This is a genomic window from Desulfosporosinus shakirovi (assembly GCF_020595055.1).
GTDB lineage: Bacteria > Bacillota > Desulfitobacteriia > Desulfitobacteriales > Desulfitobacteriaceae > Desulfosporosinus > Desulfosporosinus shakirovi.
This window is the reverse complement of sequence record NZ_JAJDOO010000033.1, coordinates 1-53,984: the sequence shown is the minus strand read 5'-3', so window position 1 is coordinate 53,984 and position 53,984 is coordinate 1. Positions and strand designations below refer to the sequence as shown.

General features: G+C 41.4%; 50 protein-coding genes, 2 pseudogenes, 1 riboswitch and 2 other annotated features. Of the genes and pseudogenes, 19 read left to right on the top strand and 33 right to left on the bottom strand.

The window, feature by feature from the left end; translation table 11 throughout:
- The first annotated feature begins 237 nt into the window (after nt 1-237).
- Together LJE72_RS20855 and LJE72_RS20850 are read left to right on the top strand one after the other, a co-directional pair.
- Nucleotides 238-1,215 (top strand): 2-hydroxyacid dehydrogenase, encoded by a 978-nt coding sequence (locus tag LJE72_RS20855; protein ID WP_229249917.1) that lies wholly within the window; start codon nt 238-240, stop codon nt 1,213-1,215.
- A 36-nt stretch (nt 1,216-1,251) separates the two neighbouring features.
- The gene (locus LJE72_RS20850; RefSeq protein ID WP_229249916.1) at nt 1,252-2,427 is read left to right on the top strand and encodes a pyridoxal phosphate-dependent aminotransferase; all 1,176 of its coding nucleotides are present in this window, start codon (nt 1,252-1,254) and stop codon (nt 2,425-2,427) included.
- Nucleotides 2,428-2,506: 79 nt separating this feature from the next.
- Here the strand turns inward: LJE72_RS20850 and LJE72_RS20845 are convergent, their stop codons facing one another.
- Entirely contained in the window at nt 2,507-2,734 is a 228-nt protein-coding gene (locus LJE72_RS20845) for a glutaredoxin family protein (RefSeq protein WP_229249915.1), read from the bottom strand.
- A 202-nt stretch (nt 2,735-2,936) separates the two neighbouring features.
- On the opposite strand from LJE72_RS20845, the gene LJE72_RS20840 reads away from it, so the two are divergent.
- From LJE72_RS20840 to LJE72_RS20815, 6 genes are all read left to right on the top strand, one after another.
- Nucleotides 2,937-3,743 carry a carbon-nitrogen hydrolase family protein gene (locus LJE72_RS20840; RefSeq protein WP_229249914.1) on the top strand — a complete coding sequence of 269 codons (807 nt, stop codon included), beginning with the start codon at nt 2,937-2,939 and terminating at the stop codon, nt 3,741-3,743.
- 298 nt (nt 3,744-4,041) lie between these two features.
- A complete protein-coding gene (locus LJE72_RS20835) occupies nt 4,042-5,277 on the top strand; it encodes an ABC transporter substrate-binding protein (RefSeq protein WP_229249913.1) in 1,236 nt (411 codons plus the stop codon).
- A 99-nt stretch (nt 5,278-5,376) separates the two neighbouring features.
- Nucleotides 5,377-6,255, top strand: coding sequence for a branched-chain amino acid ABC transporter permease (locus LJE72_RS20830; protein WP_229249912.1), 879 nt, complete (start codon nt 5,377-5,379; stop codon nt 6,253-6,255).
- A gap of 16 nt (nt 6,256-6,271) precedes the next feature.
- Nucleotides 6,272-7,258, top strand: a complete 987-nt coding sequence (locus tag LJE72_RS20825) for a branched-chain amino acid ABC transporter permease (protein WP_229249911.1) — start codon at nt 6,272-6,274, stop codon at nt 7,256-7,258.
- Between the two features lies 1 nt (nt 7,259).
- On the top strand, nt 7,260-7,997 hold the full coding sequence (locus tag LJE72_RS20820) for an ABC transporter ATP-binding protein (protein WP_229249910.1): 738 nt from the start codon (nt 7,260-7,262) through the stop codon (nt 7,995-7,997).
- A complete protein-coding gene (locus LJE72_RS20815) occupies nt 7,994-8,689 on the top strand; it encodes an ABC transporter ATP-binding protein (protein ID WP_229249909.1) in 696 nt (231 codons plus the stop codon). Before LJE72_RS20820 ends, LJE72_RS20815 begins: the two co-directional genes overlap by 4 nt.
- A gap of 105 nt (nt 8,690-8,794) precedes the next feature.
- Here the strand turns inward: LJE72_RS20815 and LJE72_RS20810 are convergent, their stop codons facing one another.
- The 6 genes and pseudogenes from LJE72_RS20810 to LJE72_RS20785 form a co-directional block, all read right to left on the bottom strand.
- Complete coding sequence (locus tag LJE72_RS20810; protein WP_229249908.1) at nt 8,795-9,802, bottom strand: ABC transporter substrate-binding protein; 1,008 nt, start codon at nt 9,800-9,802, stop codon at nt 8,795-8,797.
- 95 nt (nt 9,803-9,897) lie between these two features.
- Nucleotides 9,898-10,148 (bottom strand) — a binding site (T-box leader).
- A gap of 53 nt (nt 10,149-10,201) precedes the next feature.
- On the bottom strand, nt 10,202-11,485 hold the full coding sequence (larA, locus tag LJE72_RS20805) for a nickel-dependent lactate racemase (RefSeq protein WP_229249907.1): 1,284 nt from the start codon (nt 11,483-11,485) through the stop codon (nt 10,202-10,204).
- The gene (locus LJE72_RS20800; protein ID WP_229249906.1) at nt 11,478-12,800 is read right to left on the bottom strand and encodes a (Fe-S)-binding protein; all 1,323 of its coding nucleotides are present in this window, start codon (nt 12,798-12,800) and stop codon (nt 11,478-11,480) included. Before LJE72_RS20800 ends, larA begins: the two co-directional genes overlap by 8 nt.
- A gap of 4 nt (nt 12,801-12,804) precedes the next feature.
- Nucleotides 12,805-14,196 (bottom strand): FAD-binding oxidoreductase, encoded by a 1,392-nt coding sequence (locus LJE72_RS20795; protein WP_229249905.1) that lies wholly within the window; start codon nt 14,194-14,196, stop codon nt 12,805-12,807.
- Between the two features lie 207 nt (nt 14,197-14,403).
- Nucleotides 14,404-15,369 (bottom strand): MBL fold metallo-hydrolase, encoded by a 966-nt coding sequence (locus tag LJE72_RS20790; RefSeq protein WP_229249904.1) that lies wholly within the window; start codon nt 15,367-15,369, stop codon nt 14,404-14,406.
- Nucleotides 15,370-15,759: 390 nt separating this feature from the next.
- Nucleotides 15,760-16,520: pseudogene (locus tag LJE72_RS20785) on the bottom strand (MerR family transcriptional regulator).
- 778 nt (nt 16,521-17,298) lie between these two features.
- Between LJE72_RS20785 and LJE72_RS20780 the strand changes: the two are divergent.
- Nucleotides 17,299-19,074 carry an L-lactate permease gene (locus LJE72_RS20780; protein ID WP_229249903.1) on the top strand — a complete coding sequence of 592 codons (1,776 nt, stop codon included), beginning with the start codon at nt 17,299-17,301 and terminating at the stop codon, nt 19,072-19,074.
- An 88-nt stretch (nt 19,075-19,162) separates the two neighbouring features.
- Here LJE72_RS20780 and LJE72_RS20775 read toward each other — a convergent pair whose 3' ends face one another.
- From LJE72_RS20775 to LJE72_RS20735, 9 genes are all read right to left on the bottom strand, one after another.
- Nucleotides 19,163-20,242 (bottom strand): CapA family protein, encoded by a 1,080-nt coding sequence (locus LJE72_RS20775; protein WP_312038954.1) that lies wholly within the window; start codon nt 20,240-20,242, stop codon nt 19,163-19,165.
- 46 nt (nt 20,243-20,288) lie between these two features.
- Nucleotides 20,289-20,675 (bottom strand): M15 family metallopeptidase, encoded by a 387-nt coding sequence (locus LJE72_RS20770; RefSeq protein ID WP_312038953.1) that lies wholly within the window; start codon nt 20,673-20,675, stop codon nt 20,289-20,291.
- A gap of 164 nt (nt 20,676-20,839) precedes the next feature.
- Complete coding sequence (locus tag LJE72_RS20765) at nt 20,840-21,478, bottom strand: cyclase family protein (protein WP_229249902.1); 639 nt, start codon at nt 21,476-21,478, stop codon at nt 20,840-20,842.
- Nucleotides 21,479-21,757: 279 nt separating this feature from the next.
- Nucleotides 21,758-22,543, bottom strand: coding sequence for an enoyl-CoA hydratase/isomerase family protein (locus LJE72_RS20760; protein WP_229249901.1), 786 nt, complete (start codon nt 22,541-22,543; stop codon nt 21,758-21,760).
- Between the two features lie 306 nt (nt 22,544-22,849).
- Nucleotides 22,850-23,521 (bottom strand): SanA/YdcF family protein, encoded by a 672-nt coding sequence (locus LJE72_RS20755; RefSeq protein ID WP_229249900.1) that lies wholly within the window; start codon nt 23,519-23,521, stop codon nt 22,850-22,852.
- Nucleotides 23,522-23,743: 222 nt separating this feature from the next.
- A complete protein-coding gene (locus LJE72_RS20750; protein WP_229249899.1) occupies nt 23,744-24,538 on the bottom strand; it encodes an ABC transporter ATP-binding protein in 795 nt (264 codons plus the stop codon).
- A gap of 47 nt (nt 24,539-24,585) precedes the next feature.
- On the bottom strand, nt 24,586-25,455 hold the full coding sequence (locus LJE72_RS20745; RefSeq protein WP_229249898.1) for an ABC transporter permease: 870 nt from the start codon (nt 25,453-25,455) through the stop codon (nt 24,586-24,588).
- Nucleotides 25,456-25,473: 18 nt separating this feature from the next.
- Nucleotides 25,474-26,478: an ABC transporter substrate-binding protein gene (locus LJE72_RS20740; protein WP_229249897.1), complete on the bottom strand. Its 1,005-nt coding sequence runs from the start codon at nt 26,476-26,478 to the stop codon at nt 25,474-25,476.
- A gap of 122 nt (nt 26,479-26,600) precedes the next feature.
- Nucleotides 26,601-26,846: a binding site (T-box leader), on the bottom strand.
- A 101-nt stretch (nt 26,847-26,947) separates the two neighbouring features.
- A complete protein-coding gene (locus LJE72_RS20735) occupies nt 26,948-27,610 on the bottom strand; it encodes an NUDIX hydrolase (RefSeq protein ID WP_229249896.1) in 663 nt (220 codons plus the stop codon).
- Nucleotides 27,611-27,852: 242 nt separating this feature from the next.
- Between LJE72_RS20735 and LJE72_RS20730 the strand changes: the two genes are divergently transcribed.
- From LJE72_RS20730 to LJE72_RS20710, 5 genes are all read left to right on the top strand, one after another.
- The gene (locus LJE72_RS20730) at nt 27,853-29,166 is read left to right on the top strand and encodes an aminotransferase class I/II-fold pyridoxal phosphate-dependent enzyme (RefSeq protein ID WP_229249895.1); all 1,314 of its coding nucleotides are present in this window, start codon (nt 27,853-27,855) and stop codon (nt 29,164-29,166) included.
- A gap of 401 nt (nt 29,167-29,567) precedes the next feature.
- Nucleotides 29,568-30,182 carry a DUF1836 domain-containing protein gene (locus tag LJE72_RS20725; protein ID WP_229249894.1) on the top strand — a complete coding sequence of 205 codons (615 nt, stop codon included), beginning with the start codon at nt 29,568-29,570 and terminating at the stop codon, nt 30,180-30,182.
- A gap of 19 nt (nt 30,183-30,201) precedes the next feature.
- Nucleotides 30,202-30,423 (top strand): hypothetical protein, encoded by a 222-nt coding sequence (locus LJE72_RS20720; protein ID WP_229249893.1) that lies wholly within the window; start codon nt 30,202-30,204, stop codon nt 30,421-30,423.
- Nucleotides 30,424-30,642: 219 nt separating this feature from the next.
- Complete coding sequence (locus tag LJE72_RS20715) at nt 30,643-31,782, top strand: hypothetical protein (RefSeq protein ID WP_229249892.1); 1,140 nt, start codon at nt 30,643-30,645, stop codon at nt 31,780-31,782.
- Nucleotides 31,783-32,026: 244 nt separating this feature from the next.
- Nucleotides 32,027-32,632: a hypothetical protein gene (locus LJE72_RS20710; protein ID WP_229249891.1), complete on the top strand. Its 606-nt coding sequence runs from the start codon at nt 32,027-32,029 to the stop codon at nt 32,630-32,632.
- A 99-nt stretch (nt 32,633-32,731) separates the two neighbouring features.
- Here LJE72_RS20710 and LJE72_RS20705 read toward each other — a convergent pair whose 3' ends face one another.
- The 13 genes from LJE72_RS20705 to LJE72_RS20645 form a co-directional block, all read right to left on the bottom strand.
- On the bottom strand, nt 32,732-33,721 hold the full coding sequence (locus tag LJE72_RS20705; RefSeq protein ID WP_229249890.1) for a bile acid:sodium symporter family protein: 990 nt from the start codon (nt 33,719-33,721) through the stop codon (nt 32,732-32,734).
- A gap of 171 nt (nt 33,722-33,892) precedes the next feature.
- Nucleotides 33,893-34,573 (bottom strand): bifunctional phosphoribosyl-AMP cyclohydrolase/phosphoribosyl-ATP diphosphatase HisIE, encoded by a 681-nt coding sequence (hisIE, locus tag LJE72_RS20700; protein ID WP_229249889.1) that lies wholly within the window; start codon nt 34,571-34,573, stop codon nt 33,893-33,895.
- A gap of 45 nt (nt 34,574-34,618) precedes the next feature.
- Nucleotides 34,619-35,380: an imidazole glycerol phosphate synthase subunit HisF gene (gene hisF / locus LJE72_RS20695; protein ID WP_229249888.1), complete on the bottom strand. Its 762-nt coding sequence runs from the start codon at nt 35,378-35,380 to the stop codon at nt 34,619-34,621.
- A gap of 14 nt (nt 35,381-35,394) precedes the next feature.
- Nucleotides 35,395-36,183 (bottom strand): 1-(5-phosphoribosyl)-5-[(5-phosphoribosylamino)methylideneamino]imidazole-4-carboxamide isomerase, encoded by a 789-nt coding sequence (gene hisA / locus LJE72_RS20690; protein WP_229249887.1) that lies wholly within the window; start codon nt 36,181-36,183, stop codon nt 35,395-35,397.
- On the bottom strand, nt 36,161-36,790 hold the full coding sequence (gene hisH, locus LJE72_RS20685; protein WP_229249886.1) for an imidazole glycerol phosphate synthase subunit HisH: 630 nt from the start codon (nt 36,788-36,790) through the stop codon (nt 36,161-36,163). Before hisH ends, hisA begins: the two co-directional genes overlap by 23 nt.
- Nucleotides 36,791-37,375 carry an imidazoleglycerol-phosphate dehydratase HisB gene (gene hisB / locus LJE72_RS20680; RefSeq protein ID WP_229249885.1) on the bottom strand — a complete coding sequence of 195 codons (585 nt, stop codon included), beginning with the start codon at nt 37,373-37,375 and terminating at the stop codon, nt 36,791-36,793.
- A 144-nt stretch (nt 37,376-37,519) separates the two neighbouring features.
- Complete coding sequence (gene hisC, locus LJE72_RS20675) at nt 37,520-38,596, bottom strand: histidinol-phosphate transaminase (protein ID WP_229249884.1); 1,077 nt, start codon at nt 38,594-38,596, stop codon at nt 37,520-37,522.
- 76 nt (nt 38,597-38,672) lie between these two features.
- Nucleotides 38,673-39,983 (bottom strand): histidinol dehydrogenase, encoded by a 1,311-nt coding sequence (hisD, locus tag LJE72_RS20670; protein ID WP_229249883.1) that lies wholly within the window; start codon nt 39,981-39,983, stop codon nt 38,673-38,675.
- 7 nt (nt 39,984-39,990) lie between these two features.
- On the bottom strand, nt 39,991-40,665 hold the full coding sequence (gene hisG / locus LJE72_RS20665) for an ATP phosphoribosyltransferase (protein ID WP_229249882.1): 675 nt from the start codon (nt 40,663-40,665) through the stop codon (nt 39,991-39,993).
- Between the two features lie 548 nt (nt 40,666-41,213).
- The gene (locus LJE72_RS20660) at nt 41,214-41,696 is read right to left on the bottom strand and encodes a type I restriction-modification system subunit M N-terminal domain-containing protein (RefSeq protein ID WP_229249881.1); all 483 of its coding nucleotides are present in this window, start codon (nt 41,694-41,696) and stop codon (nt 41,214-41,216) included.
- 25 nt (nt 41,697-41,721) lie between these two features.
- The gene (locus LJE72_RS20655; protein ID WP_229249880.1) at nt 41,722-42,801 is read right to left on the bottom strand and encodes a 6-phosphofructokinase; all 1,080 of its coding nucleotides are present in this window, start codon (nt 42,799-42,801) and stop codon (nt 41,722-41,724) included.
- A gap of 176 nt (nt 42,802-42,977) precedes the next feature.
- Nucleotides 42,978-44,129, bottom strand: a complete 1,152-nt coding sequence (gene hisZ / locus LJE72_RS20650) for an ATP phosphoribosyltransferase regulatory subunit (RefSeq protein ID WP_229249879.1) — start codon at nt 44,127-44,129, stop codon at nt 42,978-42,980.
- Nucleotides 44,129-44,461, bottom strand: coding sequence for a YerC/YecD family TrpR-related protein (locus LJE72_RS20645; protein WP_229249878.1), 333 nt, complete (start codon nt 44,459-44,461; stop codon nt 44,129-44,131). Before LJE72_RS20645 ends, hisZ begins: the two co-directional genes overlap by 1 nt.
- 177 nt (nt 44,462-44,638) lie before the next feature.
- Nucleotides 44,639-44,738: riboswitch (SAM riboswitch) on the top strand.
- A 75-nt stretch (nt 44,739-44,813) separates the two neighbouring features.
- On the opposite strand from LJE72_RS20645, the gene LJE72_RS20640 reads away from it, so the two are divergent.
- From LJE72_RS20640 to LJE72_RS20630, 3 genes are all read left to right on the top strand, one after another.
- Complete coding sequence (locus LJE72_RS20640; protein ID WP_229249877.1) at nt 44,814-45,839, top strand: methionine ABC transporter ATP-binding protein; 1,026 nt, start codon at nt 44,814-44,816, stop codon at nt 45,837-45,839.
- Entirely contained in the window at nt 45,829-46,515 is a 687-nt protein-coding gene (locus tag LJE72_RS20635) for a methionine ABC transporter permease (protein WP_229249876.1), read from the top strand. Before LJE72_RS20640 ends, LJE72_RS20635 begins: the two co-directional genes overlap by 11 nt.
- 103 nt (nt 46,516-46,618) lie before the next feature.
- Nucleotides 46,619-47,470, top strand: a complete 852-nt coding sequence (locus LJE72_RS20630; RefSeq protein ID WP_229249875.1) for a MetQ/NlpA family ABC transporter substrate-binding protein — start codon at nt 46,619-46,621, stop codon at nt 47,468-47,470.
- 81 nt (nt 47,471-47,551) lie between these two features.
- Here LJE72_RS20630 and LJE72_RS20625 read toward each other — a convergent pair whose 3' ends face one another.
- From LJE72_RS20625 to LJE72_RS20610, 4 genes are all read right to left on the bottom strand, one after another.
- A complete protein-coding gene (locus LJE72_RS20625; RefSeq protein ID WP_229249874.1) occupies nt 47,552-49,471 on the bottom strand; it encodes an ATP-binding protein in 1,920 nt (639 codons plus the stop codon).
- Nucleotides 49,472-49,764: 293 nt separating this feature from the next.
- Nucleotides 49,765-50,235: a pyridoxamine 5'-phosphate oxidase family protein gene (locus LJE72_RS20620; protein ID WP_229249873.1), complete on the bottom strand. Its 471-nt coding sequence runs from the start codon at nt 50,233-50,235 to the stop codon at nt 49,765-49,767.
- 102 nt (nt 50,236-50,337) lie between these two features.
- Complete coding sequence (locus tag LJE72_RS20615; protein WP_229249872.1) at nt 50,338-51,105, bottom strand: acyl-[acyl-carrier-protein] thioesterase; 768 nt, start codon at nt 51,103-51,105, stop codon at nt 50,338-50,340.
- 51 nt (nt 51,106-51,156) lie between these two features.
- On the bottom strand, nt 51,157-52,986 hold the full coding sequence (locus LJE72_RS20610; RefSeq protein ID WP_229249871.1) for an ABC transporter ATP-binding protein: 1,830 nt from the start codon (nt 52,984-52,986) through the stop codon (nt 51,157-51,159).
- Between the two features lie 316 nt (nt 52,987-53,302).
- On the opposite strand from LJE72_RS20610, the gene LJE72_RS20605 reads away from it, so the two are divergent.
- Together LJE72_RS20605 and LJE72_RS20600 are read left to right on the top strand one after the other, a co-directional pair.
- The gene (locus LJE72_RS20605) at nt 53,303-53,569 is read left to right on the top strand and encodes a FeoA family protein (RefSeq protein ID WP_229249870.1); all 267 of its coding nucleotides are present in this window, start codon (nt 53,303-53,305) and stop codon (nt 53,567-53,569) included.
- Between the two features lie 33 nt (nt 53,570-53,602).
- Nucleotides 53,603-53,889: pseudogene (locus LJE72_RS20600) on the top strand (FeoB small GTPase domain-containing protein); the annotation flags it as partial.
- Nucleotides 53,890-53,984: the final 95 nt, after the last annotated feature.

Below are 53,984 nucleotides of genomic sequence, written 5' to 3'. Positions count from 1 at the left end.
GACCTCAAACCCTTCTGGTATCTAGCTTTTATGAGAATTTAGCAAACCCTAATTAACTTCTTTTCATTTTCAACGTTCTGATTATTGAATCTTGAGCCGCTGTTAAATCGACTTAGCTAATAAAGATATGGGGTCCTACATCCTATCAATAAATTTTGCATTAAATTCATAATACCTCTTGCATTTGGGATTACTACTCGTATAGAATCTACTAGACTATAAAATTGGAGGTTAGACATGAGTAGATGGAAAGTTTATGTCACTAATGAGATTCCTAAACCGGCCCTCGATATGCTCGAAGAGTATTGCGACATGGAAGTTAATCGAACGGGCCATGTTCTAGAAAAATCCGTTTTATTAGAAAAGGTTAAGGGCCGAGATGCTATCTTAAGTTTGCTTACTGATCCTATCGATGCTGAGGTGATGGATGCCGCAAAAGGGGCCAAAATTTTTGCTAACTATGCCGTAGGTTACAACAATATAGATATCCCCTCCGCTACTGAAAGAGGAATTATGGTCTCTAACACACCAGGGGTTCTCACTGATACGACGGCAGAAATGGCTTGGGCTTTATTGTTTTCTGTGGCGCGAAGAGTCGTGGAATCAGATAAGTACTCCAGAATGGGAAAATATAAAGGTTGGGGTCCAATGCTTTTCTTAGGGCAGGACGTAATCAACAAAACCGTTGGAGTGATTGGTGCTGGAAGAATTGGTTTGTCCTTTGCTAAAAGGGCAAAAGCCTTTGATATGGATGTACTCTATTCAGACGTTGCAGCTAATCCGAAATTCGAAAAAGAAACCGCGGGTCAATACGTCAGTCTGGAAACTCTTCTCAAAGAATCCGATTTTGTTTCCATCCATACTCCACTTGTCCCAGAGACCTTTCATTTAATAAGTACAAAAGAGTTTAAACTAATGAAGAATACTGCAATTTTAATAAATACCTCCCGCGGTCCAGTAGTGGATGAATCCGCACTGGTGAAGGCTCTGCAATCCGGGGAAATATGGGGAGCGGGTCTTGACGTGTACGAATTCGAGCCTGAGTTCACCGAAGGACTATTGGAACTGGATAACGCTATCGTTTGCCCTCATATTGCCAGTGCCACAATCGATACCCGCACCAAAATGGGGATCATCGCTGTGACCAATATTTTAGCGGCTATGAGAGGGGAATCTCCTCCGAATTGTTTAAACCCAGAAGTATTTAAAAAATAAAATTCAACTAAATTGACATGGGAAGTGGTGTTTTAAATGAAAAAAGTATTCGCAGACAGAATGTCTTTACTTGGTACAGAAACTGCTTTTGAAGTATTGGCAAAAGCTAAAAAGTTAGAAGCTGAGGGCAAAGATGTCGTCCATCTGGAAATTGGCGAACCCGATTTTGACACCCCAAAAAATGTTATTGATGCCGCCTGCCTTGCCCTAACCAGCGGATATACACATTATACTCCCGCTCCCGGCATCCCAGAAGTCAGAGAAACAATAGCTGGATACATTCGCAATCATAAAAAGGTTGCTGCCTCTGCCGAGGACGTAGTTATCGTCCCAGGCGGAAAGCCGATTATATTTTTTTCCATCATGGCGACTGTTAATCCCGGCGATGAAGTAATTTATCCGAATCCCGGCTTTCCAATATATGAATCCGTAATTCGGTTTGTGGGAGGAACCCCTGTCCCCATCCCATTGCGAGAAGAAAATCAGTTTCGATTAGATATTAATGAACTAGCCCAGTTAATTACACCAAAAACTAAAATGCTTATTATTAATTCCCCAGGAAATCCTACCGGTGGTGTTCTCACAAGTGATGACATTAAAGCGATTGCAGACCTGGTGAGGGGAAAAGATATACTTGTTCTTTCTGATGAGATATACGATCGAATCGTGTATAGTGACACTCCCCTTCTTTCTATTGCCTCGTTGCCAGGTATGAAGGATTGGACCATTATCTTGGATGGATTTTCAAAAACCTATGCCATGACGGGTTGGAGATTGGGTTACGGGGTAATGCGCCCTGAAATTGCGGCTCGAATTGCTCAACTTATGGTCAATTCTAATTCCTGTACTTCCGCATTTACTCAAATGGCTGGGAAGGAAGCACTCACAGGACCACAAAAAGAAGTCGAAAATATGGTAGCGGAGTTTAAGAGGCGCCGTGACATAATGGTTAATGGCTTAAACTCTATTTCAGGAGTGAGCTGTCTATTGCCTGAGGGGTCATTTTACGTATTTCCTAATTTCAAGTCATTCGGTAAGGACACAAAAGAAATAGCTGATCATCTCTTGTACGATGCAGGAGTTGCTTGTCTGGGGGGCACCGCCTTTGGCTCATACGGTGAAGGATATCTACGTTTCTCCTATGCAAACTCTGTAGCGAATATCGAGAAGGCTTTAGAACGAATCGAAACTTCGTTACGTAAAATCAGATAGTCAAAATTACCCTCTTCAATTTTAGATTTAAAACCGCTGGGATATATTTAGTACCCAGCGGTTTTTCCTATCAACGAGTTCAATGTGAAAGGGCAAGTATCTTTTCCTTGTTAAAACCTACAACAGTTTCATTCCCCACCAAGAAAGTGGGAACACTATTAATGTTCCTGCTTTGCAACTCCTTTAAAGCTTCCTGATCAGTACTGATATTCTTCTCCTCAAAAGGAATATTGTTCTGCGAAAGAAACTTCTTCGCTACTGTGCAATACGGTCAGGTATTGTTGGAAAACATAATTACATTTTTCATAGTTATATCCTCCTGTTATTTATTTTATTGTTAGTATCACATAAATTTCAGTTTTCATTCCTATTATCCTATACGATTTGCATGACCTCAACACTGACTCCATGGTGAATATTCACCTTACTGTTTCGGATTGCAAGACATAATATACACTAGATAAAGTTATAATACATTATACTAAGGACTAAGGAGGCGCACTCATACCATGCTAAAGATCGCATTATGTCAACTTCCTGTTAAAGCAGATAAACGTGAAAATCTTAACCAAGCTGCAAGCATGCTGCAGGAGGCTGCATCAGCTGGGGCACAGTTAGCAGTTTTGCCAGAAATGTTCAATTGCCCGTACGATATCCATTGCTTTAGGGACTATGCTGAAAATATTCCCTCAGGGGAAACTGTGAATCACCTCTCTACCCTAGCTCGCACCCATGGTCTATTCGTCATTGGCGGGTCTATTCCAGAATTGGTCGGTGAACTCCTTTACAATACAAGCATTGTCTTTGATCCAAAGGGTGAGATTATTGCCAAGCATCGCAAGGCACACCTATTCGATGTATGTGTCAAGAATGGGATTGAGTTTACGGAGTCACAAGTACTGTCTGCAGGAAATACCACTACAACATTTGAAACACCGTGGGGTAAATTCGGTGTGGAAATATGCTATGATATCCGCTTTCCTGAATTAACTAGGAAGATGGCTAAAGAAGGGGCACTCCTCGTCATTGTTCCTGCTGCTTTTAACATGACCACCGGTCCGGCTCACTGGGAATTATTATTCCGAAGCCGTGCTCTAGATAACCAGATCTTTATGCTGGGTACTTCTCCAGCCCGCAATTCCCAGGCTTCCTATGTTGCCTACGGCCATTCCATAGCCGTCAATCCTTGGGGCCAAATACTTGCACAGTTGGACGAAAAGCCGGGAGTTCTGATAGTTGATCTTGATTTTGCTCAGATTGAAGAAGTTAGGGAGGCACTGCCAGTTTGGAAGCAAAGCAGAGAAAATCTCTACTAAAAATTGGATTTCTGATGCATGAAAACAGCCGATACTTTGAACAATTTATCCATTAGAGTGTTTTAATACACATCAAATTAAGTATTGTCTGTTCTACACTCACCTGTTATAATTCATACATATTCTTTTACGTCTCTCTCAAATAAGCTATCGCAGATGAAGCTCAAAGGAAGAACCTAAATGAAAGGAAGTATGGTAGGACGGAAAAATTATTTTTATAAACTAGGAAAAATTCAGAAAAAGAGAAAGATCTGTACTCATTATTTACACAAAAAATAAAGATTGAGGGGAAAACACAATGGTTAGAATGGTAGGTAAGAAAAAATCACTTATTCGCTTAGGGTCCATGCTGTTAATTACAGCATTAATGGCTTCAGGTTGTGGAAGTAATTCACCCGCTAAGACAGAAGATAAACCAGTTAAAGTTGGAATTATTGATACTTATACCGGCGGTGCAGCTGTATATGCCAGTGACTCTTTAGACGGTTTTAAATTAGCTGTGAAAGAATTAGCCGATAAAGGTGGTCCAAAGATCGAATTTGTTACTCGTGACGACGAATTTAAGCCGGATAAATCAACAAGCTGGGCTAAAGAACTCGTAATGCGTGAACAAGTCGACTTTTTGGCAGGAACTACGAATAGTGCAGGCTCACTAGCTGTTTCACAATATGCTAAAGAGAGCAAAGTGCCCTTCATCGTATGGGGTGGAATGAGTGAAAAAATCACGGGTGAAGCTGGACATCGTTATGTATTTAGCACTTTGCCAAATACTGCGATCATAGGAAAAGCAGGTGCCGTCCAACTCTCCAAATCCTCCTATAAAAAGGTTTGGTTAGCCGGTAGTGATTATGAATATGGTCACTCTTTGATCAATAACCTATGGTCCAATTTGACAACACTTAAACCCGATGTCCAGAAAATGGATGAATCTTGGTGGCGCGTTGGAGAAACAGACTTCACTCCATATATTAACGCTATCCGCAGCGCAAAACCTGATGTGCTGGTAGTTGGTACTGGGGGAGCAGATATGGTAGCCTTTATGAAAGCAGTCAAAGCAACCGAGCTAAATAAGGAAATCCCAGTCTGGGCACACACCAGCTACGATCCTTCCACTCTGAGACCCTTGGGAGACCAAGCTCCAGAGGGTGTCATGGGTACTAATCCTTATCTGTATAATTATCCGGACACACCAGAAAACAAGGCCTTTGCTGAAGCGTTTAAGAAGGAATATAATCGTGAACCCGCTGCATTTGCCTTATATGGTTACATGGGCGGCAAGTTCCTTGGTGAAGCGATTGCTAAAGCCGGAAGTACAGATAAAGAAAAGATCATTGACGCTATGGAAGGATTAACGATCGATACCCCGGTCGGCAAAGCAACCCTGCGAAAAGAGGATCATCAGGTGGCTATTCCCATGTCCTATGGTGTAGTTGCCAACGTTAATGGCGTCTTTACAGGCAGTGACCTTCACACCTTAAATTCCGAGGAAATTATGCCCTCTGTTGACCAAATCCTTAAGGCTCGGTCAAAATAGCATGGGGTTCGTTAATTAAGAAATAACGGGATAAATAATGGGCGGTGCTGCTAGGTACCGCCCATTTATGTAATCATTAATGACGGAGGAGATTAAGCCATGGATTTTGCTACACTCGCTAGTCAGTTTTTCATTGGACTAAGTCGCGGAATGATTTTCTTTATTGTTTCTGCAGGACTTACTCTCATCTTTGGAGTCCTAAGAATTACAAATTTTGCTCACGGTGCACTTTATATGCTAGGTGCATTTATGGCTTATTCAGTCTCAACTCTATTTGGACAAGGTCCTTATGGCTTTTGGTTAGCCCTCCTGGTTGCCCCTATCGCAGTCATGTTCATTAGTTTGGTGATCGAACGCGGGTTGCTCAGATTCATCTATAACAGGGATCATTTAATACAGATGCTCTTGACTTATTCTCTTGTGCTTATCGCGGGGGATCTGGTCAAAATAATTTGGGGAACTGAATATAAATCTATGCATATTCCTGAAGCTTTAAGGGGTTCCTTTAATCTATGGGGGGCTTCTCTTCCCTGGTATAATGCTTTCTTGCTGGTTGTCGGACCTGTTGTTGCACTCGGTTTATGGTTCTTCTTATCCAAAACTAATCTAGGTAAGATTTGTCGTGCAACAGCTACGGACCGCGAAATGGTGGATGTCTTAGGTATTAACAGTACCAAAGTATTTGCCATGGTTTTTGCTCTAGGTGGGTGGCTTGCCGGTCTGGGGGGAGCTTTAATTGCTCCAACAACCACCATCTCCATGGGTATGGATGCCAGTATTATCATTTATGCCTTCTTAATCGTGGTAGTAGGTGGCCTGGGCAATATATGGGGCGCACTCATTAGTTCAATTATTATGGGAGTTGGGGAGGCCTTTGGGATATTATTTATCCCTGGAGTTGCTATTATAATTCCTTATATTATAGCGGGTGTTCTGCTTATCCTACGACCTTCTGGTTTACTAAAATCTGCCTGGTAGAGAAAGGAACACAGATATGTCCACGAATAATTTGAAGTTAATTGAAAATCCGAAGGGAAAGTTTAATACCTATCTAGGCCTGGGTATAGCAGCAGTCGGCATTATAGTCCTTTTGCTAGCCCCTGGGTTTCTAACCCAATATTATGTCTACTTGCTAGCCACTGTTTTTACAACGGCTTTACTCGCCACAAGTTTGAATCTAGTTCTGGGATACGGCGGACTGCTTCATCTCCACCATGGCGTTTTTTTCGGAGTGGGCGCCTATACAGTGGCGATCGTTACAACCAAAACTTCTTGGCCATTTGCTGTTGCCGTCTTGCTCGCCCCTCTGGTTGCTGCACTCATAGCTTTAGTAATTGGATGGTTTTGTGTACGTTTAAGAGGCCTGTATTTCGGTATGCTTACACTCGCACTAGGTCAATTGGTTTGGGCCATTGTCTATCGCTGGAATGCACTAACCAATGGAGATAACGGAATTCATGCAATACCTGTTCCGGAATTCCTTACCTCTATCAATTCTGTCTATTATGCAACTCTTTTAATTCTAGTCATTTCTTTAATAATTCTATATATAATCACCAAATCCCCTTTTGGTCTCATGTTACTTGCTACTCGTGATAACCCTGTTCGCTCTGAAAGTGTTGGTGTCAATGTCAAAAGGCATCGCTTGACAGCCTTTGTAATTGCCGGATTCTTTGCAGGAATTGCAGGTGTCTTATTTGTCTTAGTTGAACGCTCTGTTGCCCCTTCTCTTTTATTTTGGAGCGAATCGGCAGAGGTTCTGATTATGTGTTTAATGGGTGGACTCACTGTATTTATGGGTCCAATGTTGGGTGCAGGTATTTTAGTCCTTTTATCTATGGTTGTTGGTCTGTACACAGAGTACTGGCTTCTTGTCCTTGGACTGCTGTTACTCCTTCTGGTATTGTTCTTGCCTCAAGGTATTCTTGGTTATCTTATGGAGATTTATAACAAAAGCCAGGATAAGAGAGGAGGAAATTAATATGCTTCAGGTTGAACAGCTCAAGAAATCGTTCGATGGATTCCAAGCCATTTCAGACGCTAACCTTTTGGTTCCAAAGGGTGAAGTTGTAGCAGTTATTGGTCCTAATGGCGCAGGAAAATCCACGTTATTTAATTTAATAACTGGACACTTGCAGGCGGACTCCGGCCATATCCGATTTCAAGGTAAAGAAATCACGAGTATGGCTCCCTATAAAATCTGCCATAGAGGAATGGCCAGGTCTTTTCAATTGATCAATATTTTCTCAAGTCTTACGGTTTTCGAAAATGTTCAAGCTTCAGTCATTGCTAAACATCGCTTAGATCAAAACTTTTTCAGACCTGCAAAAAAACTTTTTATTGAAGAGACATTGGAAATTCTGGACAGTTTCGGATTGTTTGATTTTAAAGATCGTTCGTGCAGTGCTTTATCTTACGGGGACCAAAAAGTCCTAGAAATTGCCATTGCCTTGGGAAGCAAACCTGAACTCCTTCTATTAGATGAGCCTACAGCTGGAATGTCATCAGAAGAAACCCGCAGAATTGTCAATCTTATTAAGCACCTATCTCGTGAAAAAGGCCTTACAATACTGCTTACTGAACACGATATGGAATTAGTTTTTGATGTTGCCCAAAAAATTATGGTACTTCACCAAGGTAAAACAATTGCTCAAGGTCTGCCACAAGACATCAGAAATGATAAATCTGTGCAAAATGCCTATTTGGGGGAAACTGGATGATGTTAGACGTTAGAGACATTCATACCTACTACGGATTAAGCCATGTTCTGTTTGGTTTATCTTTAAAGGTCAATCAAGGAGAGGTCGTATCCTTACTTGGTCGTAACGGGGTCGGAAAGACAACGACTCTCAAGAGTATTATTGGAATTACCCCGCCAAAATCCGGACAAATCTATTTTAAAGGACAAGACATTGCGAAAACCCCTACTAAGCGGATGGTTAAATTAGGAATTAGCTTTGTCCCTGATGACCGCAGGATTTTTGCAGACTTGTCTGTGCGTGAAAATCTCGAGATTGCCGATGGCATCAAAACAGGGGTTTGGAATTTGTCCAAAGTCCACGAGTTATTTCCTGTACTCAAAAGAACAGAAAACCGACGGGGTGGGAACTTAAGCGGAGGAGAACAGCAAATGTTAAGTATCGCCAGGGCCTTGCTTGGAAATCCAGAGCTTCTGATTTTAGATGAACCTACCGAAGGTCTAGCGCCTTTAATTGTAAAGGAATTGGAAGAGCAAATTATTGAGCTTCGTTCAACCGGGATATCCATTCTTTTAGCCGAACAAAACCTTAAATCTGCTTTAAAATTAGCCGATAGGTGTTATGTTCTTGAACGAGGACAGGTACGCTTTGAAGGTACCGTAGATGAGTTAGCCGAAAATGAAGAAGTGCGTTCGAAGTATTTATTGGTATAAGGAACAATTGCATTATTATATGAATGCAAAGGCCTTCCATCACTTCACCTTGAAGTTTGGAAGGCCCCTTATTCTTTATACCACTATTTAGGCAATTTAATTTCCTTAATTCCCGAAAATCTGAGCTGCCTCTTTTAACACATCATCCGGGAGATTAATTCCGATAGCCTTTGCTGTGTCTTTATTGACATAAATCTGCATATCAGACATGGTCATGACTGGAATATCCCCAGGGTTCTTTCCATTTAAGATCTCTACAGCCATGTCTGCAGTCTCTTTCCCAAGCACAGTATAGTCTATACCGTAGGTTGCCAGCCCCCCATCCTTAACCATTGAATCGGCTGCCACATATACAGGCAGCTTGGCGTTATTGGCAATTTGGGCTACTAAGGACATCGCAGAAGCAACTGTGTTATCATTGGGTGAGAAGAGAACATCGACTTTACTTACCAGAGATGTGACAGCCTGCTGTACATCAGCGGAACTGGTCACCGTCGATTCAATAATCGTTAGATTATTTTTACTAGCATACTCCTTTAGATTTTTAATTACAGATAGGGAATTGGTTTCACTTGAATTGTATAATGCGCCAATGGTTTCGAAATTCGGGGTGATCCGCTTGGCCAGCTCCATTATTTTCTCAGCAGAAACAGCATTTGATGTACCCGTTACATTACCGCCTGGTTTTTCAAGATTAGTCACAACTCCTGATCCCAAAGGATCAGCACAAGCCGCGAAAAGCACGGGAATATCTTTTGTTTGACTTACAGCAGCCTGTGCTGAGGGTGTAGCAATAGCGATGATAAGGTCATATTTATTGTTTACAAATTTAGTGACGATTGTCTTTAGCGTAGACTGATCACCTTGGGCATTCTGATAATCTATTGAAATAGTCTCACCATCTTTAAATCCTTTCTCCTGTAACTGATTGACAATAGATTCTTTGATAGTATTCAATGAGGGATGTTCTACAATTTGGACGATACCGATAGTCTTCTTTGCTGAAGTCTTTTCAGGAGTTTCAGTCTTACTTGGTGAGCAAGCCGTTAGAGAAATCAATAAGGTCATGGTCATTATTACGGAAATCATCATTCTTGCCAATTGCTTTTTCATTATAATACCTCTCTTCTAATTTAATATTTCTGGCAACTGCATGTTCTATTCTTACAAACAGAACGGTGAAGATAAAATAAAACGTCTATCCTTAAAATAAGGACAGACGTTAATCTGCGGTACCACCTTAGTTAATGCATAAATAATAATGCATCCCCTCGTGCAGAGTGCCAACACACTCTTAGCCCAATAACGCTGGCTCTGCGTTGGTAACTACTAAAGCCTGAGCTTTTTCGTTCCACCCTCTGAGGCCCATTTACCCGCTCCATTACCTGCCGAGCTTCCACCTTACTCGACTCTCTGTGAGGTTGGTCATGCGGTTTTACTTCCCCTTCAACGGTTTATATGATAATAACACCCTTACACCATAAATTCAATACCATTTAGAAATATTATGCCCTAGCTCATAATCGGAAAGGTGTTTCCACCGTGAGGCATTACATAGATGGATTTAGGTTGCTGACCAAGCATTTGGGTTGCTAATTGCCATGCCTCTGCTGGAGAATGGGCAGGAACCATCTTCATCAGTTTTACCACATCTTCTGGTAGAGAACTAATCAAAATAACTGGTGTCTTTCGGCAGATGCTCGCTGTTCTCAAACTCACAAAACCAGGCATAGTAAAGTCAGCATGGAGTCTAGCACTCATATCCTCAACCTCGCCATATTTAAAATAATCCTGAAAAGGTTGAGAACCAATCCCATCTGAGCATTCACTAACTAAGATAATAATGCCACCCTCTTTCACAGCGTAGGTAGCATTATCTAAAGCTTTAATTGATTGATAAAGTTGAATATCTTTAGGATACCCACCGCTTGAAACAGTAACTAAATCAGCTTTTTCTTTGATCTCAATGCCGAAGATTTCTTCTGTAACCCTGCACCCCGCTAAATGAGCCTGATGCAACTCACCCGCCGCAATATAGACGAACTCCTTCTTCTCGTTAACAACGACATTAAGGATGAAATCTACGCCTACTAGACGAGCGATTTCCAACATATCCTCTGCAACTGGATTGCCCTCCATTTTTCCGGTCTGAATGTTTGGATTAAGTCCTGAGGACCCTGCTTCTTTAAGCGCCAAAGCATGGTTTTTCTGGATCATCTCGTAGCCACAGACCCCAGGAGCAATTGACTTACGTCCGCCACCAAAACCTGCCAGCAAATGATAGGCTATTCCTCCGGTAAGAATTACCTTATCCGCTTCCCATACCCGACGATTAACTTTGATAGGGGTGCCTTGTCTGGATAAACCTAAATCCACTAAATCAGGGGCATTACACTCATGATCGTAAATTGGAACTCTGTCCAAGACCTTTTCACCACAAATGGCCGTGTGTTCTTCAACCGTCTGCAAACGATGATCACCAGTTGCTGTAACGATTGAAATATCCTTATCTGGAACACCAGCCTCATTTAGGACATCCAGTAAAATAGGTAAAAGAACATCCGCCCTAACCCAAAGCCGAGTAATGTCGCTAACCACAATTACCACTTTGTCTCCAGGTTTCACCACCTCTATCAGGGGAGCCGAACCCAGGGGATCAGCCACTGCCTGGCGCACGGACTCTTCTATATCTATTATCGGCTGACTGGCTTTCGCTTCAATCTCCTGAATCTTTACTGCAGATGGTACTTCAAAAGACAAGATTTCTTTACCATAGGCAAGTTTAAAACTATTCAAGGTTCTTCCTCCCTTTACCTTTATCGTGTTTTACAGGGGACGGATTAGCACCGGCCTGATAAGCCATTTCCAATAGTTGCGCGGTATGCATCACTTTTACCGGATTCCCTTGGCGATTCAGGCCGTCCTCGATATGCATTCGACAGGCAGAGCACCCTGTAGCCAATATCTCTGCCCCTGTTTTATGAACAGATTCCACTTTATGGTCATTGATTTTAGTCGATAGTTCGTAGTGATATAAGCTGAAAGAACCCCCACTGCCACAGCAGGTATCCGCTTTAGTCATTTCTTCAAAAATCACGCCAGGAATACTTCTGATAATCTGTCTGGGTTGTTCTTTGACCTTCAACCCTCTGATAAGGTGACAAGGATCGTGGTAAGTTACTTTTACTGGTAACCGACCCATTTTTCCCTCAAATCCCTCCAAAGAAACCACCAGTTCTGTGAAATCTTTGACCATAGATCCTAGCTTCTTGGCCTTTTCAACATAGTTCGGATCATCCTTAAGTAACTCAGCATACTCTTCCTTCAGGCTTAAACCACACGTGCCACAAGCCACGACAACAGCATCAACCTTTTCTTTCAGGAAAACATCTATATTTGCCTTCGCCATTGTTTTAGCAGTTTCATAGTCCCCATTAATACGAACAGGAGTACCACAACAGTTTTGGAGAGAAGGAATTACAACTTCCACTCCATTTTGATTAAGGACGTTGATAACTGCCCGACCGGTATCTGTATAAATATAGTTGATCATGCACCCCGTAAAAAAAGCTATCCTCATGGTTGCTTCCGGGACTTTAACTACTTCTGGATACATGCTCTTAAACGGTTTTTGAGCAAGGGGAGAGAGGAGTCTTCTCTTATCTATTCCCAAGGACATTCTTGGCAGCATTCCTTGCCCATTAGACCCTTTCCTGAAGACTAAGCCTTGAAAAATTCGTCCGGTCCTCATTCCCGCGTTAAATACCCAACGGTTTTTCAAAACTAAGCGAAAGATCAGCATCTTAAGCGGAGAAAGGCCTTTCTTCTTTGCGATCTCCTTGCGTGCTGCTTCTACTAGCTTGTCAACCTTCACCCCGCTCGGACAGTTCACAACGCAGGCCTTGCACATTAAGCACAACGACATCTTGTCAATAAAACCATCCGTTAAATCTAAGTCTTTACTTATGACTCCTCGAATAAGCTTAACTCGCCCTCTGGCGACTGTGGATTCTGCCTGCAACTCTTTAAAAACAGGACAGACATTTTGGCAGGCACCGCAACGAATACATCGGATAACTTCTTTCTGCCAAGACTCTAATGAACTATCCATTTCATCACGCTCCAAACATTACGCCAGGGTTTAAAATATTATTAGGATCGAGTGCTTGTTTAATTTGACGTTGAACTTCCAGTCCAACCTCCCCAGTCTGAATGGTAATAAACTTGGATTTCGCCCGACCGATACCATGCTCACCGCTTAATGATCCACCCAGTTCCACTGTAGCTATAAAGATCTCGTCGATAGCCTTTTCGACCCTTGCCATCTCCTCTTGATCCGTCTCATCAGTAAGGATGGTGGCATGCAAATTGCCATCTCCGGCATGTCCCAGTACCGCAACAATAATGTTATATTTAGCCGCAATTTCTTGAATACGGTTCACAGCGGCCGGAATACTGCTGCGAGGAACCGTCGCATCTTCACCGATAATGGTCGGTCTTAACCTCGACACGGCTGCGAAGGCCGATCGGCGCGCACGCCATAATTCTTCTGCTTCCTCTTTAGTCTTGGCAACCCTGATCTGAACTGCTCCTAATTGACTACAGATTTTCTCTATCTTTCCAATCTGTTTCGCCAATATTTCCGAGTCCCCATCAACTTCTATTAAGAGTACAGCACCCGCCTCTGTGGGCAGTCCAACTTTAGCATATTCCTCAATATTTCTAATATAAATGTTGTCCAACAATTCGAGTGAACAGGGAACTAGTCCTGTAGCAATGATTTCTGATACCGTTTCACAGGCTTGAACAATCTCAGAAAAAACTGCCATCATAGTGCTCTTAGCTTCTGGTAATGGAATAAGTTTAACGATAATTTTAGTTATGACGCATAATGTCCCCTCTGAACCAGTAAATAACTTTGTCATATCGTACCCTGTCACATTTTTAATTGTTCTTCCACCGGTATTAATAACTTCCCCTGTGGGAAGTACTGCCTCGAGCCCGATTACATAGTCTCGAGTGACTCCATATTTCACGCCACGGGGTCCTCCTGCACATTCGGCCACATTGCCGCCCATTGTTGAAAAGGCCTGACTGGCGGGATCTGGGGGATAAAACAGGCCTATTCGCTCAACCTCGCTCTGTAATTGGCCAGTAATAACGCCGGGTTCCACAACAGCAATTAAATTTTTGCCGTCAATCTCAAGTATTTTGTTCATTCTTTTGAGAACCAAGATAATACAATCCCCTACAGAAATAGTCCCTCCGCTGACATTTGTCCCTGCCCCCCGTGGAACCACAGGAATCATCTCTTGATTAGCCAGCTTGATTATCTGTGCTACTTCTTCGGTGTTACTTGGGTACACAGCTACGCCCGCCAAATCCTTCTTGAAATCCGCCTTAACAAATGAAGCGTCATAAGTATAACAATACAGGTCTTCTAACTCTGTATATAAGTTGTCTTTTCCAACAATTTCACTTAGTTTCTGAATAATCTCTAGCCTCAACTTGTTCCCTCCTTGAGTCGGATCTTTTTTCTACAGAATTCTCCGTTGTACTAAGAATAATATATTATTTCGCTATTTACACCTAATATCCTTTAAAATTAAGAATGGAAACCGACAAATGCCAGTCTCCATCCCATTAGCCAAACACCATTAACTGCTGCCTTAGCATCGAGAGTATCAGTTTACATCTCAAAGAATGGCGATATATTATTTAAGTTCATAAAGGAGCGCCTCTGCTTTAGTTATCCGCTCGACGAGTCCAATATGTACCAGATGCTCTAAGTGTGATAATGCCTCTCCTGAAGCGAACCATTTCTGTGAAAAAGGGAAGTCAGCCCATTTCTTATGACTCAAATCCCAGTGCATAGTTGCTGCCATTTCAACAGGTGTCTTTCCGCCATCTCTTAATATGCCTCTAATCTCATTGAGACGTTCTTCATGATGACTCAGAAGCTCAGTAATTCTTTTTTGATGATCCCTGATAATACTTCTATGAGCAGTAAACATATAATCGATTTCATACTCAAATACCTTTTTCAAGCTCTTGAAATAGGTCGCTAAAATATCCTGTTCGAATCCCCAAAAGGTTATATTCGGGGTTATTTCATCCAATATATGGTCTCCTGAAAAAAACAGCTTGTGTTTCTTCTCATACAAACCGATGTGGCCTGGCGTATGCCCTGGAATATCTACGACTTGGAAACTATAATCTCCAATATCTAATTTTTCTCCTTCATACAAAGGGCTGAATTCAAGAATCTCAGTCTCTCTAACCCCAAACTCTTTGCCAAACTTAGATAAACTTTCGCTTTCAAATCCTAATAGTCTGTTGAGCACTTTGAAAAATACATTCTTTTGGGAAGTTTGATTAAAAATGTCTCCGTCAATCTTGCTAAAATAAATAGCGTGTACTCCCTGTTTTCTAAGCATAGTTGCCAGACCTGAGTGATCAGTATGCATATGGGTTATAAAGAGATCCGTTTTATTCAGGTCGATGTTTAGCTCTTCTAGACCCCGCATCAACTCACTTTGGCATTCTACAGTGTTAAATCCTGTATCTATAATCAAATTCCTGCTCTCAGATATAATGACGTAACTATTGATAGCCTTTAGGGGATTTTTAGGGAGAGGTATTTCGTTTTTGAAAATATTGGGGTAGATTTCAGTGATCATTTTAATGCCTCCAAATTAATTGCTATCGAAAAGGGTAACACTAGTATAAAAGACTGCACTAATGCATTCAACTATCTTTAATCTATTATACCTTGTTTTATCAGTGATGTAACCGTCCTCTTAAGTCTTGTTAGCTAATTCGGTCTTAAACATCATCATAAGCAATAGCCGATGCCCCTGACTCGAACAGGAGGACTCCAAGCGGAAATCTTCCCTAAGGTTTTTATGATCATCATTCATTAATATCCTTTCACGTAATCTGTCTTGTTCCACGTTGATATGGGACTTTAAGTATTTGAAACCCATTATTAAATTTTCCTTATGTAACTTTCTTCAGATAAAAAACAGCTACGCATTTATGCGTAGCCTTTAACTTACAATTCGTCCAGCTTATTTCGTTCCCGTATAAATGAAGATGGCATCTCTTAGAAATTCTGCAGCGCTCATCTGCTTCTCGTCATAGTATGCCGTAAATCTCGGATCATCTACATACATTTGGGCAAGTCCAGCATGGGCCTCTTTTGAATAACTATCCCAAGAATGGCATAGCCACTGACGATGGAGTTCTGCAGTCTTTTGAGCAAGGTCTCCAGCCGGATGGCCTGTTTTAAACGCAGCATAAAGGGTTTCATTAACCTCTGCAGCAAGCTTCGTCATTTCGTTGTATTGTTCTTGAGACATCCCTTTCATTTTCTGATTAGACTTATTAACCGTCTCATCCCCATATTTTTCGCGGATTTCCTTGCCATACTTTGCTTCATTGTCATGCATGAGCTTTTGCTTAAAGCCTTCAAACTTTTCTTTATCCGACATGATAATTCCTCCTTCATTTAACGCAATAGTTTTGTCAACATTGGCAATCAACGCATCCAACTGCTCTCTTTTTTCAAGAAGCTTTTCACGATGTTCTCTCAGTGCTTTTATACCGTCGAAAGAAGGAGCCGTTACGATATCTTTTATATTCAACAAGCCTACACCTAACTCTCGATAAAAAGGAATCTGTTGTAAACGATTAACTTCAGCTTGGCCATAAATGCGATACCCTATGAATTAATTCTCGCCGGCTTAAGAATTCCTATCTCATCATAATATCTCAGAGCACGAGTGCTGACGCCTGCCATCCGACCTAATTTTTGCACCGTATATTCCACGTGATCACCTCTTGAAATGAACTATACACCTTTACGCAACGTCAATGTAAAGAGGTTTTAATAAGCTATTTGTAACCTTCGCGAACATTCTTCTGAGAAGCCCATAACGAGATTCCTTTTAGTTATCACTTCCCTTTCCCATATAAAAAGGTGAAAGCAACGTTATTCAGACCATTTTACTCTAACTACTTCGTCTGTGCGATGTGACATAGTCATAACATTACTAAATATAAGATTGACCTTATTAAGAAGTTCGGATAAAACTTGATCTTTCAAAAATATGAATTCTGTAGTCTTTATAAATGAAATCATCAAACTAAGAACATGGCAGGAAACTTCATCTTATATACAAGATTTCAAAAACATCAGCGGCCCCGCTGGATTTTTTAGGCCAGCGAATCAATAAGCTCCTTAACTTGTAACCTCTACTTTAACTTATATTACAGATTCGTATATTTTTATCTGTTTCAAAAAAAAATTCAGAATCTTTCAAAGTATTTGTAGTGTGTATACTAATTTATTTTTTAAATACTTATACTATTATATAGAATTATTTATTAGTGAAAATAAACTCAATTTATTGAAAATATTTTTGATTTAGTATAATATAAGACTAGGTTCTTAGTTTAATTTTTTTAACAGTGTGGTATGATAGGTAAACCATTCTACCATTTAAAGGAGGTTCCTATCGGGAAAGGGGTTGGTTTTGAATAAAATTGTGCATATAGGAATTATATTAATTTATCTTTATCCCAAAAATTAATGAGGAGGTTTTTTGATGAGCACTGGAGTATTAGCTATTCTTTCCCTACTCCCTATCGCTGTTGTAGCAGTCTTTCTTGTAGGGTTAAAATGGCCTGCAAGTAAAGCCATGCCGCTCTCATTTCTTACTGCCGTAGTACTCGCACTTTATGTTTGGAAAATCCCCAGCACACAGGTAGCTGCCGCTTCTATGAACGGGGTTGTTACTGCGATTACACTTATGTACATCATTTTTGGCGCTATTCTTCTTTTAAACACCTTGCAAGAAAGTGGTGCCCTTCAAGCCATTCGCAGAGGATTTACCGGAATCACCGCAGACCGCAGAATTCAAGTCATTATTGTTGCTTGGCTTTTTGGGTCCTTCATTGAGGGCTCCTCTGGCTTTGGAACACCTGCTGCAGTTGCTGTTCCTTTGATGGTCGGACTTGGGTTTCCTGCTATGGCTGCCGTCGTTGCCGGAATGATGATTCAAAGTACTCCCGTTTCCTTCGGAGCTGTGGGAACACCGATGCTCGTAGGAGTCAGCACAGGACTTAAGACTCCTGAATTACAAGCTTATGCCCAATCATTAGGATACACTGACTGGACTGCATTCGTCGGATTTGCCATCGCAGCCAAAGTTGCTTTCCTGCATTTTGTGGCAGGTGCCTTTATTCCCCTTTTCGTTGTAGCTTTCATGACCCGTTACTTCGGTAAAAACAAATCCTTTAGTGAAGGTCTAAAAGTTTGGAAGTTTGCACTTTTTGCAGCGTTCTCCATGACGATTCCTTACCTTATTGTGGCCAATACGCTCGGACCCGAATTCCCATCAATGATAGGTGGATTAATTGGTCTTGCAATTGTCGTTCCTGCTGCTAAAAAAGGCTTCCTCATTCCAGATGATGTTTGGGATTTTGAGTCGAAAGACAAGTGGGAACCAGAGTGGTCTGGTAATATTGAGATTAAGGATATTTCCGCTAAAACTAAAATGAGCGGTCTTATGGCTTGGATGCCTTATGTTCTTATTGGATTGACCCTTGTTCTTACAAGAACCGTAGTCCCTCTTACTGCTCTTTTGAAAAAGGCTAAATTTGTTTGGCCTAATATTTTCGGAACAAGTATTACGGCTTCTTGGGAAATTCTGTTCTCACCAGGTTCCGCATTTATCTTTGTCACACTCATCACTTTCGCCCTTCATAAAATGAGTGGAACAGCTTATGCCAGAGCATGGAAAAACTCAGCCATAACGATGCTCGGTGCCGGTTCGGCTCTTATCTTCACTGTCCCCATGGTTCAAGTGTTTATGAATTCAAAAGGTGGCGCGGCCGGTCTCGACAGTATGCCAATTGTCCTTGCTGAAGCCGTTGCAGGCTTAGCCGGGTCTGCCTGGCCGATCTTTGCTCCTTTGATTGGTGGACTTGGAGCTTTCGTAGCTGGAAGTAACACCGTTTCCAACATGATGTTCTCATTGTTCCAGTTCGGTGTAGGCGAACGAATTGGAGTCGATCCTACTTGGATTGTAGCACTTCAAGCCATTGGGGGCGCAGCTGGAAATGTTATCTGCGTACACAATGTTGTTGCCGCTTCAGCCGTTGTAGGTCTGCTTGGAAAAGAAGGCTATGTTATTCGTAAGACAGCTGTAGTATTCACATACTATGCATTACTCCCTGGAGCGTTTGGGTACTCTCTTCTTTACTCCGCTCAAAAAGGGTTCTTCAATATCGGAACGATTATCGTAGCATTAATTTGGGCTGCTGCAGTCTATATTATTGCAACGAATAACAGTAGACTTAAGAATCTTCCTCTAAGATAATTCACTTAAAACCGAAAAACATTTATTGTTAAAAGGGTCCTTTATTCACAGTATGTGAATAAAGGACCCTTTTGGCAACTCGACAGTTTTATTTTAACGGTTCTGGCTTGAAACTAGACGTGAAACGACATGGTATAATGTTTGGCGAACTTATTTCGGTCAGTTTCTCATTTACAAAGCTAAACTGTTGCTGAAGTATTTCCGTGTCTTTATACCATGGATTTGAATTACCTCCGAATACAAAGTTTCCCAAACTATAGACTATACATTTTCCTTTATATATTTCGTACGGTTGAATAACGTGGGGGTGATGACGAAGTACTAAATCTGCCCCTTGGTCGATCGCCAATCGGCCAAGCTTATGTTGTTCTTCGGTTGGGTTGTATTTATTTTCTATACCCCAATGAAAACTTACTACTATTAATGAAGTTTTTTCACGTAACTCCTCTATGTTAACTTTTAACTCAGATATTAGATTTTCAGAGTCAACCCCTTCTTCTAATGGCCCTAAAGTATTAACTCCTATTAATCCAATTTTAACACCTCTTTTTTCAAGGATTATAACTCTTTGATCCCCAAAACAAGATATCCCCGCATGATCCAAGGTTGATAAAGTGTCCATAAAACCTTTGCTCAAAAAATCCATATAATGATTATTTGCGAGGTTTACAGCCTCAATGCTTCCACCCTTTAAGATAGCTGTATAATACGGATTTCCTTTAAAGAAGAACGCCCTACTTCCTTGTGAACTTTTATTGGGTCTTTCGGTTGCCTCAGTCAGTGTCCCTTCTAAATTAGCAATCGTAAGATCATCCTCACTCAAAATCTTCTTGACTCCTGAGAAAAAATATTCAGGTCCTTTCAATTTGTAATACTGATTGAAACTTCCTTCATATAGAAAACGTTCATCTTGGCCCAGAGTAACATCTCCTATTGCGCTAATAGTAACAACAGCCTCTTTGGGCAAGACTGGCGAAACCTCAACAGCCTTAGCAGGTTGGTATGCTTCTTTATCGTCAAAATGCCACCACTCCGTCGCCAGAGGCTTAAATCCATGTTTCACCATAACATCTCGTAAGTATTTTGCATTCTCATTGGACCGCGATGCTTCTTCCGTAAAATTGTCAAAGCTCGTAGGCATTGGAAGCTCATTATCCTGTTTGTCCACGAAGGTCAAATCAACTGCAGACCCGCAAGAATGGTTAGAATAGCCCTTATATGGGGTCTGCGATATACCGCCGATCCGGTATAAGCTTCCACATTGCAAACTGAGCATCAGGGCTCCTGTAAGCATCCCAAATTTTTAGTCGGTATCCCTTTTCTCCTACTTCGTTGGCAACCTTTTTAAGCTTCTCTGCTGTCCCTTGGCGAAGAAGCGCTTGGGAACTATCGTAAAGTTTCGAATGAGTAAAATTGTCAATGGTCGCATACTTTATATCTAACTCTATATTGGGAATTATTTGCTGGACATCTACAAAATCGGTTTTTTGTTTGATATCTCCTACTTGGCTGAAAATGATTGTATCTTCTCCTCGAACTTGGCTACTAAACCCAAAAACGAGCATTAAGGATATGAGGAAAGATAAGAATCGGTTAAACACAAAATATCACCTCCCTTTGATTTTACAGTTAGATCTAAAATATAAAATCTCCAAGAAGGTGAACATTTATCTCTACTATGCACTTGTAAAATAAAGGTTTACATCCTCCTATGAACATCTAAGTTATATTATGTTAATCATGAATTATCCCAAATAGCCTAAACTTAATTTTCGATACAAAATGCTCTAACTGGTGAACCATCCGAAGCTTTGTTTTTAAGCGGCATGATACTTAAAATAAAGGTTTCTTCCATAATTGATTCTAAGTTTGTAAGGTTTTCAATAATTAGGATATTTTCTGACAAGAATATCTTGTGAACTGGAAATGTCTCTGTATTCATGTTATCAATTGAAATTGCATCTATACCAATTCCTTTTAGCTTAAATCGAGCTAACCATTTGGCGGCTTCTTCACTTAAAGCAGGAAAATCTGCATAATATTTTTCATCGCCCCAATACTTACTCCATCCTGTTTTTAATATAATAAATTCTGCATTCTTTATTTTTTCATCATAAGATCTTAAACTTTCAAGTCCTAATGATCCTTCTTTGGAATCCGAAAAGTCAAGAACAACACCCTTTCCAATGAACCTATCAATTTCGAAATCATCTAAATATAATCCATTCTCCAGCATATGTGCTGGTGCGTCTATATGTGTACCTGTATGGGAGTACATTGTGATTTTTACCTCTTGAAAACCATCCTTTTCTATTGTGTTTGCTTTCTGAAAGAGTGGTCCTTCAGTTCCCGGAAAAACAGGCATACTCGAATAAATCATATGAGTTAAATCAGTTACTTTCATGTTTCCTCCTTAATATCCTATGACATACGCTCGAACCTAAATATACCCTTAACTTCCTCTAAAGTAAATCCCGATACTCTTCCCTCTATTTACACAACTTAAAACATCAATTGGATTCCATAGCCCTTTCTACTTAGTATGCATTAAATAATTTAGGCCCCGAAAAACTGCAGCTACCCATAATTAATGGTAACTGTGTTTTTCGGATCCCTTACACTATATAGAGATTAGTTCATAAATAAGTCCATAAATTAATCTGTGTTTTCAAGTTTTGCTATGTTATATATTCTTAAACACGGGTTTTCGTTTCTCGGCAAATGCCGCACACCCTTCTTTAAAATCCTCGGAAGACCAAGTCAGAACTTGATACATTGCTTCCAACTCAGTCTGTTGATAATAATCATTTCTGAAGGCCTCGCGCAATAGTTTCTTGTCCAGGCCTACTGCCATTAATGGTTGCAAAGCTAACTTTTCTGCCCACCTTATAGCCTCTGGTAAGCATTCGTCATGGGGGACCACCTTATTTATTAATCCCAACTTTTCTGCTTCCTCGGCATTAATGATTTTCCCGAACCACAGTAATTCCAGAGCTTTATGATAGCCCACTTTCTGAATTAGAAAATGCGATGCACCGCTATCCGGACAAAATGCCAATTGCATAAAGGTAAAACCAATACGCGCTTTTTTAGAAGCAATAATCAAGTCGCAAGCCATGCATGCGGCCACGGAAGCACCTGCTACCACTCCATTAAGTGCCGCTATGACCGGTTTTTTCATTTCATAGATCGCTGTTACAAGTGCGCCTGACGCATCATAGGTCTCCTTAGCGCTGATAGGGTCTTTTATTTTAGCCAGCATAGAAATATCTCCCCCGCTAGACCACCCCTTGCCCGCTCCAGTAATAACGATGATCTTTACCGATTCATTTTCAGATGCCTCCTTACAAGCAGCCTGAACATCTGAACAAAGTTGGTCATTGACTGAATTCATTGTGTCTGGTCGATTCAATGTAAGTACCGCTACTCCAGTGTCCATGATTTCCAGTTTAACAGTTTTCCAATCCATATTTTTCTTTTCCACCTTTCTTGAGACCGTAAGCATGAAGCACAAAAAAAATCATCTAACCATATATGAATTACCATTCATATTCTGATAATTCAAGTTCGCCAAATTTTATTATAATCCTCTATTTCTCTAACAAAATTTCAATTATTAAGGATAATCCTATTTCATGTTTATCAGATGCTTCTATACACCTTTGCAGTAAACAAATGCCTTATCACTAAGCAGATCAAATGAAAAACTAGAGGCTGTAATTTAAACCCCTAGCTTCTTTAGAAATCGTTCGGTCCAAGTTAAAACAAAATTAAACTACTTATCATCCGTCGCTTTGCCATCACCGAAAACAGGGATTGAATCCCCTAAAAATTTCGGCTCTGGTTTTATGATCTTAGCCCACAAAAAGTCTTTATTCCTAGCCGCTATTTCTCTCAGGTTATATATATGCATGGCCTGTCCATAATCACGTTTGTCGGAAGCAACTCCATAGGCTTCTAAGCCTAGCTCCCTCGCCACAAAAACTGCTCGCTTAAGATGATATCCCTGAGTAACAATAATAACCTTTTGAACTTTAAAAATATCTCTGGCTCGGTATATACTCTCATAAGTGCTAAAGCCAGCATGATCCATAAATATGTCCGAACTTGGCACACCTTTATCTTTCAAAAAGCCCTTCATCGAATTAACTTCATCATAATCCTTTTGTCCGTGATCTCCACTCACTAATAGTTTGGGCGCTTTCCCCAGCTCATATAGTTCATAACCTGCAGTTAAACGATCATTAAGCATAGTAGACACAGTTCCGCTTGGAAAAACATACGCACCTAAAACTAGAATAGCATCTGCTTTAGGAACGTCGTTGGTACTTAATATATAGCTTTCCCCGACTGATTCTACACTATTGTTGATAATTAAGACAGTTGAACATCCAAGAACAATTATTACAATCAATGAAACTACTATCTGTTTTAGACGCTTCTTCAAAATAGATCCCCCCTTCCCCTTATGACACTCCTTTGTTTCATCAAGTTTCTGTCCCAGATCAGCCGGAATAGAATTACGGATGATGGTATTTGGATTTTATTTAATTATCTTCTATTATATGTTATAACAAGAAATATTCAAATATTCCCCCGTTAAAAAGCCGCTAACTTCAATCTGTTAGCGGCTTTGATCTATCATATTATTATCAAACATACTCGAAACTTAGCTTAATAACATTCTATCATTATCCAACTCAGCTCCGCTTCTTTTCTCAAACTGCTCAATCAGTCGATCCACGGTCATGTCTTCTCTTTCTTCGCCCTGAAGATCCATCATGATCTTTCCCCCATGCATCATAATCGTTCTTGTCCCGTATTCTAAGGAAGCCTTCATATTATGGGTGATCATTAAAGTACACAGTTTTTCCTCAGAAACAAGTTTACGAGTTAAACTCAATACCTTGCGGGCTATAGTAGGGTCAAGCGCCGCGGTGTGTTCATCGAGAAGTAAGAGCCGAGGTTTTATAATTGTGGCCATCAGAAGCGTAAGGGCTTGACGCTGTCCTCCAGAAAGAAGGCCCACCTTCTGCCTGATTCTATTTTCCAGACCGAGGTCTAACAGTTCAAGTCGTTCCTTGAAAAGAGTAGTATCCTTTTTTGTCACTCCAGATTGTAAACCTACAGGTTTTCCCTTAGCAAAGGCGATAGCCAAATTTTCCTCAATGGTCATATCATGGGCCGTTCCCTTCAGTGGATCCTGAAAAACCCTTCCAATATGTCTAGAGCGTTTATACTCTGGATCAGAGGTGACATCCTTCGAGTCAAGAATGATCCTGCCTTCATCAATTTCATATACTCCTGAGATACAATTCAGAAGCGTCGATTTTCCAGCGCCATTGCCACCAATGATCGTTACAAATTCGCCTTCCTGAAGCGACAGGTTAATCTCATTAAGAGCGAGTTTTTCATTGGTGCTCCCTTTTCCGAACGTTTTACTTAACGACTCAACTCTAAGCATCAGGTTATTTGCTCCTTTCATGAGGTGTATACGATAATTTCCTTTTTCTACAGAAAACGCTTCTTAAGAATAGGCATCGACATCGCTAGGGCCACAATCACCGCTGAGACAAGTTTTAAGTCAGTAGGCGGCATCCCTATATCAAGTGCAAAGGCAATAATCAAGCGATAGAGAATCGATCCCAGAATGACCGCAATCAGCCTTCTCAGGAGAGAGCTTACCCCAAAAACTACTTCCCCGATAATCACTGAGGCCAGTCCGATAACCACCATGCCAATCCCCATCCCAACATCTACGAAGGATTGAGACTGGGCAATCAGCGCACCAGCCACGGCAACTAAACCATTGGAAAGAGCTAATCCCACTAGAATCACTAAATCCGTATTAACTCCCAGGGCTCTTACCATTTGATCATTGTCCCCTGTCGCTCTTAAAACGAACCCCAGTCTTGTCTTCAAAAAGAGGAGCAGTAAAAGGAGTAACAGAGTCAACACCGCTAGGGAAAATAACAACTTACTATAATCATACCCGCCCAGAATTATTCCTTCAAAAGGTTTAAAAACAGTTGCTTTATTAATCAGGGGGATATTGGCCCGCCCACTCATAACCTTTAGGTTCAAAGAATATAAAGCCAGCATGGTTAGGATTCCAGCTAAAAGCGGTTGAATCTTTAGTTTGGTATGCAACAAGGCAGTGATAGACCCTGCTCCACATCCCGCTATAAATGCGATCCCCAAGCCGAGAAACGGATGTCCGTTAAGACTCATGACGGCAGAAACCGCCGCACCAAGCACAAAACTGCCGTCCACACTTAGGTCAGGCATATTAAGGGTTCTAAAAGATACAAAAACCCCTAAAGCCATAATTGCATAAATGATTCCCAATTCAATGGAACCCAGTAACACCAAGACACTCATATTCAAACCCCTTGTTTCTTAATTTTCGAATACCTGAGCCGCTTCTTTCAACACATCATCTGACAGATTAATTCCGATTGCTTTTGCAGTTGTCTTATTGAGATAAATATCCATATCCTTCATGGTTTTGACTGGAATATCTCCAGCCTTTTTACCCTTCAAGATTTCCACAGCCATAATTCCAGTCTCTTTACCTAATACTTGATAATTAATTCCGTAAGTTGCAAGCCCTCCATCTTTAACCATGGAATCAGCTCCAACGTAGATAGGTTTTTTCGCTCTATTCGCTATTTGAGTCACCAGAGGCATAGCGGAGGCGACTGTGTTATCAATGGGCGAGAAAAGAGCATCGACCTTATCTACAAGAGAAGTAACTGCCTGCTGTACTTCAGAGGAATTAGTTACAGTGGCATCAACCACCGTCATATTGTTTTTCTGAGCATACTCTTTAAGTTCATTGATCACGGATACAGAATTTGTCTCACTTGAATTATATAATGCCCCAATTGTTTTGATATCAGGAGTAATGCGCTTGCCAAGCTCCATAATTTTTTCTGCTGATACTGCATCCGATGTACCTGTAACGTTACCGCCCGGTTTTTCCATATCAGTAACCAATCCAGATCCCAGGGGATCAGTACATGCTGAGAAAAGAATGGGAATATCCTTAGTCTCACTGACGACTGCCTGAGCTGAAGGAGTTGCAATAGCAACGATAAGGTCATATTTATTACTTACAAATTTTTGAGCTATGGTTTTTAAGTTGGTTTGGTCTCCTTGGGCATTCTGATAATCAATCGTAATAGTTTCGCCATTTTTATAGCCTTGGGCCTGTAACTCCGCTATCAAAGACTCTCTAATGGTGTTTAGTGAAGGATGTTCAACAATTTGCACGATACCGATTTTCTTTTTTGCATCGGTGTTGCCTGTGTTTTCTGTTTTACTGGGCGCACAAGCCGTTAAGGAAAAAACCAGGGTCAAGGTCATAAACGCTGAGATTACTGCCACAAATTGCTTTTTCATAGAAGATACCTCCCCATTCTAATTAAAAAATTTGAGGGTTTCCTTCTCTGCACGTCTCATTCAGTTCGCGGTTCTGAATGGTACGAAGTGTGGGACACAAAAAAACAAAACGCCTATCCTAAAATAAGGACAGACGTTAATCTGCGGTACCACCTTAGTTGATGCATAAAATGCATCCTCTCATGCAGAGTGCCAACACACCCTTAGCCCTATAACGCTGGCTTTGCGTTGGCAACTACTAAAGCCTAAGCTTTTTCGCTCCACCCTCAGGGGCCCATTTACACGCTCCGTTACCTGCCGAGCTTCCACCCTGCTCGACTCTCTATGAGGTTGGTCATGCGGTTTTACTTCCCCTTCAACAGTTTATATAATAATAGCACTCCATCAAGTGGATTTCAAGAGTAACTTTCTTGCTCAATCCTGCAGGCAAGCGGAATGTCTTTCTGGCTAAATAGATCCACTCGCTCCGCTACGCCTTGATTTTCCCTATAACATCTCTAATTAATCTTGCCGTTATCCCCCATATAGTCACTCCTTCAACCCTATAGACATAAATATTATTCATAATGTTTCCCCATGGCTTGGTATACTCCTCCTCTAACCCTAGTTCTTTCGCAGGCAAGAGAATAACTTCTTCCCCTGCCTTGTTGATGTATGAAGGATTGGCAGTAATACTTACCTGATATATCTCGGGTTGAGTTCTTTCAAAGTAAGAGACTGGAATGGAGAAAACTCTCTCGACTTCATGCGGATTAATGTTTAGGTCTTCCAGACTGCTAATATCTATGACGCCCAGAAATGCGTCTACAGTGGTGCCCATCACTGAAAAGATGGTATCAAGCGTACCAATGATACTTATCTTATCAGAGGCAATGCCTAATTCTTCTGCAGTTTCTCTTATAGCGGTCTCTTTAAAGTCAATATCTTTATTAGGATCAAACTTACCGCCCGGAAAGCAAATCTGTCCAGCTTGTCTTATGGCGGCAGATCTTTTTTGAAAGATAAAATGATATTCTTCATCGATCAGCATTAGTAACGCTAAAACAGCTGAATTAAAATACTCTTCTTTGCCATTTATTCCAGGCACTGCAGGCATCTTGGCTTTTAAATCTTCTAGCATAGATTTATTCATATCTTAGCTCCACTTATCCTCTCCTAAATCTTCCTAATACCCAAAATCTCAGCACGCCCTTCAAACAAGCTACCACATAAGTTTCAGGCTATACTGTACGTGTAACAATTCTGTACAAATTCAAAAAATTCCTTCTATCTTATATTATAAATAGTGGAGGAAAAAACTATTTTAGTGTACAATTTAATTGCTTCGCAATACTTATCAAAAATGGCACCAAGATTAAGCAAGGGAGTAATATTATGAATGAGATTGCCCAAGACTTAAATAACAAAATACAACAGGAAAATCCCTATGTTTATGAATTATTATCAACTCTCGGAAAAGAGCTGTACTATCCCAAGGGGATCTTAACTCAAACTGCTGAAGCTAAGCAGAAAGCCTACCGTTTTAACGCCACGATAGGGATTGCAACTGAGAAAGACCGCCCGATGTTCTTACCATTAATCCAAGAAACTCTAGCTGATTACGATCCTAAGGACCTTTATCCATATGCCCCTCCTGCAGGAAAACCCGAGCTTAGAAAGCTCTGGCGAGAAAAAATGATAATAGAAAACCCTTCTTTAACCACTAAATCCTTTAGTTATCCCATCGTTACTAATGCATTAACCCATGGTTTAAGCATTATCGCGGACTTATTTATTGACGAGAACGACCCTCTTGTTTTACCGGATAAATTATGGGGGAATTATACCTTCATCTTTGGGGTCCGCAGAGGAGCAAAAAACATCTCTTTTCCTTTCTATACGGAGGAAGGGACCTTCAATACTAAAGGCATGAAAGAAGCCCTACTTTCTAAAAAAGACCATGGAAAAGCTATTTTACTGCTTAATTTCCCAAATAATCCGACAGGGTATACCCCCACGGAACAAGAAGCAAGGGACATTGTTGAAGCCTTAAAAGAAGTCGCTGAACAAGGAATGAACTTAGTCGTAATTAGCGATGATGCTTATTTTGGGTTATTTTATGAAAATACCATCAAAGAATCACTGTTTGGCCGAGTCGCTAACATACATCCCAGAGTATTAGCCATTAAGATAGATGGAGCAACGAAAGAAGACTATATGTGGGGCTTTCGAGTAGGCTTTATCACCTTTGGTTCTGAATTTCCTGCTGTACTGGATGGCTTAGAAAAAAAGACTCAAGGCATTCTGAGGGGAACGATTTCCAGTGCTTCTCACCCAGCCCAAACATTTGTTTTAAATACAATTCGTTCGACAGAATTTCAAGCTCAAAAACAAGAAAAGTTTGAAGTATTAAAGAAACGAGCTTTTAAAGTTAAACAGATACTTGATCAAGGGAATTTTAACGACGCTTGGGACTACTATCCATTTAATTCAGGGTATTTCATGTGTCTTAAACTTAAAGGGGTCAATGCCGAAGCCTTGCGCATTCATCTGCTTGAACAATACGGTGTTGGAGTCATCTCACTTGGTGAAGGGGATATTCGAGTAGCCTTTTCTTGTGTAGAGGAAGATGAACTGAAAGACCTCTATGATCTAATTTATCAGGGATTTAAAGATTTATCAGGGCAGAACTCTTCGTGTAAAACATAACACTCTAATTAACCCATATAGGATACGTTTAGACCTGTATTTGTAAAGAAAAACAAACCTCCCGATGTAACTTGTGGACAAAAGCGCTTAGCGATACTCTCCACTGGAGGCTATCGTCACCGAAGTGAATAAGGAAGACAACCACTTAAAGAAGTGGGTGTCTCGAATTGATAAAGTGAACCCTATAGAGTGGACTGCTAAAAGGTCTAACCCTATAAGGGTTTTTTCTTCTCCGATCAATTTTAGGTGGATAAATCTGTATAAAACGATAATTTTTATTTGACTTTATACTATTAAAGAGCTATTATAAATATAATACAGTCAATTGAACTCTTTATGTAATACAATAAATACATTTCACTTATTATTGTTATATTATGTTGATTTAAGGTTGTGTTTTGATGTCAAATGATGAAATAGAAGAAAACATCTTGGGACCCGTAGAAATGATTATAAAGGGTGCAGAAAGTCCTTTGTTTTCTAAGTTTAGTAACAATAAAGGCATACCTGATATAGAATTAATGGCATCACAAATCGTTAAATTAGGTACAAGTAACTCCATTAGGTCCATAATTGGCGTAAATGATCAAGCCTTTGAGGTTGCAACAATTCAAAACTGGGTAAAACGGGGCATCATTGAGAGCCCTGACGGTAAGAAGTATCCACCACAACAAGTGGCTAGAATCCTTATGACTAACGATCTTAAAGTGTTGTTTGAATTAAAAGAGGCCAAAGAAATTATCGACTATGGGGAGTCGATATCACATTTTACTTTAGTTGAGTTATATGAATATCATTTATCTCTATTTAGTGAAATTGAGAAACTTACCCCAAGTCTAAATGTACTTTACGGAAGAGCATTAGAAATAATCAGAGCTAAAAGAGATCCATCAGAAGATGATATTAAGGCATCAACCTTTGTGACATTTTTGACAATATCCAAGTGGGCAAGTTTTACGAGGGAGCTTATTCTAAAGTGGATTAAATCGCCCTCAATTGATGGGGGTATGAAATGACTAAAGGAGGCATTATTCAGTGGCTAAAGCTATCAAGGAAACGGAAACTAGGCCTGACACTAGCTTGAACATTGCCACAGATGTAATTGTACAAGCTCATGTTGATACTAACGGGGTGATGGAGGACCATTACGAGGTAAAGAGAATTTGCACGAAGACAGATCATGCCTTAAAGGGCATAATGAAAGCTCATTTAGAAAGACGAACTAATCTTTATCCTGTGAAATCGAGTAAATGTTAGTATTTATTCAGGTTTTCAAGGATGCTGGCGACATTTAAACTTTAAACTTTTGCTATTATTTATAGCAATGTAACGAGACTTTATGAAAGATTTATTTCAAAAGGAAGCGATTAATTGCACAAGGACAAAATCATTAAAGTTGCCATCGGTTTTGCGACTGGGAGAAAGAGCTTTCAAAAGGTGCTGAGAACCTATATACACACTTGGAAGGAATCCGGGTTGGTAGAAAACAAAAGTATTAGTTTAAATCTTTTTGTAGCATATGATCTTGATTATCATAAAACTAAAATAACTGATTACACCAATGTACACCCAGAACTAGCAGAGCAGATTGATAGCAGCAATTTTATTGGGAGCATTGCTATAAAAAAAGAAATTGATTATTTAATTCGAGAAAACGTCATCCATTTTAGTGAAGTTTCCTTGATCTTTGGTAAGGGGTATGCAGCCAAACGTAACGCTGTGCTATATAACGCTATTAAGCACAATATGGATTATCTGGTTTTTCTGGACGACGACGAATACCCGCTGGCCGTGACCAATACTCGTAATACAGCAATCTGGGGAGGCCAGGAGGTCCTGACAGGGCATCTTAAATATATTGCTCAAGCGGACATCACCCATGGGAATCATTGCGGCTATATATCCCCTATTCCCCATATAGAGTTTAATGACACTATGACCGAAGCGGATTTCCGTTCATTCATCGAGGCAATCAGCAATGATATCATTAACTGGGATACTTTGAAAACTGTTATGGAAAATGGCGGGGTAACCTACGCTGATACAAAAATATTGACTAGCGCTGATGCCATAGCGGTTCAGGAAATAAACCATTCTAAATTCATCTCAGGTGCTAATCTATGTATCAACCTTACTGATTCTCGTCGTATTTTTCCATTTTACAATCCGCCAGGAGCTAGAGGCGAGGATACCTTTTTAAGTACCTGTCTTAGCGAACGAAAAGTTTTGCGCGTGCCATGTTACACATTTCATGACGGGTTCTCAACTTATAATGACCTTCTAGAAGGCGTTCTCCCACTCCGATTAAAATTTATAAAGGCTGATACTGAGCAAATTACCACTCGCTTTTACAAGGCCTGTATAGGTTGGATTCGTTATAAGCCATTACTGCTTTACATCACACAAAGAGATCATTACGATGAAAAGATTGAAGAGATGAGGGAACAGCTTAACGAGATATTGCCAAAAATATGCGCTTATTTCGAGAGGCCGGATTTTATCAAAGTCTTAGCTGAATTGGAGAAATACCATAAAAATGTTGAAAAACATAATAGCGAATTCCTTGAAACACAACGTATTTGGGCAAAAATCATGGAACACTTTGCAAGGCCTTGAATCCAAAACAATAACCCTGCCAGATGCATTAAAGCACCCTATCGAGTTAGACTGTAAGAGTCACGATAGGGTGCTTTAATTATTTAGCATACATTTACGGAAATTAGAAATTTAGCAAAAAGCCTTTCCATAAATAAGTTGCCAGCGCTGTCAAAACCATTTAGGGTATACGAAAAGTTGTTAGGTAATATTGTTCATACATTTCAATAGATTATAAGGTAGGAAACAAAAGAAGGGAGAAAAGATGAGAAAAAAAACGCTTATCCTTATAGGTGCAATTCTAATTATTGCAGTGCTCATATCTCTGATCCTTTCGTTAAGAGGGTCGGTAAAAACTATTAAACATGGTTATTTTCCAATACAGAGTTATGCAACTATAAAGACCAGTTATAAGTCTTCGCAATATGATATAGACGACTATACTATAACATTTTCAGTACCGGATGCCACCGAGATCTACGTTAGCTCTGACATGGGAAATGAGATGCAATTTAGTACATATTTAGTAAACAACAATGAATTGGCTTTCAGGGGCTATATACAGTTATGGAAGATTAAAGATTTAGAGCGTTTTCTTAGCTATAGCAAATCCTTAAGTCCTTTTGATTTCAGGTCCTATAAGGTACGCGATGTTTTAAAAAGTGAATATCAAGGATTCATAATCGAATGGACTGCTGAATTTGGACAAGAATCAATAAGTGGAAAAGAATATTGGTTGAAAATTAACAGTACTGACGAAGTCGTTAGAATATCTATTTTATCAGATACGGTCGAATTCCCAAATAAGTTGGATAATGTAATACAACAAATCTCAGATTCATTACAGATAGACGTAAAGTATTTTATCTAAAAAAAGCCCAATGTTATTGTTCAAAGGAGATAGTCCAATCTTCAAAATGCATCATCGTCTCTATGGGCACATAGGGCATTGATATTCAACGATCTCTAACTAGATGGTTAGTGTGCCTTCCTCGGGTCTTATTTTACGATCCTGATGATCAAATTTCATTATAACCTTCGAAACGATCGCTGCAATCGGTTGTTGAAAGAGGAGTGTTAAGACAATAGGTAAGGCAACTGTAGCCGGGAAATAAGAAATGGCTATAAGAGAACCAAAGCCTGTATTGCGCATTCCTACATTAAAGATCATAGCCGTTACAACCTCTTGCCGCCGATCTTTTAAAAGATAGCTCCCGCAAAACCCAATCAGATAATTAACAGAGACTAATCCCACAACGACGGTCATCATTTTGACTGCCGAAATATCCCATTTTATATTCGGAAGAACAACAGCAGAATTGAGAAAGACAACGAAGAAGCTAGCAATCTTCGAAGTCACTCCCCCTACTGAAACAGAGAAGTTCTCCAACCTCCCTTTAGTTATTTCATTAATTACCATTCCAAGGATGCTCGGGATAGTAACCATTAAGAGCAACCGCAATACCATGTTTCCATAATCGATGGCAATACTTGTTCCAAGTATAATTATAAAAAAGGCTGGAAACAAGATAGGGATCAGTAAAGTATCCAGAGTCACCGTCACCAATGCGAGTGCAATATCTCCATTAGCAATCGTGGTCCAAATAACCGAAGTGACCGCAATCGGGATGGTGGAACCAAGTAAAAGACCTAAGCGCATGTAGAAATTATCTGGGTAGATCCAGAGTCCTACCCCCCAGGCAACAAGCGGTGAAATGCCATGGATTAAGAACATGCTCCATAAAGGAACAAGAGGTTTCGTTAAAATACGAACAACATCCTGAAAGGTTGTACGTAAGGCGCTCATAAAGGTCATATAGGCAAATAAACCTGTTGCTAAGGCACTGATAAGCGGTGAATTTATAAGCGGAATGAAGAATCCCGCGGCTATTCCAGCTGTTACCATTACAAACATATACCTATTTAACCATTGATTAAACTTAGTTAAAAAAGTTTTCATATTTTATACTCCACTATTAAGTCTTCTGTCCCTTAAAGATTGTACACCTGTACTGCCATATTAAAAGATAATCTATTAATACCGCTTAGCTGGTCCTTTAATGAACCAATGTGTCTATGAAACAAACAAAGCCGGAACTCTCTTCCAACTTTGTTTGTTTCAGTCTTAAATTTAACATCCTACTTTACGCCGCTCAAGCAACTCCCTGGCTACCTCACTGACTCCAACCCCGCGCTCTTCAAGCATTACTAACACATGATAGAACAAATCCGATACTTCACACCTTATCTCTTCTGGATCAGCATTCTTAGCGGCGATAATCACTTCCGCACTTTCTTCTCCGACTTTTTTAAGGATCTTATCAATCCCTTTTTCAAAGAGATAGGTTGTATAAGCTCCTTCAGGCCGTTCCTGATTTCTGGAATGAATCACATCTGTCAACAGCTCTAGGGTCCTTCCCAGTGTGGGCTCAGGCCTCACTTTAGCCTTTCCAATTCCCTCAAATCCTTCGCTGGTCAGATCATAGTGAAAACACGAGAAATAGTCTTCATGGCAAGCCATACCGATTTGCTTCACAGTCAGAAGTAAGGCGTCCTGATCACAGTCAAATTTAATATCCACGATCTCCTGGAAATGTCCCGAGGTTTCCCCTTTCAGCCACAGAGATTGTCGACTTCGGCTATAATAACAAGCCTTCCCTTCATGCAGAGTCCGACCTAAGGACTCTTCATTCATATATGCCAGCATTAAAACTTCCCTAGTCTCCACATCCTGAACAATCGCAGGAACAAGCCCGTGAGCATCCCAGCGGATCTTCGATAAGTCTAAAGCTTGTATTTCATTTGCATCCATATGTATCTCTACCTTTCTGTCCATATCGCAAGTTCGAATATCGAACTACGAATGTCGTACCAAAATTCCTCGTTGCGCCAGATAGCGTTTAGCTTCCCCAATGCTGTACTCCTTGTAATGAAAGATCGAAGCCGCTAAGACGGCGTCCGCTTCCCCTAAGGTGAGCCCTTCCGCTAAGTGTTCTAAGGTTCCTACACCACCGCTCGCTATGACGGGCAGGGACACGGCTCGACTCACAGTCCGAGTCAATTCTAATTCGTAGCCAATCTTAGTTCCGTCGCGATTCATGGAAGTCAAGAGGATTTCTCCCGCACCAAGAGCTTCCGCCTCTGCTGCCCATTCCAAGACATCCTTGCCCGTCGCTGTTCTTCCACCATGAATATACACTTCCCATTGACCTGGTGCGTTGCTTCGAGCATCAATAGCCACGACAATACACTGACTCCCAAAAGCATGGGCCCCTTCTTGAATAAGCCTGGGGTTCTGAACCGCAGAAGTGTTTAAAGCAATCTTATCCGCCCCCGCCCTAAGCATGCGGCGAATATCCCCGATAGTACGCAGTCCGCCTCCAATGGTGAAGGGAATGAAAACTTGCTCGGCTGTTCGGCGTACTACATCAACCATTGTTTCTCGGTTATCAGAGGAAGCGGTTATATCTAAGAAAATTAACTCATCAGCACCTTCTTGGTCATAGAGAGCTGCGAGTTCCACTGGGTCCCCAGCATCACGTAACTGCACAAAATTAGTTCCCTTAACCACACGCCCCTCATGGACGTCTAAACAGGGAATGATCCGCTTGCTTAACATGTCTCATCCCCTCCTCAATCCTGTTTTACTGATTCGGTTGGTGCTACATATTTCTGTTTCTTATCACTCATTCCTCCACCAGCAGCCTCTAAAGCTTCCCTCAAAGTGAAAGCTCCGCTATAGAGAGCTTTTCCTGTAATAGCACCCTCGATAGAAACTCCTCTAAGCGCCTCGGCCTCCAACTTTCGCAGATCATCTAACGTAGAAATTCCACCAGAGGCGATCACTGATAAGCCAGTTTCCTGGGCCATCTGTACAGTGCTCTCGATATTAGGTCCTTGGAGCATTCCGTCACGCGAAATATCAGTGAAAACCACGCTTTCGATTCCCACAGCTTTCATAGCCTTCCCCAAGTCTACTGCTTGTATTTCTGTGGCTTCCGCCCAACCTTGAACTGCAACCAAGCCATCCTTGGCATCAATCCCCACAATAACTCGTTTCCCATACCGGCGTGCTGCTTCGGCGACCAATTTCGGGTTTTTGACGGCGATTGTTCCCAGAATAACCCGTTCGACCCCTAACTCTAAAAGCTCTGTAATCCGCTCCATCGTGCGGATTCCACCACCTACTTGAATTTTCATCGATACACTTCTCACAATCCGCCGTATGGTTTCGTCATTCATTGGTTTTCCAGAAAATGCGCCATTCAGATCAACCATATGTAAATACTCTACACCTTGATTCTCAAATTCTTTAGCAACATTAACAGGATTATCTGCATAAATCGTCGAATCTTCCATCCGTCCCTGTAAAAGGCGTACCGCTTTTCCCTCTTTAAGATCAATGGCTGGAAAGAGTATCATCCGCATTCACCCACTTTCCAAAATTCGTTAGTATCTGTAGTCCCCAAGGACTTGATTTCTCTGGGTGAAATTGTGCTCCCCAAACATTGTCCTTGCCTACAACGGCTGGGAAAACGACTCCATAGTCGCTGGTCGCTACAATATCTTTCTGCTCACTAGGTTCTGCATAATAGGAATGAACAAAATAAAAGTAGGATTCATTCGGAATCCCTTCCAGAAGATGAGAGGGTTGCTCCAGTCGCAAACTATTCCAACCCATATGGGGAACCTTCCTACCCGGCGGAAATTTTACCACGCGGCCAGTTAAGAGTCCTAACCCAGTGTGCTCACCGTGCTCTTCCCCAATCTCAAAGAGAATCTGCATTCCCAGACAGATTCCCAAGAAAGGGCGCCCGGAGCGAGCGAACTGGATGAGTGGCTCAATCCATCCCCCTTGTTCCAACGCCTGCATTGCATCAGCAAACGCCCCAACGCCTGGAAGTATAAGACCATTCACAGTGCTTAGTTCCGCTGGGGAAGCCATAATAGTTGCCTCAAAACCAACCTTTTCTAAAGCCTTCTCCACACTTCTTATGTTTCCTCGTCCATAATCTACAATTCCAATCATTTATAAAACTCCTTTGGTTGAAAGGATACCATGATACCGAGTGTTCCGGCGTAAAGCCAGTCCCAGAGCTCTCCCCGCACCTTTAAAGGCAGCTTCTAGAATATGATGTCGGTTCTTACCATAAAGCTTCCTCACATGCAAAGTAAGCCCGCTCTGTACCGCTAACGCTCTGAAAAACTCCTCTGCCATCTCGACTGGAAACTCACCAACCATACCATCTGAACAATCCACATCCCAAACTAGATAGGGCCGATTCGAGAGGTCCAATGCCACTTGAACAAGGGCTTCGTCCATAGGAAGCAGGGCCTCACCAAGTCGTTCAATCCCTGCTTTATCGCCGCAAGCCTCCCGCACTGCTTGCCCCAGCACGATCCCACAATCCTCAATCGTATGGTGGGCATCCACCTCCAAATCCCCGCTGACCTCAAGAATTAGATCCAGATAGGCAAATCGGGCAAACGCTGTCAGCATATGATCAAAGAAACCAATTCCCGTCTTTACTTGAGCCTCTCCGGTACCATCAAGATTCAAACGCACACGGATTTCTGTTTCCTTAGTTTTCCGTTCAATACAAGCTTCTCGCATTTATTCTATCCTTTCTACACTCCGGTTTAATTCATACTTAATCAAGTATAGCCGTAATATTTAGTTGAAATCATCTAGGGTTTAATGATTCGAACCTTCTTTTTTATGAGTCTTCTAACATGATTTTTATCTGCCGAAAGTTGGTTATGCTCCGACGCTAATCTCCCGAACTGCACGGATAAACTTTTCATTTTCCTCCGGCAGTCCCGCGCTGATACGCAGACATTTGCCCAGAGAAGGAAGCATGCCCATGTTCCGGACTAGAAAACCTCGTTTTAGCAATTCTGACGCCCACTGATCAGGATCTTCCGGTTTAAAGAGAATGAAATTCGCCCGCGTCGGGTAAACCGTTAGATTCGGAACCAGATTTAAGGCGGCTTGTAATTTTTGTGTTTCTGCTTTAATTTCCTGGATTTGCCCTTGGTACTCATTTAAATTATCCAAGGCCAGAATTCCGGCTCTCTGACTAAAAGAGTTGACGTTGAAGGGTGGCCGTACTCTGTTGATTAAGGCAATGGTTTTCGGTTGTCCCAATAGATACCCTAAGCGAAGTCCTGCCATTCCAAAAGCCTTAGAAAATGTTCGCATGATCACTAAGTTAGGGTAGTTTTCTAGCTCAGAAATGAGAGTTTCCTCTGAAAACTCAGCGTAGGCCTCATCTACTACGACTATTTTGCCGCTTTCCCTTACAAGTCTTAGAATCTCATTCCTTGGGAAGAGCGATCCCGTAGGATTGTTGGGATTACAAACAATGATTACCTGAGCCTCTGGGGCTTGGGCTGCTGTTAACATTTGCTCCGTATCCAAGTCCAGACCGTTTAACAAGGGCACTTGCACAACTGCAGTTTCCGTCAAGCGAGCATAGATCTGATACATGCCGAATGTCGGTGGATGGATGATCAACGATTTCTCCGCACCACCAAAAGTGAGCAGAATCATTTGGATCAACTCATCCGAGCCGTTTCCAATTAGAATACTATCCGGAGAGGTTGAAGTATACCTAGAAATACGATTCTTGAGATTCTGACCCATTCCATCCGGATAGCGGTTAAAGGCTAATTTCTCGGCAAGCAACGCTTCCCGCATTTCCTCAGGCCAAGGAAACGGATTTTCATTGGCATCTAGTTTAATATACTCCGGCATATAGTTGGTTTCGTAGGGAACCAGCTCACGAACAGCAGGGCGAACTAACTGTTCAGGATTACTTAACTCAGTTTCCATCGATTACATCTCTCCCTTGTATGGAATTTCTTGGCAACCGCTTTATTGTTGCTCTCTAACTTTCTCTGCCCCTTACTTAATCTTTTTCCCTCGAATTTTCGCCTTCTTTTTCTCTAAACCGTACTTCTACAGCGCGGGCATGTGCTTCTAACCCCTCGCTGCGGGCAAGTAAAGCAATCTGCTTGGCGTCTCTCTTAAGAGCTACTTCCGAATATCCGATCACACTAACCTTTTTCATAAACATATCTACATTAAGTGGAGAATAAAAACGTGCCGAGCCTCCGGTCGGTAATACATGGTTTGGCCCTGCAAAGTAATCTCCCACAGATTCAGGAGAATATCGTCCTAGAAAGACCGCCCCAACATTGCGGACTTGACCTAACCAGGAATACGGGTCTTCGACGACTAGTTCAAAATGCTCTGGAGCAATTTTATTAGCCAAATCCATTCCTTCTTGGAGATCTGAGACAAGAATCGCCGCTCCGTACGTTTCCCAAGACGCTCGAGCAATCTCAACACGGGGTAAACTTTCCAGTTGTCTTTCCACAGCAACGATTGTCTGTTCAAGGAGTTCTCGAGATGGCGAGACCAAGATTGCCGAGGCTAAACGATCATGCTCGGCCTGAGAGAGTAAATCCGCGGCTAATTCTTCCGGGCATCCGCTCTCATCCACTAGGATTAAGATTTCACTTGGTCCGGCCAGCATGTCAATATCCACTGTTCCAAAGACTTGCTTTTTGGCTAAAGTCACGTAAATGTTCCCGGGTCCGGTTATCTTATCAACCGGAAAGATGTTCTCCGTTCCATAGGCTAATGCGGCGATTCCTTGAGCTCCGCCCACTTTGTACACTTCGGTCACCCCTGCTTCAGCCGCCGCAACCAAAACCTCTGGAAGAAGAGTTCCATCAACTCTGGGGGGACTAACCATCACGATTTCCCGCACTCCAGCTACAATTGCCGGTAAAGCATTCATCAAAACCGACGACGGATAAGACGCTGTTCCCCCGGGCACATAAACACCCACTCGCTTGAGCGGAAGCAGCAATTGTCCAAGAATGCTCCCATCTGAATCCGGTTCTAGCCAAGAGATTCGTTTTTGTTTTTCATGGTACCTTAAAATATTTGCTTTAGCAGTACGCAAGGCCTGTAAGAAATCTTCACTCACCTCTTGATAGGCCTCTTGAATCTCCTCATCCGAGACACGCAAACCGTTTTGCCGCAAGTTTACATGATCAAATTCTTCAGTTAGTTGATAAATCGCGTCTTCTCCCTCGTCCCGAACACGTTTGAGTATTGCTGTAACACGTTGCTCTAGAACTTCATCCTCCCCATACGACTTCCGCGTAAGGCGTTGTAAATCAAGATCAGTTAGCTTCTCAACTTTCATAAATCGCTCATCCCCCATATGTTACTAAATCTTTGCGTAAACACTCGACCAAATCTCGAATCCGCTCGTATTTCATGCGATAGGCTACTCGATTAGCAATTAGGCGGGTAGTCGCTTCAAGAATCGGAGCTACCTCGACCAAATGGTTTTCCTTGAGGGTTTTTCCCGTGGAAACAATATCGACGATCATTTCTGCCAGATCAACACACGGAGCTAACTCCATATTTCCGTGCAATTTAATGGGAGTCACCTGCATGCCAATTCCGCTAAAATAGGTCTCTGTTACCCGAGGGAACTTCGTGGCAACACGTTGATGGTTCAGTCCACTTAAATCGTACTCTCCGCTCAGAAGTTTAGGAGGAACACTAGCCTCCAACATTGCCACCACAAAACGACAATAGCCAAATTTCAGGTCCAGTAATTCAGCCACATCCTTGTTCTCTTCCAGCAAGGTATCCTTCCCCACGAAACCCAGATCCGCTGCCCCATATTCTACATACGTCGGAATATCAGTAGGTCGGCAAATTATAATCTTTACTTTACTGTTCGGAAGATCATAGAACAACTTCCGTGAATCTTCATTAACATGGCTGCATTCTATCCCAACCCGACTCAACAATCGAATCGAATCAATAAGCAACTTTCCTTTAGGTAAGGCAATCGTCAAGAATTCTTTATCCAACTTGGCATCCCCTCTCAAATTTCCCAATACACAATACTTTTGATTTCTAGTCATTCAGTTTAACGCTTTATTTAGTTAAAGCGCTAACACATTAATTATATCAATGCGCCTTAACTCTGGCAACCCCTTATCATAAATTTAAATAATTCTAATCCTCCGAATTTTTCCCAGAAATTCATCAATTCCGAGACTCCTCTTCTTCAAGTGGGTGTTCCTTATTCTACTTCGGTAACGATAGTCCCCAGTGAAGAAGCATCACCAAGCGCCTGCCCTTTCCCAGTAGAAACGCTTTGCTCTAAGGAGTAGCCTCCCACCGAAGTCCTATGTTCAGCTTTAGTGACTAGTGCACTAAATTATAAATTTTAAACCTTTAAATTGATGGTGGTATTCACGTAGGGCATGGTGAAAACCGAACTAAAAAGCAGAGAGTAGTCAATCTGACATTCTCTCTGCTCTTGTATTTAAAGCTAATTTATGGATAAACTAATTTGCTCATTCTTACCTTAATCATTAGTTCTTCAGGTTAGCCTTTTTATCTCTTTCAGAAATTAAAAGGCTAAGTGATCATCCGATAACTTCAATTCCTCAAAATCTGCAACTAGCTGAGCTAACTCATCATTAGTAATATACCTCTCGCCCGTTTCAGTAATCTTACTAAAGTCAACAGTGTTTAAAACGCCCAAACAACCTCTGTTTTTATCATCAATCTCTGAAAAGGCCTTAGCCAGATAGGAACCTAAGTCTTGTTTTTCTAGCTTTACCATGTCCCAACGTGCCATCTTCGGTACAAATAAACGATATGATTCCCTTTTTTCCAACTCTTCTTCTATTTGACCTTGAGACAACCCTTTCACCGTAAGCTTTCTACGCCTAACCTCGCGTTCGAGTTTAAATCGGTCGTTTAAACGCTTTAAAAATAGAATTGCAATGACATATTCTTTAAATTCCGCAGCTTCCCGATCCCCTCGTAAAGAATCGCAAGTCTCATCCAAAAAATTTTCGAGCTGATCTAGAGATAATTTGCCACTCATTTTTCAGCCTCCTATCTTTCAAGGTTCAATCTCCCATCTCCATCCCCAGAGTACGCGCCGCTAACAATAAGGGATCATTTAAAGGCACAAGTTTAATTTGATCAACTGCTTCACGGAGGGGAACTCTTACAATCTCCCTGCCTTGCAGTGCAACCATGATTCCAAATTCTTCTTCCAACGCAGCATCTACCGCCGCTGCCCCATAGCGAGTAGACAGTACTCGATCATAGGCATTAGGGGACCCTCCGCGTTGCAGATGTCCGAGCACCGTCACTCGGGTTTCCATCCCGTAATGATCTTCAAGATCATGGCCTATTTTAGCGCCAATCCCTCCTAATTTAATGGGGTCAACTCGCCCTGTCATCATTCGTTCAACTACCATTTCGCCACCCAAGGGCTTAGCACCTTCTGCCACGACGATAATACTGAATTTCTTTCCTTGCTTGGCCCGTTTCTCAATACTTAAGGCAACCCGATTAAGATTATACGGAATCTCCGGAATTAGGATGACATCTGCTCCTCCTGCGACACCAGCGTACAAAGCTATCCAGCCAGCATAACGACCCATGACTTCAAGAACCATGACCCTATGATGAGATTCCGCTGTGGTATGCAAACGGTCCAACGCTTCTTGGGCTGTATCCACCGCCGTTTGAAAACCAAATGTTTGATCTGTGGCCATTAAATCATTATCGATAGTCTTAGGAATTCCAATAACTTCAAGTCCTTTATTCTCAAACTTAAGAGCGATGTTCAAACTCCCGTCCCCACCGATGGCTAATAGGGCATCTACTCCGTGCTCCTGCAAATTTCGGATAACGTCGTCTGAGCGATCTACAGGTTGAGTCATCCCATTTAGTTTCATTTCATAAGCAAAAGGGTTGTCTCGATTCGTAGTTCCGAGAATAGTACCCCCGCGTGGTAAGATACCCGAGACATCCTTCAGAGAAAGAGACATGAAATCTCCTTCTACAGCTCCACGGAAGCCATCCCTAATCCCAAGCACTTCAATTCCATATCCATGCGCGCTCTTAGCAATTGCCCTGATCACCGCATTAAGCCCCGGGCAATCTCCTCCGCCAGTAAGTACTGCAAGTTTACGCAATCATTACACCCCCTTTTATTTAGATGTATTTATTACGTTATTATATAATATTCCAACCCAAAAGTATGCTAAACGTTTTCCGCATTCCAAATACTCACTCACGTTTTTACTTCAACAACGCAAGCAACGTCTGCACAAAGATTTAGACAAGGGAACCATCCTCGGTCTAACTTTCCTTATTCGACAAATATGAGTTGCGTAATATTCTTTTGAAGCATTATTTTCTGTGCTTCGTCTTTTCCTAATACGCCCAGGGCCATTTCGACTCTTTTTCCCTGGGATCTTAAAGCTTGGCACTGACTAATGATCTGCTTCGCATCAGAACCAAATACCAACACATCTGCTCCCTTGACTGCTGGAAGTGGGAATTGTTCTAATAAATTACCCAGGTGGATAGCGAACCCAGTTGCTGGTTGCGGAATCCCAAAGTCCCCATATAAAGCATCATAACGTCCGCCTTCAACGACTGGAAAACCTATTCCCGGAACATACCCTTCAAACACCGCTCCGGTATAATATGAAAAACCACGAAGTATACCTAAATCTAAGGATACATTTGCTTGAACTCCAAAATAATTTAAATACTGATAAATTCTTCTGAGACTTTCGACGGCTTCCCGAATCGCTGGACGCTCACTCCAAGCGAGGACTTCATCGAGAATTTCCTCTCCTCCATGAAAATGGGGCAACCGAAGTAACAGCTCCTGAACTCGCCCTGGCAGGCCACTTTGTTTGACACAGCTTTCTACACCCACCATATCTTTGCGGGCTAACGCTTCTTCCAGCTGAGTCTGTATCCCTTCATCGACTCCTGCTTCCAGCATGAGCCCCGAAAAGATCCCCATATGCCCCAGGTTAAACTGATAATTATCCAAGCCTAAACCAGCAATAGCTTCTACTGCGAGGGCAATTACCTCTGCATCGGCAAGTTCCTGATCAGAACCTACAAGCTCTACGCCGACTTGACGGAACTCTCTGTGTCTAACGGTGGTGTTTCGATAGACATCTGCACCATAACATAAGCGCAGTGGAAATTCTCCACCGCGCAAACGTGTGCTGACAAGGCGAGCAATCGGTATCGTCAGTTCTGGACGTAGCGTTAATATACGCCCTTCACGGTCAAAAAATTTGTATAATGTATCCTCTTGTTCAACATCTGGTTGAACGCAAGCAGAATATTCCAGAGTGGGAGTCAATACCTTTTGGTAAGACCACTGTCGAAAAAGTGTAAGAATTTTTTCCTCTAAACCCTCTTGCACGGCGATCTCTTCAGGTAACAGATCGCGCATGCCCTTTGGTATACGCAACCCTAAATTTGTTCTCAGCATCATGCTTCTCCTTCATTAGTGTCTATTTTCTGTGTCTGCAGTTCTTTCAGACGCCGCAAGATGAGTTGGTATCCATCTGCTCCGAAATTCAAACAGCGTTTTACCCGGCTGATCGTCGCGGTACTAACTCCCGTCACTTCAGCAATCGCCGTATATGTTTCATTTCTTTGTAACATTTTAGCAACTTCCAGACGTTGAGCTAAAGCCTTAATTTCTGCAACTGTCGCAATGTCTTCAAAGAACCGATAACACTCTTCTTTGTTTTTCAGCAACAAAACAGCTTCAACCAGGGCATCCGTTAAGGGATTCTGTAAACGCTCATCACTTGACATACATTTTCCTCCTTAATAGAACAAAACCACTGTCTCCCTTTAATTTATTAAAGCACTGCGCTATTGTCAAGCTTTTTATATTTTAGGAGCAAGATTACCTCTTGCAAATGACTCTCTCCCTATGCTAAAATATAAGCATTCATTAGTATGACTGACACACGAAAACTTCATATACGACTCTTATTCAGAGTAGGTGGAGGGACTGGCCCGATGAAGCCCGGCAACCGGCATTTTATGCACGGTGCTAACTCCTGCAGAGAAATCTGGGAGATAAGAGGAAAACCGAATGGTACTCCGCGGGTTTTCTTCGCGGAGTTTTGTTGTGTGTAAATCTTTAAAAGGAGGTAAGCCTTTGATTCAGATAAATCAATTAGTCAAAAAGTACTCCTCTCGCCAAGGAACCATCATAGCCATTAATAATGTATCCTTGAACATATTGCAGGGAGCCATCTACGGTATTATTGGATTAAGCGGTGCAGGGAAAAGCACGCTGGTGCGTTGCTTAAACCTTCTTGAGAAACCTACAAGCGGTCAAATCGTCGTTGCCGGACAAGACTTAACCAAGCTTTCAAACCAAGAACTTCGTCAAACGCGTCAGAATATCGGAATGATCTTTCAACACTTTTATCTCCTTCAATCGCGGACCGTTGCAGAAAACATTGCCTTTCCTTTAGAAATTGCCGGAGTGCCAAAGAGAGAAATCTCGATACGGGTAAAAGAGTTACTCCATCTCGTCGGTCTGGAAGACAAATCATCTGCTTACACTGCTCAATTAAGCGGGGGGCAAAAACAGCGAGTCGGCATTGCGCGAGCGCTGGCCACAAAACCTCAAGTCCTTCTGTGCGACGAAGCCACTTCAGCGTTAGATCCACAAACCACTCTTTCAATCTTAAACCTGCTTCGCGATATTAACCAAAAACTCGGTTTAACGATTGTAATGATTACCCATGAAATGAAAGTGGTCAAAGAAATCTGCACGGATGTTGCAGTTATTCACGAAGCCCGTATTGTGGAAAATGGCCCTGTCGAGTCTGTCTTCATAAAACCGCAATCAGATATCGCTCGCCAGTTTATCTCAACCGTTTTTCCGAACGAACTTCCTGCCGACCTGTTAAAGGAGCTTTCAGCTCACCGGGACTCAGAAATTGTTCGCATTCAATTTCTTGGCTCACGAGCCTCAGATCCGATTATTACCGATTTATTACGCACTTGCGACGTTCGCGCAAACATCCTCTATGGGAGTATCGACCATTTGAAATCTACGCTCTTTGGCACTTTAACCCTGGAACTACTGGGAAACCCCGCACAGCTTAAAGAGGCTCACCGCTATTTAGCATCTCGGGAATTAAAAGTGGAGGTGCTTCAACATGCCCTTTGATTCATCCCTGCTTTTTCAAGTCACTTTTTGGACTGATTTACTCCGACTTATTATCCCGGCAACCGGTGAAACCCTCTATATGGTCGCCACCTCTACGGTATTCGCTTACCTGTTAGGACTTCCTTTAGGCATTATTTTGGTTGTCACCTCTCCCGGACACATTATGCCCAACCCGTGGGTAGAACGAACTTTAGGAACCCTTGTCAACATCTTGCGTTCCGCTCCGTTCATCATCCTTTTAGTGGCCTTCATCCCATTCACTAGATCAGTTGTTGGCACGTCCATAGGCACAACAGCTGCAATTGTCCCGCTTGTTATCTCCGCTGCTCCTTTTGTGGCCCGAGTCGTGGAAAGTTCCCTAAAAGAAGTGCCCTACGGCGTGATCGAAGCAGCCTTATCCATGGGGGCATCCCCCAAACAAGTTATTCAAAAAGTTCTTCTGCCTGAAGCGAAGGCTTCACTTATTCTAGGCGTCGCCATCACGACGATTAGTGTCATCGGCTACACTGCAATGGCCGGTACCGTTGGCGGAGGTGGGTTAGGAAACTTAGCCATTCAATATGGCTACAATCGTTTCCGAACCGATATTATGATTGTCACCGTCGTCATTCTAGTCGTGATCGTTCAGACCATACAATCTCTGGGAACTGCAGTGGCACGCAGGCTTACTCATTAAACCAAGGCTGATACCCTCACCAGCGCTTCATCTGCTACGAAGCACCAAGCAAACCCCATTAGTCAATGTTCAAATCAAACTCAACAAATAGGAGGAAGAAATTATGTTTAAACTTAAGAATCACCGTTACCTTGCTTTATCACTCGCTGTTTTAGTCACTCTTTCCCTCGTACTCTCAGGCTGTGGCAGTAAGACCGATGCACCGAAAGCCGGATCCGACAAACTCTCAAACACCGTATTGAAAGTTGGCGCGACTCCAATTCCCCATGCCGAAATCCTAGAGCACATTAAACCAGCTCTGCTCAAAGAAGGTGTTGACCTCCAAATCGTTAACTACACTGATTATGTCCGCCCTAACTTAGACTTGGATACGGGAGATATCGATGCCAACTTCTTCCAACACACCCCTTACCTGGATTCCTTTAACCAAGACCATTCCTTAAAGAATGTTTCAATTGCTAACGTGCACATTGAGCCAATGGGAATCTACTCTAAGAAAATCACCAAACTTGATGACCTCAAAAACGGGGATACTATAGCCATTCCTAATGATCCCTCTAACGCCGGTCGAGCCCTGGCTCTGCTAGCCAAAGCCGGTCTCATCCAACTAAAAAATGGAACTGGAATTAAGGGAACGGTTAATGACATCCAATATAACCCTAAGCAACTCAAAATTCCCCCGCTCGATGCTCCTCAGCTTCCCAGAGTACTCCAAGATCCTAAGGTTGTTGCTGCAGTGATCAATACGAATTACGCTTTAGAAGGCGGACTCAACCCGCTCAATGATTCTATCATTATGGAAGACAAGGAGTCACCTTACGCAAATATTCTTGTTGTCAAAGAAAGTAAAAAAGACGATCCTGCTCTGCAAAAGCTCGCCAAAGCTTTAACCTCCCCTGACGTCAAGAAGTTCATCGAAGACAAATACAAAGGGTCCATTGTTCCTGCATTCTAAAAAAACTTATTTCATGAATAAAGCCACCCCACTTTTTATGATGGAGTGGCTTTAATATCCATTCTTGATCTAGCCTATAATTTACTCGACTGGAAACTTAACTGTAACCGTTGTTCCAGTATTCCCCGACTCAAAACTAATTTTAGCATTATGTCGAACAGCTATACTTTGACATATTGCAAGCCCTAATCCAGTCCCTCGTTCTTTTGTTGTTAAGAATGGGGTCCCTAATCGATCGAGTATTTCAGGATCAACTCCTCCACCTTGGTCGCAAACCTTAAGAATAATATAATCTTCAAATATATGAGTTCGAATGGTTAGAGTCGTGCCTGCTCGCATTGCCTCCAATCCATTTCGGGCTAAGTTCAGAATCAGCTGTCGAAGCTCGTTTCCATTTCCATGAGAGTCGGGAACCTCTTCAAGCTGAAGAATGATTGTTTTGTCTTGATTGATTGCATCAGCTGTTAAGAGTGGGGACAGAGTTGTTACTATCTTGGATATATTGATTAACTCAAAGCCGATAGACTTATCTTTGGCTAAACTCAAAAAATCTGTAAGAATTAAATTCGCTCGATCCAGCTCATCTGTCATTAATTGGAAAAATTCATGATATTCTACCGTCTCTTTCTTAGATTGGAGCAACTGAAGAAAACCGCGAACCGTCGTCAGCGGATTCCTAACCTCGTGAGCAATACCAGCCGCCATTTCTCCCACCATATTAAGTCGCTCTAGACGCGCCAATTCACGATCAGCACTTCTTCTGTCAGTTATATCAATAAGCACCTTGAAAACCAGCCTGGAACCATCTGCATCAATGAAGGGTTGAGAATATATCTCGTATATGCGATTATCAAAAACCATTTCTTTCCATACAGCCGTGTCGTTTCTAAGCACCATCGAGGACATACAATCAGGACATGGAAACGGCAAGCCTGCAATAACTTCAAAGCAGGGTTGGTCTAAGCCTGAACCAAATTTTGATTGAAAGCTATTGTTCGCAAAGCGTATTTTGTGATTTTCTTCTTGAAGATATATTAATCCAGGAAAGCTGTTAAATAACGAATACAAACGGTGATGCTCTTCTTCTACGGCCTTTTCAATCATCCGTCTTTCCTCAATGTTACGGAGAAAAATCGAGATTCCGCTTGGAGTTGGGTAAATACTGACCTCAACCCACTGCCCCATTGTTAGAGCATAGGCCTCAAATCGAGTTGGAATCCCGTCATTCATAACCTTAAGACAAGCGTCATTAATCGTTTTATTCGATGCCTTATGAGTTTCCCAATAATCAGTTCCCACAATATCTCCACTTATTCCATTAGCCTCGCGCGCTTTAACCATAGCCTGATTGGCGTAGGTTATGACCCATTCACGATTTACCGCCTTAAAGCAGTCTCCAATACTTTCTAAAATATTGATCATCTCTTGATTTGCTTTTGCCAATTCATTTTCTGCGGTTTCTTTTTGGATGATTTCGCTTCGAAGTTGTTCATTTGTTTTCTCTAGTTCATCCGTACGAAATTTGACTAATTCTTCTAAACGTTCCTGGTATTGACTTAGCTCCTTTTGTTTAAGTTCACTATCAGTAATGTCCCAAGTCGAGATAATCCTGAAACACCGCGAGTTTACAGTAATTTCATGATTAATAATTCGAACAGGAAAACAGCTTCCATCTTTCTTCATATGGACGGAGTGATATTCATAACGATCATCCTGTACCCTTGGACCGACTTCAGCTAAAAGGTCTTTTTGATGTCCTGGTGCACAAAGTAGATCATACATGCATTGACCTATTAATTCTGAGATGCTGTAACCGTGCATTTCAGCATAGTGTGGATTGACCTTTAACATTTTTCCATTACCGGCATCAGCAACGACCATTCCCCAACGAATTTCAAGGAAAATCCGTTCCCAAATTCCGTTTTCTTCTCGAACGTCCGCTAAAGTTGCTTCCAGTAAAGCAACTTTTTGTTTTAATTCCATGATCTCTTCAGTTGACATTATTCATACCACTTTTCTTATTAGATTGCGGTCATGTCCATGGAACTGACTAAGATACCCATATTATATAGTGATATCAAGTTTCTCTTCGACAAATATCTCCTCTATTCCTTCTATGTAAGCACTTTAAAAATAATAACTTTTACCTTTTATATAAATAATTATTCAGCGAAAGCTAAATACCGAACCTTTGTTCACACTAAACGTACACTCACACGGAAGGACTTGACCCCCTCAAAGCAGAAAAAACGAACTCCCACTTGCTCAAAGCGGGAGTCTTATCATTAGATAAATTACACACTACCTGATTGGCCCGATTGTTTACCTGTCATAGTATTTACCGTCAACTTAAAAAGAGTTACTCCTGCTAACACAGCATCAGCAGGGAAAGGTTGCTCATTTGAATATTGTTGCATGATTATTTTCATTCCTTCTCGCTTAGCCGCAATGTCATCGATGAATTCAATTTCTCCAAAACCAACAACACTCTGATACCGCATCGTCCATTCACACCCCTGTTCGCTCGGCACTAGCTCTGTATTGATCTCAACTTCAAAGCATGCCTGAGGATTTTCGCGCAGAATCATAACTTTTAGTCCGTCAGGCGCAGAATGAAAATACAAAACCCTGTCTGCGTAACCAAAGTTCATCGGAACAATATAAGGCATATCCTTAAAGGATACTGCTAATCGGCACACCTGTGCCTTCTTAAGTATCTCATCCATTAAATTTTGATCAGTTATTTCCTTATCACTTCTACGCATGTTTTGCCTCTTTTCATAAATGTTTATAACGTAATAATAATCCCTACAGAATTCTACATATATTTACTTGCTTCGAAAGTTAGACATAGCCAACCCCCGTTTTTATCTCAGAGGCTCCCAAACAGTTTTAGCGATTGCAAGTTCTTGATGGTCATCGTTCCTGAGGACAACATGCCTATACGCTGAGTTGTTGGCCCTTGGATTAGCAGCATAGCATTTTGAGCAAATACTGGTTCCATACGTCGTTGCCTTCTTATAGGTAATTTCCAGGGCAGTCAGATGATTATTCTGGTAAATATCCTCAGGAACCACTTCTAGCATCCATTGAAGATAGTTAGCATTATTGACATGTCCGTTAGTATCAATATCACTGCGTCTAACCGCAAATATCTTTTCATTCCCTTCTTCCTGTTCACCTTCCCCTATCGTAGGTTCCTCCAAAGACTCTTTAATCGCTCGAAGCGAGTCAACTCCGTAAGCATCTTCAAAATCCAGGGGGATTCTGGAGGGACGCTTGCTTTCTGTATTATAAAAGATCCACAAAGACGTGGCTCTGCCGATAATCTTCTGGTCCATGTCTATAATCAAGAAATCTCTCGTTCCATAAAAACGTTTAAACCCAGCAGACCAAGTTTCTATCGTTACCTTTTCACCCAGTACAGGATAGCGTTCCATCTCAAGCTGCCACTTATTTAAGATCCAAGCTTGTTTTTTTAATCTTAACCTCTTAACTCCTTGTCCCACTGCCTCAGAATGGGAAATTGCAGCATCTTCTAAGTAATGAAGTATGGTCAGGGGAGTGGCCTTCTCATACGGGTTCACTTCATGATAATGAACTTCGAATTCCATTCTATACTTTCTATTTTCCATTCTCTGATCCACCTTTGTTAATCATAAAAGCTTAAGGCGCTAAGCCCTTGGTTAGGTCATAACTTCGGATGGAGTGGAACTCCCTCCCAAGAAATTTCCTCCTTTGAATTGTGTGTTGAAGATTTGTCGATAAAGACCTTTCTTCCTAAGTAATTCCTCATGATTTCCACTTTCAGCAATAGTTCCATTCTCGATAACAAAAATTTGATCAGCTGCTAAGACTGTTGATAGTCTATGGGCAATAACAAAACTTGTCCTATCTCGCAACAAGGGTACCATCGCCTTTTGAATATACATTTCCGACACGGAATCTAAAGAAGATGTAGCTTCATCTAGAATAATAATTCTTGGGTCTCTCAAAATAACTCTGGCAATAGACACTCTTTGCTTTTCTCCACCGGATAACTTGATACCTCTATTTCCAACAATTGTTTTATAGTGATCTGGCAAAGTCATAATAAAATCATGAATATAGGCAGCTTGGCAAGCCTCGATCATCTCTTGCTCTGAAGCATCTTTTTTCCCATACCTTAGATTCTCTTCAATAGTATCATTAAAAAGATAGGGTTCTTGTATAACGATCCCAATCTGGTTTCTAAGTGATTCCAGGGTAACATCTCTGATATCCCGATCGTCGATCTTAATACTGCCTCTGTTCACCTCATATAATCTTGGAATCAAGTTTGTAATGGTGGTTTTCCCCACACCACTGGAGCCAACTAAGGCAACCATTGTGCCTGGATTTATGGAAAAACTTATATTTTCCAACACTTTGACCTTGCTGTTATATGAAAAATATACCTTTTCAAAGTCTACCTTCCCTTTAATTACTTCAAATTTCGCAGCACCAGGTTTAGCTTTTATCTCTTGTTTCTGATCTAAATACTCAAAGATTCTCTGAAATAAGGCTAAGGATCTGGTGACATCTATGTGAATATTAGAGAGTTGCGAAACTGGTAAATACAACCTCCCCAAAAGAGCTACGAAAGCAATTATGCTTCCAATGGAAATTTCACCTTTGATAAATAAATAGCCGCCATAAAAGTAAATAAGCATCGGCCCAATTGCTATAAAAGTGGTTATTGTCATTCTGAACCAGCGCCCTACAACCGATTCCCTAAGTTGCAAGGTTATAACTTCTTTATTAGTTTTTTCAAATCTCGCTAACTCATCTTTTTCCTTGGTAAAAATCTTAGTGAGCAGTGCTCCGCTGACACTAAAAGCTTCCTGAATAATCTGGTTAAGGTCACTAATTTTTTCTTGACTCTTTGTGGCTATTTTCCATCTAAGCTTCCCTACTTTTCTCGTAGGGATGATAAAGGCAGGTAGTATGATCATGCCAACAAATGCTAATTTCCAGTTCATCATTATTAAAACTGCCGCAGTTGAAATAAGCACAGCAAAGCTGGTTAATGCATTGACTATGGTTGTGTTAAATATATCCTGAATTCCATCAATATCGCTCGTTATTCTAGTAATAATCTCGCCTGGCTTGGCGTCGGTATAGAAATTCAGGGACATGTTCTGTAAATGAGCGTACATTTGATTTTTCATATTTAGAATTATATGTTTAGAAATCCAAATGCTGAGATAAGACTGGGCTACTTGCAACAATCCTAAGATCACTGTAACTCCTATAGAAATAAAAATCAACACACTTAAGAGCATCAAATCTTTTTGTGGTAAAGCATTGTCAATGATATTCCTAATTAGCATCGGTGGTACAAGCCCCAGTATTGAGATAATTATTATTATGCCAATCACGAGCAGCATTTTCTTCCAATAAGGCAAGAAATAGCTCATTATTCTTGCAATCATCTTTCTGGTAACCTGAGGCATTTCTTCTTCTGCAAATCTCAATCTGCCGATTCCCTGTTTCATAGTATCCACCAACTCCTAAGCTTTGACGAACTAACTCCCTTTACAATTATAGCATAGTTGTTCCCATTAGAAAGGAACACGAGTCACAAACACACTGTCCCACGCCCGCTACACCTTCCTAGCTCAAACTTAGAGGAATAACAGCTTAAGGGTCATGCCCCTAATTTTAAAGAACCAAATAAGTATAAGCCTCCGTGGGAACAAAAGAAACTCCTCAACATAATCTATTCAAAATGAACTTTAACTAAAAGTTAGCCTCGGCTAACCTATGGATCAGAAAGCAGATTAGCTTGGCAACGAAAAGGGGGTACATAATGTGAAGAGTGCAGAACGAATCAATTCATTATCAGACTTGTCTCTGGGTTCGGACTGTCAGATAGTTTCCTTAGAGTTGAGCGGACTCTTACGGCGCCGCATTCTTGACTTAGGAATCGTTCCTGGTACATTAATACGCTGTATTCGTCGTGGACCTTCTGGTGATCCAACTGCTTATATGGTGAGGGGAACACTCATTGCTTTGCGCAGCGAAGATGCTGCCCAAATTTTTGTGATAAAGTTATCGAATGGAGAGGAATGTGTATGATTCTGTCTCCAGAAAAAAAAGAACAACCAATTCATTGTTGCCTTAGCAGGTAATCCAAACGTTGGAAAGAGTACAATTTTCAACGCACTGACCGGGCTCCATCAGCATACTGGTAATTGGCCCGGTAAGACGGTAGATAATGCCCAATGAATCTATGAGCATCAGAAAACATCGTTTTTAACAGTTGATTTACCTGGTACTTATTCATTATTGCTCATACAGTTGAGGAACAAATAGCCCGGGATTATCTGTGTTTTGCAAACCCAGACGTTACAGTGGTAGTCTTAGATGCAACTTGCCTGGAAAGAAATCTTAATTTAGGACTTGCTAGCCAAACCCCGATTTTCAAATCAATTTACCGAAATATCCAATAGAAAATTTGGGCAAAAAGAACTCTGAGCTTAAGCTCCAAGTT

Excerpts from the sequence above, each read along its gene's own strand:
- hisA (WP_229249887.1), bottom strand. The coding sequence starts at position 36,183 with ATGATACTCTTTCCAGCCATTGATCTTAAAGAGGGAAAAGCGGTACGC.
- LJE72_RS20760 (WP_229249901.1), bottom strand. The coding sequence starts at position 22,543 with ATGGATTGGAAAACTGTTAAACTGGAAATCATGGACACTGGAGTAGCG.
- LJE72_RS20730 (WP_229249895.1), top strand. The coding sequence starts at position 27,853 with ATGAATGAGATTGCCCAAGACTTAAATAACAAAATACAACAGGAAAAT.
- LJE72_RS20825 (WP_229249911.1), top strand. The coding sequence starts at position 6,272 with ATGTCCACGAATAATTTGAAGTTAATTGAAAATCCGAAGGGAAAGTTT.
- LJE72_RS20850 (WP_229249916.1), top strand. The coding sequence starts at position 1,252 with ATGAAAAAAGTATTCGCAGACAGAATGTCTTTACTTGGTACAGAAACT.
- hisB (WP_229249885.1), bottom strand. The coding sequence starts at position 37,375 with ATGCGAGAAGCTTGTATTGAACGGAAAACTAAGGAAACAGAAATCCGT.
- LJE72_RS20625 (WP_229249874.1), bottom strand. The coding sequence starts at position 49,471 with ATGTCAACTGAAGAGATCATGGAATTAAAACAAAAAGTTGCTTTACTG.
- hisD (WP_229249883.1), bottom strand. The coding sequence starts at position 39,983 with ATGAAAGTTGAGAAGCTAACTGATCTTGATTTACAACGCCTTACGCGG.
- LJE72_RS20835 (WP_229249913.1), top strand. The coding sequence starts at position 4,042 with ATGGTTAGAATGGTAGGTAAGAAAAAATCACTTATTCGCTTAGGGTCC.
- LJE72_RS20615 (WP_229249872.1), bottom strand. The coding sequence starts at position 51,105 with ATGGAAAATAGAAAGTATAGAATGGAATTCGAAGTTCATTATCATGAA.
- LJE72_RS20855 (WP_229249917.1), top strand. The coding sequence starts at position 238 with ATGAGTAGATGGAAAGTTTATGTCACTAATGAGATTCCTAAACCGGCC.
- LJE72_RS20610 (WP_229249871.1), bottom strand. The coding sequence starts at position 52,986 with ATGAAACAGGGAATCGGCAGATTGAGATTTGCAGAAGAAGAAATGCCT.
- LJE72_RS20735 (WP_229249896.1), bottom strand. The coding sequence starts at position 27,610 with ATGAATAAATCTATGCTAGAAGATTTAAAAGCCAAGATGCCTGCAGTG.
- LJE72_RS20830 (WP_229249912.1), top strand. The coding sequence starts at position 5,377 with ATGGATTTTGCTACACTCGCTAGTCAGTTTTTCATTGGACTAAGTCGC.
- LJE72_RS20705 (WP_229249890.1), bottom strand. The coding sequence starts at position 33,721 with ATGAAAACTTTTTTAACTAAGTTTAATCAATGGTTAAATAGGTATATG.
- LJE72_RS20780 (WP_229249903.1), top strand. The coding sequence starts at position 17,299 with ATGAGCACTGGAGTATTAGCTATTCTTTCCCTACTCCCTATCGCTGTT.
- hisC (WP_229249884.1), bottom strand. The coding sequence starts at position 38,596 with ATGGAAACTGAGTTAAGTAATCCTGAACAGTTAGTTCGCCCTGCTGTT.
- LJE72_RS20745 (WP_229249898.1), bottom strand. The coding sequence starts at position 25,455 with ATGAGTGTCTTGGTGTTACTGGGTTCCATTGAATTGGGAATCATTTAT.
- LJE72_RS20635 (WP_229249876.1), top strand. The coding sequence starts at position 45,829 with ATGCCCTTTGATTCATCCCTGCTTTTTCAAGTCACTTTTTGGACTGAT.
- LJE72_RS20840 (WP_229249914.1), top strand. The coding sequence starts at position 2,937 with ATGCTAAAGATCGCATTATGTCAACTTCCTGTTAAAGCAGATAAACGT.
- hisZ (WP_229249879.1), bottom strand. The coding sequence starts at position 44,129 with ATGCTGAGAACAAATTTAGGGTTGCGTATACCAAAGGGCATGCGCGAT.
- hisH (WP_229249886.1), bottom strand. The coding sequence starts at position 36,790 with ATGATTGGAATTGTAGATTATGGACGAGGAAACATAAGAAGTGTGGAG.
- LJE72_RS20740 (WP_229249897.1), bottom strand. The coding sequence starts at position 26,478 with ATGAAAAAGCAATTTGTGGCAGTAATCTCAGCGTTTATGACCTTGACC.
- LJE72_RS20800 (WP_229249906.1), bottom strand. The coding sequence starts at position 12,800 with ATGGATAGTTCATTAGAGTCTTGGCAGAAAGAAGTTATCCGATGTATT.
- hisIE (WP_229249889.1), bottom strand. The coding sequence starts at position 34,573 with ATGGATGCAAATGAAATACAAGCTTTAGACTTATCGAAGATCCGCTGG.
- LJE72_RS20725 (WP_229249894.1), top strand. The coding sequence starts at position 29,568 with ATGTCAAATGATGAAATAGAAGAAAACATCTTGGGACCCGTAGAAATG.
- LJE72_RS20660 (WP_229249881.1), bottom strand. The coding sequence starts at position 41,696 with ATGAGTGGCAAATTATCTCTAGATCAGCTCGAAAATTTTTTGGATGAG.
- LJE72_RS20620 (WP_229249873.1), bottom strand. The coding sequence starts at position 50,235 with ATGCGTAGAAGTGATAAGGAAATAACTGATCAAAATTTAATGGATGAG.
- LJE72_RS20765 (WP_229249902.1), bottom strand. The coding sequence starts at position 21,478 with ATGAAAGTAACTGATTTAACTCATATGATTTATTCGAGTATGCCTGTT.
- LJE72_RS20790 (WP_229249904.1), bottom strand. The coding sequence starts at position 15,369 with ATGATCACTGAAATCTACCCCAATATTTTCAAAAACGAAATACCTCTC.
- LJE72_RS20710 (WP_229249891.1), top strand. The coding sequence starts at position 32,027 with ATGAGAAAAAAAACGCTTATCCTTATAGGTGCAATTCTAATTATTGCA.
- LJE72_RS20630 (WP_229249875.1), top strand. The coding sequence starts at position 46,619 with ATGTTTAAACTTAAGAATCACCGTTACCTTGCTTTATCACTCGCTGTT.
- hisF (WP_229249888.1), bottom strand. The coding sequence starts at position 35,380 with ATGTTAAGCAAGCGGATCATTCCCTGTTTAGACGTCCATGAGGGGCGT.
- LJE72_RS20750 (WP_229249899.1), bottom strand. The coding sequence starts at position 24,538 with ATGCTTAGAGTTGAGTCGTTAAGTAAAACGTTCGGAAAAGGGAGCACC.
- LJE72_RS20645 (WP_229249878.1), bottom strand. The coding sequence starts at position 44,461 with ATGTCAAGTGATGAGCGTTTACAGAATCCCTTAACGGATGCCCTGGTT.
- LJE72_RS20815 (WP_229249909.1), top strand. The coding sequence starts at position 7,994 with ATGATGTTAGACGTTAGAGACATTCATACCTACTACGGATTAAGCCAT.
- LJE72_RS20810 (WP_229249908.1), bottom strand. The coding sequence starts at position 9,802 with ATGAAAAAGCAATTGGCAAGAATGATGATTTCCGTAATAATGACCATG.
- LJE72_RS20820 (WP_229249910.1), top strand. The coding sequence starts at position 7,260 with ATGCTTCAGGTTGAACAGCTCAAGAAATCGTTCGATGGATTCCAAGCC.